Raw genomic sequence first — 55,337 nt, forward strand, 5'->3', positions numbered from 1 at the left:
CAATGAAAAACCCCTCGCAGGCAGACCCTGCGAGGGGTTTTGTTTTTGTCGTCAATATGCGGCTAAGGCAATTGGCGCCGCAAGGCGGCGAAGAACAGTTCGGATTGCAGGCGTTCGCTCTGGACCTGCGCGGCGACCTTTGCCGCCAGCTCTGCGTTGACCGGCACCAGCGGACGCCCCGTGGACTGCGCCAGCACCTGGGCGGTACAGGCTCGTTCCAGGAAGAACAGGTCGTCGTAGGCATAGTCCAGCCGCTCGCCGCAGACGACGACGCCATGGTTGCCGAGGAATACCACGTCCGCGCCCTGCATCGCATGAGCGATGCGTTCGCCTTCGCTGACGTCCAGCGCCAGGCCGTTGTAGTGCTGGTCTATCGCCAGGCGGCCGTGAAAGCGCATGGCGTTCTGGGACAGGGTGGTGTCGAGCGCGCGATCGGACGTGAGGGTCAAGGCCGTGGCGTAAGGCATGTGCGTGTGCAGCACACAAGCCTTGCCGGCGATGCGGTGGATGGCGGCATGGATGAACATGGCCGTGGGTTCGACTGCATGGCGGCCCGCGAGCTTGTTGCCTTGGGCATCGATCAGCACGATGTCTTCTGCCTGCACTTCATGCCACATCAAGCCGCGGGGATTGAGCAGGAAATGCTCCGAGTCGCCGGGCAGCACGACGCTGAAGTGATTACACACGCCTTCGCCCAGGCCATGCGCCGCGGCGGCCCGCAAGGCGAGCGCAAGGTCGGCGCGCAATGCCGCGACAGGTTCAGCGTGAAAGAGCGCTTCGGCGTGGCGAGGATCCTGGTTCATGTCTGCTTTTCTGGTGTCTGGGTTGGGGAAGGCCTGGCGCGGAGTGCGGGACCAGGGTGGTCAGTACAGGTCGCCGTCCACGTAGAACCACTGGCCGCCTTCGCGCACGAAGCGGCTGAGTTCGTGCAGACGATGGGCGCGGCCGCCCTGGCGGCTGCGGGCAACGAATTCCACGGTGGCGTGCTCGGGATCCTGGCTGGCCGTTTGCTTGATTCCCAATCCCAGCCATTTCAGGTCGGACGGATTGGGGTCGAGCGCTGCGGGGCGGGTGCTGGGGTGCCAGGTCGCCAACAGATAGGGCAGTTTGTCCAGCACGAAGGCGCTGTAGCGCGAGCGCATCAGCGCTTCGGCGGTGGGCGCCTGCATGGCCTGCGGGCCGTCATGCCAGCGGCCGCAGCATTCGGAATAGGGCTTGGGATTGCCGCAGGGACAGGCCGCTGCCGGGAGCTTGGAGGGTTTGGTCACGATGCGAAAAGCCAGGGATGCTCAGGCCAGCAGGTCGCTGTATTCGGGGTGCCGGCGGATATAGGCGTCGGCGTATGAGCACAAGGGCCGCACCTTCCAACCCCGGCTGCGCGCGTCGTCCAGCGCGTACTTGGTCAACGCCGCGGCGATGCCGCGGCCGCCTACCTGGCTGGGCACGCCGGTGTGCGTGATCGCCATGGTGTTGCCTTGCAACTGGTAGTCGAGCACGCATAGGACGCCATCGACGGTGGCGGTGTAGCGGGAAAGCGAGCTGTCGTGTGTGACGGAAATCATTCGGAGGAATCCTGCCATGGAAGTGGGCAGGCGGCGTTGCCTGCCGGTTTCGAGAGTGATGTCGGCTTGCTGGCCCGAACCGGGCCCGCTGCGCCGGGTCAGCGCTGCAGCACTTTCAGCAGCGCGGTCAGTTGCGCATCGCGTGTCTGTACCAGATCGGCGATGCTGCGCTGGCCTGCCTCGGCGTTGACGCCCGCGATCAGGCGCTGCTGCAGTTCGGGGGTGACTTCCGGCGCGCCGAGGTCGTCCCACCAGGTTTGCACAGGGCCCAGCAAATGGTCCATGAAGTTGGCCAGGCCGCCCGCGCCGCCGCCCAGATTGAAGGTCATGTGCGGGCCGAACAATGCCCAGCGCAGGCCGGGGCCTTGCGACACGGCGGCATCGATGTCGGCCACGCTGGCGACGTTCTCGGCCGCCAGATGTATCGCTTCACGCCACAGGGCCGCCTGAAGACGGTTGGCGATGTGGCCGGGGACTTCCTTGTTCAAGCGGATGGGGTACTTGCCCAGGCTGCGGTAGAAGGCGATGCAGCGATCGATGGTGTCGGCCGAGGTCTGTTCTCCACCCACCACTTCGACCAGCGGAATCAGGTGCGGCGGATTGAACGGATGTCCGATGACGAAGCGCGAGGCGTGGCGGCACTGCGATTGCAGGCGGCTCATGATGAGGCCGGAGGAGCTGGACGCGACGATCACATGCGGCGGCAGCGCCGCGTCCATGCGCGCGAACAACGCGGTCTTGAAGTCTTCGCGCTCGGGCGCGTTTTCCTGCACGAAGTCGGCGCCGGCCAGCGCGGCCTCCAGGTCTGGTTCGAAGCGCAGGGCCTCGGCCGAGGCGCCGGGCTGCACATGCCCGAGTTCCGCCAGCACGGGCCACGCGGCCTGCACGCGGGCTCGCGTCAGCGCTTCGGCATCTGCGGCCGGGTCGCTGACGACAACCTCGAGGCCGCGCGCGAGGAACAGCGCGGCCCAACTGGCGCCTATGGTGCCGGCGCCCACGATGGTGACTCGGCGGATGGCGGGTGGATTGGACGTGGCAGGGCTGGACATGCGGGTCTCCTGTGAGCGCGGATAGGAGCATTGTGAAGCAAACGCCGGCCCGTTGCCATGCGGGTGCGGCGCGGGCAAGATAAGGGGTTCTTTTTCTAATTCTGAACCCCGGAGTCCTGCATGAATGCGACGTCAGCCCTGCGATCCGCCGTGCCGTATTTTTGCCAATGGGAGTCGGCGCATCTGGCTGGCGAGATCATCGAGGGCAAGCTCGCGCTGGCCGATGACCCGGCCTGGCGCGGCTCGGGCGCGCACGACGTGGAAGAGTATGCGCGCTGGGCCAGCCACGTCTGCGGCATGGCTTGCCTGAAGATGGTGCTGGCAGCGCGCGATGGGCGGCATTACCCCACGCTGGAGCTGGCGCGCGGCAGCCTGCCCTATGGCGCCTACACGGTAGAGGGCGAGCAGATCAAGGGACTGATCTACGCGCCGTTCGTGCGCTACGTGGGAGAGGCGTTCGGCCTGCAAGCGCGGGTGCATGTCGATCTGCGCGCGGACGAACTGCCTGGCTTGATGTCGCAGGCTGCCTATTTCATGGCGTCCGTGCATCCCTGGATACGCTGGCCCGAGCGGCAACCACCCAGGAAGGGCGGGCATTTGGTGCTGGTGACCCGCGCAACGCCGGACTCGGTGACCTTCCACAACCCCTCGGGCGAGCCCGGCACGCAGGCCGATGTTGAACTGCCGCTGGCCGTGTTCGACGAATTCTTCGCGCGACGCGGCGTGGCCATATTGCCGGCCGCGCACGCCTGAGCGCGGCGGCGGTTGCGAGGCCTGGAGCGGCGGCCGCCAGCGATCAGGCATTGCGGGCGCGTCGTAGATGCCGCCACACCAACGCGACCGCGATCAGGTAGCTTGCGGCGATGACGGCGTAGGCCGACGGCAGGCTGGCGCGCCAGTCCGGCAGCAGATGCAGGATGGTGCCCATCAGCGCGACGCCGACCAGGGCGCCCGATTGCCGGTTGGCGTTCAGCGCCGCGGCGGCGCTGTTTGCGAGGCCTTTCCCGGAGACCTGCATGACCACGCTGGTCATGGCAGGCACGGCGATACCCACGCCCAGGTTGGACAGCGCGACCGCGACGGCAAACGGCCAGTAGGCCATGTCCGGCGAAAAGACGAAGATCCCTGCGCTGCTCATGACGGCGGCCAGCGACATGCCGCCCAGCAATGCAGTGGACACGTTCCGGCGCGCCGAGATCCGGCTCGATATCAGGTTGCCGATGGAAAACACGGCCAGCATCGGCACCAGCTGCAGCCCCGTCTGCAGCGCATCCGCGCCGCGCGCCTGTTGCAGGAACAGGCTGAGCAAAAAGAGCTGGCCGTAGGACCCAAGATTGATCAGAAAGCCCACGCCGTTGGCGGCGGCGAATTGCGGGGTCACGAACAGGGCGCGGGGAATGATGGGGTCGGCGTGGCGGCGTTCGCGCAGCACCAGCAGCAGGCCGGCGGCCGCGCAGAGGGCTGCCATGCTCATGATGCGGGTGGAAGACCAGCCATAGGCATTGCCCTGGATCAGCACGAAGCACAGCGACGACAACGCAATCACGCCCAGCACGTGGCTCAGCGGATTGAGCGCGCGCGGCCGGCGCGGTGCCGCCAGGATCCGGCTGCGGGCCAGCCACAGTCCGGCAAGACCCAGCGGGATGTTGATGAGGAAGATCCCGCGCCAACCGAACTGGTGGATCAGCACGCCGCCCAGCAGGGGGCCGGAGGCGCCCGCGACGGCGACGATGGCGGACCAGGCGGCCAGCATGCGGTTGCGCACCTGCTCGTCGTCGTAGGCGTGGGTCAGCAGGCTGAGGGAGCTGGGCATGAACAGCGCGGCGCCCAGGCCTTGCAGCATGCGGGCCAGGATTAGCATGTCGGCGTTGGGCGCAAGCCCGCAGAGCAGGGACGCCACGGTGAAGACGGCCAGGCCTGCGAGGTAGACGGTCTTGGCGCCGTAGCGGTCGGCCAGCGCGCCGGCCACCAGCAGCAGGGCCGCGAAGGTGAGGGTGTAGCCATCCACGATCCAGACCAGGTCGGTCAGCGGAACGGTGAACTGAAGCGCGATGCTGGGCAGGGCGACGTTGACGACGGTGACGTCCAGCATGGCCATGACAAAGCCGATGGCCAGCGTGACCAGCGGGAGCAGGCCGGCGGCTGCGGGCTTGGCGTCCAGGGACGCGGCCGGGATATTGGGACAGGCGGAGTTCATGATTGAGGCTTGCGGCGGCTTTCGAGGACTGAAGCTTAGGCCCTTGGTGTGATGCAAAAAAGCAGAATAATTGCTTTATAGTGATGCAAAAATGCATTTCACTAAGGCAGCCATGGACTGGGACAACGCCAGGATCTTTCTGGCCATCTATCGGGTGGGCACGCTGCGTGGCGCGGCGGCGTTGCTGCAGGTCGACCAGGCCACGGCCGGACGCAGGCTGGCGGCGTTGGAGTCTTCGCTGGACGCGCGGCTGTTCCTGCGCACGCCGGGCGGATACGTGCCCACGGCAGCGGGCGAACTGGCCTTCGCGGCAGCGGAGCGCATGGAGCAGGCGGCGGACCAGTTGCAGCGGCAGATGCAGGGGCTGGACCACCGGCTGTCGGGCGTGGTCCGCGTGGCGACGTCTGAAACCGTCGCCAGCTACTACATCATGGAGGCCGTGCGGCGCGTGCATGCCCACCACCCGGACATTCGCGTCGTGCTGTCCACGGCGATCCAGCTCAGCAACCTGACGCGCCGCGAGGCGGACCTGGCGATCCGCAACATCCGGCCGGACAATCCCGACCTGATACACCGCCATCTGGCGCGCAAGGAGGTCGGACTGTATGCCTCGCGGGCCTATCTGGAGGCGCATGGCGAACCGCGGCCGGGCACGGCGTTCGCGGGGCACACGCTGGTGACGTACCAGCAGGCGGTGCTGCCGGGCTGGTCCGATACGTTCTGCGGCGAGCCCACGGGCAACGGGCGCATAGGCGTGGAACTGAACTCCGGCCTGATGATAGTCGAGGCGGTCGCGGCCGGCCTGGGCATAGGTCAGGTACCGACGCACATGGCGCCGCTGTACCCGGACCTGGTGCGCATCTGGCCCGCGCGCAACGAACCGTATGACCTTTGGCTGGTGATGCATGGCGACCTGAACCGCACGGCCCGCGTGCGCGCCGTGGCCGATGCCATCGTCGAGGTGTTCGAAGAGGATCAGTAGGCGCGGGCCCGGTGGGGCGGCTTGTGGGCGGGCGCGGCAGGCGCTAAGGTTTGCCTGATCCATCAACGCAACCATGACTCAGGAGTCGCGCGTGTCCGATCTTTGGCGTTTGTCCGCAGTTGAGCTTGCCGCCCGCATCCGCAAGCGTGAAGTGTCCGCCCGCGAGGCCGCGCAAAGCGCGCTGGGCCGGCTGGATGCCGTCAACCCCGCGATCAACGCGGTGGTGGACCATCGTCCCGAAGAGGTGCTGGCGCAAGCGGCCGAGGTGGATGCGATGCTTGCGCGCGGCGAAGACGCAGGACCGTTGGCCGGGGTGCCCGTCACCGTGAAGGTCAACGTGGATCAGGCTGGCTTTGCCACAACCAACGGCGTGCAGCTGCAGAAGGATCTGATCGCGGCCGGGAACAGTCCGGTCGTCGACAATTTGCGGCGCGCGGGCGCCGTGATCCTGGGACGCACCAACACGCCTGCATTTTCCCTGCGCTGGTTCACCGGCAACGCGCTCCACGGCGACACGCTGAATCCGCGCAATCCGGCGCTTACGCCTGGCGGCTCCTCGGGCGGGGCGGCTGCCGCGGTGGCCGCCGGCATCGGGCATCTGGCGCATGGCACGGATATCGCCGGTTCCATCCGCTATCCGGCCTATGCCTGCGGCGTGCACGGCCTGCGGCCGTCGCTGGGACGCGTGGCTGCCTACAACGCGGCGCTGCCGGAACGCTCTATCGGCGGCCAACTGACCGCGGTGTCCGGCCCGCTGGGACGCAGCATCGCCGACCTGAGGCTGGGCCTGGCCGCGCTGGCGGCGCGGGATGCGCGCGATCCCTGGTGGGTGCCGGCGCCGCTGGTGGGGCCCGAGGCGCCGCGACGGGCCGCGTTGTGCCTGAATCCGGACGGCATGGACACCCAGCCCGCAGTGGTCAAGGCCTTGCAGGAAGCCGCGCGCCGGCTGAGCGAGGCAGGCTGGACGGTCGACACGCTGGATGCGGTGCCCCCGATGCAGGAGGCGGCGGACCTGCAGATCCGCATGTGGCTGGCCGACGGCTACGAGGCCATGGTCGCGGCAGCCGAAAAAGAGGGCGATCGCGGCGCCCTGGTGGCGCTGGCCGGCCAGCGCGAGAAGGCTGCCGGCGCCGACCTTGCCAGTTTTTCGGCGACCTTGACGCGGCGCGCCACGCTGACGCGCCTGTGGGAGCTGTTCTTAGCCGAGTACCCCGTGCTGCTGCTGCCCGTGTCGGCCGAGCTGCCGTTCCCGGACAAGCTGGACCTGCAAGGCGATGCTGCCTACGCCCGTGTCTGGCGCGCGCAGATGACGCAGATAGGCGTGCCCTTCATGGGCTTGCCGGGCCTGTCGGTGGCGATGGGCAGCGCCATGAGCGAGGCGGGCGTGAGCCCGGTCGGCGTGCAGGTGCTGGCGGGACGTTACCGCGAGGACCTGTGCCTGGAGGCGGGCGAAATCATCGAGGCGGGCGCGGCGCCCATCGAGATCGCCGAGCCCGCGGCCCGCTAGCGCCCCGCGTGTCCGCCTGTGCGGACAACGCGGGCTTGGGTCCGAAGGCGGCCGGGTACTGCGGGGCTAGGGCCTGCTGAAGCGCAGGCGCAGGACGCCCAGGTCGCCGTAGGCGAGTGCCAGGTCGTGGTTGGCCGGCACGTCCAGGAAGCCGGCGTAGGAGCCGGTGATGACGTGCTGGCCGGCGCGCAGCCCCAGGCCCTGTTCGCGCAGAAAGTTGGCCAACCAGTAAAGCCCCGCCTTGGGACGGTCGTTCGGGTGGATGCCTGCGTGCTGTTCGGTTTCGACGCCGTCCACGGACAGCGTGATGCTCATGCTGCCAGGCGCCTCGTGCGGCGACGCGATGCGCGGTCCAAGCACCAGGCCCTGGTTGAACATGTGGTCGGCCAGCAGTTCAGGCAGGCTGGCGTGCTCCGGGGCGGCATAGCGGCAGCCCAGTACTTCCAGGGCCAGGCGCGCGCCGCCGATGGCGGCGTCCACTTCGGCTTCGCTGTAGGGCTGGGGGCGGGCGGGCAGGTCCCGCGCGATTTCGAACGCGATCTCGGGTTCGATGCGCACGGTCGCCGTCTGCGCCACGACAGGGCCTGCCTCGGCGTAGGCGACGGTCGAGGCGTAGATCGGCGCGACCACGCTTTTCTCGGGCGTGGGCAGCGCGCTCTTCCAGGCGCCGATATCGTCCTGGTGGTTCTCAAGCAGCAGCTGCGCGGTGCGCTGCTGCACGGCGAAGGCCTGGTTCAACGATTGCGGGCGGCAGTCCGCGGGCAGGCGCGGGCCGGCGACGCCGGACACGCGCGCGGCGATCAGGTAACGGGCCGCGTCGAGGCTGCCGGGGTAGTCTTCGATTTTGATCTGCATGCGCTCAAGCTCCCACGAACAGCATGATCCAGAGCACGATCATGGCGATCAGGCCGAGCCAGCACGACCCCCAGAAACCGACGATCGGCCATTTCAGCGACAGGGGCGTCTTCTTCGGGTCGACGTGATCCAGCAGATCGTTGGCGTTGCCGATCAGCCAGAAACGCGTGCCGGGAAACATCAGGCGGAAGAAATAATCCAGCATGATGGACGCCTGGATCGCAAGCGGATACTGATTGAATTGACGGTGCTGCAGGTACGGGTGCTTCAGCTTGGCGTTGATCTGCTTGCTCTTGAAGAACAGCACGATGCCGCTGATCGTGCACGTGATGAAGCACAGCAGGAAGAGGCTGAAGGCCATGGCCATCGCGGGTGAGTACATGGGGATCTCAGGAAGACGCGGTGCGCCGCGTTCGGATGAAAAGAAAGCCTGCGAAATATTGCTGGCCGTATTGTAGAAGGCTTGCCGCAGCCCCGTGTTCAGGGCTGCGTCAGCCGTCGCGCCGCGACGCGCAGGGTCAGCCGCGCACCTGGCCTTCGCCGCTCAGCACCCATTTCAGCGTGGTCAGGCCTTCCAGGCCGACCGGACCGCGCGCGTGCAGGCGGTTCGTGGAAATGCCGATCTCGGCGCCCAAGCCGTACTCGAAGCCGTCGGCGAAGCAGGTCGGCAGGTTGACGTACACCGAGCTGGAATCGACCTCGCGCTGGAAGCGCTGCGCGGCGGACAGGTCCTCGGTGACGATGGCATCGGTATGGCCGGAGCCCCAGCGCGCGATGTGCTCGATGGCGTCGTCCAGCGTGTCGACGATGCGCACGGCCAGGATGGGGCCCAGGTATTCCGTGGCCCAGTCTTCTTCCGTGGCCGGCTTGGCATGCGGCAGCAGGGCCAGCGTGCGCGGGCAGCCGCGCAGCTCGACGCCGTGCTCGGTGAGCGCCGCGGCCAGGCTGGGCAGGATGGAAACGGCCGCCACCGCGTCGACCAGCAGGGTTTCCATGGCGCCGCAGATGCCGTAGCGATAGGTCTTGGCGTTGAAGGCGATGGCGTGCGCCTTGTCCGGATCCGCCGCCGCGTCGATGTAGACGTGGCAGTTGCCGTCCAGGTGCTTGATGAGCGGCACGCGCGCTTCCTGCGACAGGCGGGCGATCAGGCCCTTGCCGCCGCGCGGCACGATGACGTCGATGTGCTCGGTCATGGTGATGAGCTTGCCGACCGCGGCCCGGTCGGCCGTGGCGACGACCTGCACCGCGTCCTGCGGCAGGCCCGCGGCGGCCAGGCCGGTCTGCACGACGCGGCCCAGCGCGATATTGGAATGGAGGGCTTCGCTGCCGCCGCGCAGGATGGCGGCGTTGCCGGACTTCAGGCACAGCGCGGCCGCGTCTATGGTCACGTTGGGACGCGATTCATAGATGATGCCGATCACGCCCAGCGGCACGCGCATCTGCGCCACGCGCATGCCGTTGGGGCGCACGCTGGTGGCGGTGATGCTGCCGATGGGATCCGGCAGGGCGGCGATCTGGCGCAGGCCTTCCGCCATGTGCGCCAGCGTCTTGTCCGACAGGGTCAGGCGGTCCAGCAGGGCCGGCTCCAGGCCGTTGCTGCGCGCCGCCGCCAGGTCTTTCTCGTTGGCGGCCTTGAGTTCGTCGTGGCTGGCGGCCAGGGCGTCGGCCATGGCCAGCAGCGCCTGGTTCTTGGCGGCGCCATTGGCGCGCATCATGGCGCGCGAGGCGCGGCGGGCGTTTTCGCCCAGGGTGATCATGGCAAGTTCGATGGAGGACGAGGACATGGCAGCGTCGATCATGAAAGTGGGGCGGCGCGGGCGCCGCCTGGAGATTCAGTGTATATCCGGCCGCAGGGCCGGGCGAATTCCAGCCGGATGGCTGGAGGGGAGGCGAAGGCGGCGGCTATGCCGCCTTCACGGTCGTCCGCCGGCGGCGGCGACGCGCAGCGCGAGCCGCGTCATTTCTTCCCAGGGATCGGACAGGCGGCCGGGCACCGACAAGCCCTTGATCAAGCGGTCCACTTCGTGGGCGTGCTGCACGGCGGCGGGCCACACGTTCGGCTGCACCCGGCCGAGCGCCTGCAGCGCCAGGCGCTCGTGCGCACCGAAGATGCGCAGGCGGCGCATCAGGCCGTTGACGTCCTGGCCCAGGGCGCGGGCTTCGGCGACGCGGGCCAGCAGGCGGATTTCCTCGCCGACCGCCCAGAGCACCAGCGGCAGGGCTTCGCCCTCGGCGCGCAGGCCGTCGATCATGCGGATGGTGCGGCCGGTGTCGCCGGCGAGCATGGCGTCGCGCAGGCCAAAGACGTCGTAGCGCGCCACGTTCAGCACCGCGCGTTCCACGTCTTCCGCGGCCAGCTGGCCTTCGGGGTAGAGCAGGCCCAGCTTCTGGATTTCCTGGTGGGCCGCCAGCAGATTGCCTTCCACCTTGTCGGCCATCCATTGCAGCGTGGCGCCGTCGGCGCGCTGGTTCTGGCGCGCCAGGCGCATGCCGACCCAGGCGGGCAGGCGGCCGCGTTCGATGTTGGCGATATCGACCATCATGCCGCCGCGGCTCAAGGCCTGCACCCAGCGGCTTTCGCGGGTGGCCTTGTCCAGGCGGGGCAGGGCGATCAGGACGAGCGTGTCCGGATCCGCCTGCTTTTCGGCCTGTTCGGCCAGCTTGGCCAGGGTGTCGGCGCCGGCCTTGCCGGGCTTGCCGGTCGGGATCTTGATTTCAAGGATGCGGCGGTCGCCGAACAGCGACACGCTCTGGGTGGCGGCGGTGACCGAACTCCAGTCGCTGCGCGCATCCATCACCATGGACAGGCGGTCGGTGTACCCCGCGTTGCGGGCCGCGGCGCGCAGGGCGTCCACGGCCTCGGTCACGAGCAGGGGTTCATCGCCGGACACCGTGTAGAGCGGCGCCAGGCGGTTGCCTGGCCGCTGCAGGTGCTCGGCCAGGCGCTCCGCGTCCAGGGGTTGTGCCATTTAGCGCAGGATGGACGGGTCTGTGGTGGACGGCGTCTGCCACGGCGCGGGCGTGCGCTTCTGATCCGGCAGGGTCGGGTCGTACAGCGGAGTCTCGCCGTCTTCGGCGCGCTGTTCGGCATTCTCGAACGCGTTGCGCACTTCGGGCGCGGTCATGCGGCGCAGCAGGCGTGATACGAGATCACGTTGCATGGCCCGGTACAGCGTCTCGATCTGGCCTTGCTTGGCCTGCACGACCTGGTCGTCATACGGCATTTCACGGTAGATCGAGAGCGTCGTGTCCGGGATCAGGGCGCGGCCCTTGCTGTCGATGAGGCGGAACGTGTAGTTGATGCCGAGTTCGTATTCCTCGACGCGGCCCTGGGCGTTCAGCGACACCTCGCGCAAGGTACGGACCTCGTTGACCTGCTGCAAGATGGCCTGGGCGTCCTTGGGGGTTGCCACGAGCTTCGTGTCTGGAGACGCCGCGCGCAGCGCGCGGCGCACGTCGGCGCCAAACTGCGTGGTGTCGGAGATGCCGACGTACAGCGTCTGGAACGGCAGCGGGGTGACTCCCCGCAAGGCGAAGCCGCAGGCGGAAAGCAGCATGAACAGCGCCAGGCAGGCGCCGCGCAGCAGCCAGGACTGGCGGGGGGAATGCGTTTGTTGCCCGGCGAAGTGCATGCTTGACCTCATCAGCCTACGACGTTGACCAGTTTGCCCGGAACCACGATGACGCGCTTGGGCGGACGGCCTTCCAGGAAGCGGGCGACCTCTTCCTGGGATGCCGCGAGCTTCTCGATGTCTTCCTTGGCGGCCTTGGCGGCCACGCGGATGGAGCCGCGCAGCTTGCCGTTGACCTGGAGCATCAGCTCGATCTCGTCGGCGACCAGCGCCGCTTCGTCCACGTGCGGCCAGGGCGCGTCGAGCAGGTCGCCCAACTCGTGGGCGTAGCCCAGGTCGCGCCACAGGTGCCAGGTGATGTGCGGCACCACGGGGTACAGCACGCGCAGCAGCACGCCCAGCGTTTCGGCGTAGGCGGCATCCGCGGCGGCGCCTTCGGGCAGCTTGGCGTCGTCGATGGCGTTGAGCATCTTCATGCAGGCGGACACGACGGTGTTGTACTGGATGCGCTGGTAGTCGTAGTCGGCTTGCTTGAGCAGGCCGTAGACTTCGCGGCGCAGGTCCTTGACCGGGGCCGGCGCCTGGGCCCAGTCGGCGCCGTGGGCCAGGCCGCGCGCGATGGCTTCGCGCTGGCCGTAGCTGATGGACCAGAGGCGGCGCAGGAAGCGGTTGGAGCCTTCGACGCCCGAGTCGGACCATTCAAGGGTCTGTTCCGGCGGGCTGGCGAACATGACGAACAGGCGAGCCGTGTCGGCGCCCAGAGTGTCGATCAGCGATTGCGGGTCGACGCCGTTGTTCTTGGACTTGGACATCGTGCCCACGCCGCCGTAGGTGATGGCCGAGCCGTCCGACTGCAGCTTGGCGCCGACGATGGCGCCGCGCTCGTCGTAGACGTTTTCGACGTCTTCGGGCCAGAAGTACTCGATGCCGCCCTGGGGCGTCTTGCGCGAATAGATATGGTTCAGCACCATGCCTTGGCACAGCAGCTTGGTGAAGGGCTCGTCGAAGTTGAGCAAGCCCATGTCGCGCATGACCTTGGTCCAGAAACGGGCGTACAGCAGGTGGAGCACCGCGTGTTCGATGCCGCCGATGTACTGGTCCATCGGCATCCAGTAGTCATTGCGCGCATCGACCATGGCCTGGTCGTTGCCTGGCGAGGTGTAGCGCATGAAATACCAGGACGAGTCCACGAAGGTGTCCATCGTGTCCGTTTCGCGGCGCGCCGGCTTGCCGCAGCTGGGGCAGGCGCAGGACAGGAAGGCTTCGTTCTTGGCCAGCGGGTTGCCGCTGCCGTCGGGGATGAGGTCGTCGGGCAGGACCACCGGCAGGTCTTTTTCCGGAACCGGGACCGGGCCGCAATCCGCGCAGTGGATGATGGGGATGGGGGTGCCCCAATAGCGCTGGCGCGAGATGCCCCAGTCGCGCAGGCGCCAGGTGGTCTGCTTTTCGCCCAGGCCTTGCGCGCCGAGGTCGACGGCGATGGCGTCGACGGCTTCCTTGTGCGAGAGGCCGTCGTACTTGCCCGAGTTGATGGTGCGACCGGCCTGCTTGTCGCCGTACCACTCCTGCCAGGCGTGGGTGGAGTATTCCTTGCCGGCCACGTCCACGACCTGCACGATGGGCAGCTCATATTTCTTGGCGAAGGCGAAATCGCGCTCGTCATGCGCCGGCACGCCCATCACGGCGCCGTCGCCGTAGCTCATGAGCACATAGTTGCCGACCCAGACCTCGACCTCGGCGCCCGTGACCGGGTGCGTGACGTACAGGCCCGTGGGCATGCCTTCCTTTTCGCGCGTGGCCATTTCGGCCTCGGTCGTGCCGCCCAGCTTGCATTGCTCGATGAATGCGGCCAGCTCCGGATTGGACAAGGCGGCCTGCGTGGCCAGGGGGTGTTCCGGCGCCACGGCGCAGAAGGTCACGCCCATGATGGTGTCGGCGCGGGTGGTGAAGACGTACAGCTTGCCGTCCTGGATCAGCTGGCCGTCCTGGCCGGCGATCTGGTGCGGGAAGGCGAAGCGCAGGCCCTCGGACTTGCCGATCCAGTTTTCCTGCATCAGTCGCACGCGCTCGGGCCAGCCGGGCAGGTCGTTCTGGACGGCGCCCAGCAGTTCGTCGGCGTAATCGGTGATGCGCAGGTAGTAGCCGGGGATCTCGCGCTTTTCAACCAGCGCGCCCGAGCGCCAGCCGCGGCCGTCGATGACCTGCTCGTTGGCCAGCACGGTCTGGTCCACCGGATCCCAGTTGACGACCTGGGTCTTGCGATAAGCGACGCCCTTTTCCAGCATCTTGAGGAACAGCCACTGGTTCCACTTGTAGTACTGGGGGTCGCAGGCGCACATTTCGCGCGACCAGTCGATCGCCAGCCCCATCGCCTTCATCTGCTTCTTCATGTAGGCGATGTTGTCGTACGTCCACTTCGCCGGCGGCACCTTGGACTTGATGGCGGCGTTTTCCGCCGGCATGCCGAAGGCGTCCCAGCCCATGGGCATCAGGACGTTGTAGCCGCGCATGCGCAGCTGGCGGGCCATCATGTCGTTGATGGTGTAGTTGCGCACGTGGCCCATGTGCAGCTTGCCGCTGGGGTAGGGCAGCATGGAGCAGGCGTAGAACTTCGGCTTTTCGGAGCCGTCGGCGTTCTGCGCGTGTTCATGGACCAGGTAGACGTCGCGGGCCTGCCAGTCTTGGTGGGCGGCTGCTTCGACGGTAGTGGGGAGGTAACGTTCCTGCATGGGCTCGTGCACGGTGGCAAAAAAAGGGTGAGCCGCCTCGCCGCGCGGGCGCGGAGGCGGTCAAAACCCCTGATTATAGGAGGTGCTAGGCGCGGGCAGGGGACGGAGCCGTTTCAGGGATGCGCGCGCTGGGCGCAAGGGTGCCATAAACCAGCGTAATCACCCCGAGGACGGCGCCCGCCGTGACCACGCCGGGCCAGCCAAAATGGGCGTACAGCCAGGACGATACCAGTGAACCGGATGCTCCGCCGATGAAGTAGCTGGTCATGTAGCCCGCCGTCAGCCGGCTGCGCGCCTCGGGGCGCAGCCGGTAGAGGGAGCTGGTATTGGTGACGTGCACGCCCTGGATCGCCAGGTCCTGTACCAGGATGCCGGCCAGCAGGGCCAGCACCGACGCCTGGCCGAACGCCATCAGTCCCCAGGAACCCAGCAGCAACAGCAGCCCGACGCGGGTGGCCAGGTTGCCCAGGCCCCGATCGGCCAGGCGGCCGAAACGGTTGGCGGCGTAGGCGCCAGCGGCGCCCGCCAGGCCGAACAGGCCGATGGCGGTGTTGCTGTATTGATAGGGCGGGCTGGACAGCAGGAAGGTCAGTGGCGTCCACAGCATGCTGAAGGCCGCGAACAGCAGCCCGCCCAGCAGCGAACGGGCGCGGAACAGCGGTTCCTCGACGAACATGCGCAGGATCGAGCCCAGGAGGCGCGGATAGCTCAGCCCGGCGGGGCTCTGGTGGCGCGGAAGCAGGCGCCATAGCGCGGCGGACATGATCAGCATCAGGATCGCCGCCACCCAGTACACCGTGCGCCAGCTGCCCACGTCGGCCAGCACCCCCGCGACGGTGCGGGCCAGCAGGATGCCCAGCAGCAGCCCGCTCATGACGGTGCCTACCGCCTTGCCCCTTTCGTGGGGCGCGGCCAGCGTCGCGGCGTAGGGCACCAGGATCTGCGCCACCACGGACAGCATGCCGGTCAGCGCCGTGCCCAGGATCAGCACGGTGATGTTCGGGGCGAAGGCGGAAATCAGCAGGCCGCCCGAGGACAGCAGGCTCATCAGCACGATCAGGCCGCGGCGCTCGAACATGTCGCCCAGCGGTACCAGCAGCATCAAGCCGACTGCGTAGCTCAATTGCGCCGTGGTGACGATGCTGCCGGCCGTGGCGGTGGACAGCGAGAATTGCTCGCTGATGGTGTGCAGCAGCGGTTGCGCGTAGTAGTTGCTGGCGACCGCGAGGCCGGTGGCCACCGACATCAGCAGGATGATGGGCGCGGTCAGCGTGGGCGTCTGGGAGGACTGGGTGGCGGAAGTCATGGATCTGGAACGGGGTGGGGGAGCTGCGGGTGGAGCGCGGGGCGGCAGGCTTAGACGCCGACGCCGCCAGGCGTTTCCTGGTCCTGCTTGATCAGCAGTTTCCTGAGCAGGCCAGCCAGTTGCTTGCGCTCGCTGGCGGCCAGGGGCTCGAGCAGTTCATTGAGGTCCTTCAGGTAGTCCTTGAGCACCAGCTTGATGGTGCGCAGGCCTTCGGCCGTGAGCGACACGATGACGCCGCGCCGGTCTTCCGGATTGGGGCTGCGCGTGAGCAGTCCGGCCTGTTCCAGGCGATCGAGCCGGTTGGTCATCGCGCCGGAGGTCAGCAGGAGGGCCTCCACCAGTTTTTGCGGATTCAGCGCGTAGGGCGCGCCGCCGCGATACAGCGTGGCCAGCACGTCGAATTCGCCCTGGTGCAGGCCGTAGTTGCGGAAGCTGCGGTTCACGTTGCGGGCGGCCAGCGCGTTCAGGCGGAACACGCGGGTGACGACGGACATGGCGGCGAAGTCCTGGGAGGGACATTCGCGGGTCCATTGCGAGATCACCAGATCGACGAGGTCATTCATGGGTAGACGGTGTTTATTTTTACATGAAGTATCTTAACATGAAGATAAATTGAGAGGGCCGGCCCATGCGCCGCATGCGCCGGCCGCGGCAAAAAAAGAAGGGCCCGCCTCTTGCGAGGCGGGCCCTTCCGGCTTGACCGGAACTACGCGCGGATTACTGCGCGGCGTCCTTCAGCTTCTTGAGCGGGCGAACCTTCACCTTGACCGAAGCCGGCTTGGCGGGGAACCAGCGCTCTTCACCGGTGAACGGATCCTTGCCGAAGCGCTTGGCCTTGGCGGGAACCTTCTGCACGGCAACCTTGAACAGGCCGGGCAGCGTGAATTCGCCAGCGCCCTTCTTGTCCACGGAGCCCAGCACCGAGGTTTCCAGGCTGGCCAGGACGGCCTTGACCGACTTGGCTTCGACGCCGGATTGCTCGACGATGTAGGCGATGAGCTGGGTCTTGTTCAGAGCAGCCTTGATGGCCTTGGGGGCAGCAGCGACCTTCTTGGCGGCGACGACCTTCTTGACAGCCGGCTTGGCAGCGGGCTTCACAGCGGGTTTGGCAGCAGTTGCCTTCTTTGCGGGCGCCTTGGCGGCGGGCTTGGTGACTTTCTTGGCAGGAGCTTTTGCTTTCGTGGCCATGGTCAAAATCCGTATGTTGAGGTCATGGAGCAGCGCGCGCGCCGGATATCGGCGTTTAACGCTACGCGGCCGATGATAGCGGAAGAGTGACGTTCAATGCGGTTTTCTAACGGGTTTTTGGCCCTTGTTTGTTGTTTTCGACACAGAAAGTGCTTTGTAGAAGGGCTCCAGCAAGATGTGGTGACATCCATCGCGCAATTTTTCAGGTGTCGCAGGCACTGAACCAACTGCGCCGCGCGTGTTCCAATTGCGTGCCCTGCGCGATACCTGCGCGGGAAAAACCAAGCATGGAAGTGAAGCAAGCCCTATGTTGATGAAGAAGTTGGCGGCGAGCCTGATCGTCGCGGCCGCGTGCATGTCGGGCGCCATGGCGCAGACGGTGCCGGCGCCGGCCTTGTCGGCCAAGGCCTGGCTCTTGCTGGATGAAACCAGCGGACAGGTAATCGCGTCGCACGCGGCGACGACCCGGATCGAACCCGCGTCCCTGACCAAGATCATGACGGCCTACGTGGTGTTCGAGGCGCTGAGCAAGAAAGAGCTGTCGGCGGCGCAGTTGGTCACGGTGTCGACCCGCGCCTGGAAGGTGCCGGCGGGCAGCTCGAAGATGTTCCTGGAACCGGGATCCAAGGTGTCCGTGGACGATCTGCTGCGCGGCCTGATGATCCAGTCGGGCAATGACGCGGCCATTGCGCTGGCCGAGGCGGTATCGGGCAGCGTGGAGGCCTTCGTGGCGCGGATGAACGACACCGCCGCCAGGCTCGGCCTGCATGCCACGCATTTCGCCAGCCCGCACGGCTTGCCCGATCCGGGGACCTACTCCACCGCCAGCGACCTGTCGGTGCTGGCCACGCGCTACATCCGCGACTATCCCCAGCTCTACAAGACCTACGATTCGGCCAAGCAGTTCACCTACAACAAGATTACGCAGCCGAACCGCAACCGCCTGCTCTGGCTCGATCCCAGCGTCGACGGACTGAAGACCGGGCACACCGAATCGGCCGGCTATTGCATCGTTGCCACCGCGCAGCGCCCCAATGGCGCCGATCGGCGCCGCCTGATCACGGTGGTGGTGGGCACGGCGTCGGACAAGCTGCGCACGCAGGAAAGCCGCGAGTTGCTGGAGTGGGGCTTTCAGGGGTTCAATACCATCAAGCTGTACGCGCGCGGCCAGGCCGTCGCCACGCCCGAGGTCTGGAAGGGCGAGCACGACAGCCTGAAGGCCGGATTCGCGCGCGACGCGTACGTGACGGTGCCCGCCGGCGCCAAGGTCGAGCCAGTCTGGACGCCGCAGGATCCGCTGATCGCGCCGATTGCCGCGCAGTCCCCGGTGGGCGCGGTGCGCGTGCTGGTGGACGGCAAGCCCGCCATGCAATTCCCCGTGGTGGCGCTGGAACCGGTGGCCGAGGCGGGATTCGCGGGGCGCGCGTGGGATTCCATCCGCTTGTGGTGGCGTGGCCACGCCGGATAACGGAGGTGTGCAATGGCGGTGAGCTTTCCTGGAGGTCCGGCCCCCGCGCCGGGGGCCGATGATCCCCTGGCCCTGCTGTCGGCCTGCCACGGCCGCATTTCCCGCCAGTGCGCCACGCTGGGACGCCTGGCCGGGCACCTGCCGGTGCACGGTAGCGACCCGGCGGCCCAGACCGCGGCGGCCAGCGTCCTGCGTTATTTCGATACCGCGGCCGTCCATCACCACGAGGACGAGGAAGAGGACCTCTTTCCCGCCCTGATCGAATCCATGGCCGGATCCGACGCCGTCTGTCTGCACGCGCTGGTGGATGGCCTGGTGGCCGAGCACCGCCAACTGGCGCTGCGCTGGGAGCCCTTGCGCCAGGCCCTTGCCGAGATCGCGGCGGGCCGGCAGGCCGAGCTGCCCGCAGGCCAGATCCAGGAATTCACCGACGCCTACGCCGCGCATATCCAGCGCGAAGAGAGCGAGCTGCTGCCGATGGCGGCGCGGCTGATCGCGGACGATGCGCTGGCCGCGATCGGGCAGGCCATGAAGGCGCGGCGCGGCGGCGAGGCCGGCTGAGGTTTCGGACAAGGCCAGGATTGGCGCTACGATGGCCACAGCCGGCGCGCGGCGCGCCGGGTTTGCCGCCCACGTTCCCGCCATGAACAGAAACGCCCGTTTCCGCCAGAAATTGCAGGGTTCCGCCCTGATGCACGCCATGTCGGCGCACAACCCGCTATCCGCCAGGCTGGCGGCCGACGCCGGGTTCGACGCCATCTGGGGCAGCGGCTTCGAGCTGTCGGCCAGCCATGCGGTGCCTGACGCCAACATACTTTCGCCCTCGCAGCATCTGGACATGATGCGGGCGATCGCCGCCGCGGTGGACGTGCCCGTCATCGCCGACATCGATACCGGATTCGGCAACGCGATCAATGTCTCGTACATGGTGCCGCAGTATGAAGCCGCGGGCGTGTCGGCGGTGGTGATGGAGGACAAGACCTTTCCCAAGGACACCAGCCTGCGCGCGTCCGGCAGGCAGGAGCTGGTGCGGGTCGAGGAATTCCAGGGCAAGATCGAGGCGGCCTGCGGCGCGCGCCGCGATGCGGATTTCTGCGTGATCGCCCGGACCGAGGCCCTGATCGCGGGTGCCGGCGAGCAGGAGGCGCTGGCCCGCGCCCGCGCCTATGAAGCCGCGGGCGCGGACGCCATCCTGATCCATTCCAAACAGAGCACGCCCGACGAGATCCTGTCGTTCGTGGCCGCATGGCAAGGCCGCGCGCCGCTGGTGCTGGTGCCCACCGCCTATCCCCAACTGCGCGAATCCGACATCCAGGCGCTGGGCAAGGTGGGTTTGGTCATCTATGGCAACCACGCCATCCGCGCCGCTGTGGGGGCAATGCGGGACGTATTCGCCCGCATCCGCCGCGATGGCGGCATCCACCAGGTGGACGCTGGCCTGCCGACGGTCAAGGAGATCATTGCGCTGCAGGGCGATGCCCACATGCGGGAGCTGGAGCGCCGCTACCTGAAGTAAGCGGGACGCGTTGCGCGCGGGGGGCGCTAGCGTTTACGCTAGGCGACCCGCCGCGGACTCCATGCGCCGCAGGCGGGCTAAATCAGAAAGTAGATGCCGAGGGACAAGAAAGAATGATGCAGGGGGGGATGAGCGTCGCGCGCCGGTTGTTCGGCTCGTGGGTGGACGAGGTCAATGCGCGGACCTTGCGCGCGGATGCGACGGCGGGCCTGCTGGGCGCGCTGCTGGTGCTGCCGCAGGGCGTGGCGTTCGCCATGCTGGCGGGCCTGCCGCCTGAATACGGCCTGTATTCGGCCATCGTGCCCTGTATCGTCGCGGCGCTCTTCGGATCCAGCCGCCACGTCATGTCGGGTCCGACCAACGCCAACTCGCTGGCGCTCTACGCGGTGCTGACGCCGCTGGCGGTCGCCGGCAGCCAGGGCTACATCCAGCTGGCGCTGGCCGTGACCGTGCTGGTCGGGTTGATGCAATGGCTGGTGGGCACGCTGAAGCTGGGCTCGCTGGCGCATTTCATTTCGCCTTCGGCGCTGTTCGGCTTCACCAGCGGCGCGGCCCTGCTGATCGCCGTGCATGCGCTGAAGGACGCCCTGGGCATGCCGGCGCCGGACGCGCACGGCGCGGGCGCCTTGCTGGCAAGCCTGGCGATGAATATCGGGCAGGTGCACTGGGGCGCCTTGCTGGTGACGCTGACGACCCTGGCCGTGGCCTTGCTGGTTCGGCGGCTGGACAAGCGCAAGCCCTACATGCTGGCGGGATTGGCGGCGGGGGCGCTGGCGGCCGCGGCCTTCAATGCGCTGAGCGACGGCGCGCCGGTGTCCGTGCTGGGCGCGCTGGCCCAGCCCTGGCCGCCGTTCCATATTCCCAGCGTCGACTGGCGCGCCTTGCCCGAACTGCTGAGCGTCGCTTTCGCGCTGACCATCGTGGCGCTGGCGCAGTCCATTTCCATCGCCAAGGCCGTGGCCACGCGTTCGGGCCAGCGCATCGACGCCAATCGCGAGTTCGTGGGGCAGGGGCTGTCCAATATCGTGGGCGGGTTCTTTTCCTGCTATCTGTCCTGCGGATCGCTCAACCGCTCGATTCCCAACTACGAGGCCGGCGCCAAGACGCCGCTGGCTTCCGTGTTCTCGGCCTTGTTGCTGGTGGCGCTGGTGGCCTTGTCGGCGCCGCTCCTGGCCATGATTCCGCACGCCGCGATCTCCGGACTGCTGCTGCTGGTGGCTTGGACCCTGTTCGACATTCCGCGCTGGCGGCAGCTCGTGCGCACCCAGCGCGGCGAAGCGGTCATCGCCGCCGCCACCCTGGCCGCCACCATCACCATACGCATGGAAGTGGCGATCCTGCTGGGCACGGTGTTGTCGCTGATGGTCTACCTGCACCGCACCTCGCGGCCCGCGATGCGCACCATGGGCTTCGACTCGCGCGGCTTGGAGCGGCGCTTCGTGGTGCTGGAGCACGCGCCGGATGCCTTGCCGGAGTGCCCGCAGTTGAAGCTGCTGCGCATGGAAGGCTCGGTCTATTTCGGCGCCGCCACGCATGTGGCGCAGCGTTTGCACGAACTGCGCGCGGCGCCCGGCGCGCCGCGCCATCTGCTGGTGATGGCCAAGAGCATGAACTTCATCGACATGGCGGGCGCGCAGGTCTGGGAAGACGAGCTTGCCGCCAGGCGGGCCATGGGCGGCGATCTATATTTCCACCGCCCGCGGCCGGAAGTGCTGGACATGTGGCGCCGCACGGGCTTCCTGCAGCGCCTGGGCGAGGACCACATCTTTCCCGACAAGGCCACCGCGCTGCATGCGATCTACGCCAAGCTGGACCGTGGCATCTGCGAAGGATGCCAGGCCAAGATCTTCTGGGAATGCCAGCCCAACGGGCTGAGGAACGACTGAGGCCGCGTGTGCAGCCGGTTCAGGCCGGCTGCGGCGCTTCCGTGCCCAGATAGGCCGCGCGGACCCGCTCGTCGGCCGCGATCTGCGCGGGTTCGCCCTCGGCCAGCAGGCTGCCGCGCACCAGCACCGCGATGCGGTCGGCATGTGTGAACACCACGTCCAGACTGTGCTCGGTGAAGAGGACCGCGATGCGCTGCGTGTCGGCCAGCGTGCGTGTCAGCCGCATCAGCGCGTGGCGCTCGTTGGTGGCCATGCCCGCCGTGGGTTCGTCCATCAGCAAGAGGCGCGGCTGGTGCGCCAGCGCCATGGCCAGCTCGACCCGCTTGACGTCGCCATACGCCAGGGTGCCGCAATGCTCCTGCGCCTTGTCCGCCATCTGCACCTGCGACAGCAGCATCATGGCCTCCTCGGCCGCGTGGCGGGTGGCACGGCGCCACGGATTCAGCAGCAGCCGGTCGCGCGACAGCAGCGCCGTCTGCACGTTTTCGCGCACCGTCATGGAGCGGAAGGTGGCGGCGGTCTGGAAGGTGCGGCCCACACCCAGCCGGCAGATCTTGCCTGCCGACAGGCCCACCAGTTCGCGGCCGTCCAGCAGGACGGAGCCCGAGTCGGGCCGCAACTGGCCGCCCAGCGCGTTGAAGCAGGTGGACTTGCCGGCGCCGTTGGGGCCGATCAGGGCGAGCATCCGGCCCGCATCCAGCGTAAAGGACACGCCAGCCAGCGCGTCGATGCCGCCGAACGATTTGCGCAGCTCGCGGACTTGCAGCAAGGGAGTGGTATTCATGCGCGCCCCCGGTTCCAGCGCGCGGCAAGGCGTGCGGCGGCGCCGGCCAGCCCCTCGGGAAAGGCCATGACCAGGGCCAGGATCGCCAGCCCCAGTACCGCGTGCCAGTACTCGGTGCTGCGCGCGGCGGCATCCTGCAGCCAGGTGTAGGACGCCGCGCCCACCAGCGGGCCGGCCAGCGTCTGCAATCCGCCCAGCAGCACCATGACCAGTCCGTCCACGGAGCGGCTCACGGCCAGCGTGTCGGGCGCGATGCTGCCCTTGGAAAATGCGTAGAGCGAGCCCGCCAGGCCGGCAGCAAAAGACGCGGCCACGAAGCCCGCCCATTGCACGCGCCGGGTATCCATGCCCAGCGCCTCGGCGCGCAGCGCCGAATCGCGCACGCCGCGCAGCGCATAACCCAACGGCGAGAACGCCAGGCGGCGCAGCCAGACGATGCCCGCCACGCAAAGCGCCAGCGTCAGGTAATAGAACCAGGGCCCCTGGGCAAGCCAGGCCGACGGCCACAGCCCGATCAGGCCGTTGCTGCCGCCGGTCACGTCATCCCATTGATAGGCGAGCGCCCAGAGGATCTGCGCCACCGCCAGGGTCAGCATCGCCAGGTACACGCCCGACAGGCGCACGCAGAACCAGCCGAACAGCAGGGCGCCGAATGCGGCGGCGAAGGGGCCGAGCAGCAGCGCCGCTTCCATCGGCAAGGCCGCCAGCTTCAGGAGCAGCGCGGCGCCGTAGGCGCCCAGGCCGAACCAGGCGGCGTGGCCGAACGACGTCATGCCAGCCAGTCCGGTGAGGAAATGCAGGCTGGCGGCAAACAGCGCGGCGATGAGGATTTCGGTCAGCAGGATGCCCAGATAGGGGCTGTGCGCGGCCGCCACCGGCGCCAGTACCAGGAGCGCCAGCAGCGCGCCATAGGCCAGCCGCAGCCCGCGGCCGGCGGGGGCGATGGGGCGCTCGGGCGCCGCGGCGTGCGCCGCGGGCTCTGGCGGCTTGCCCAGCAGGCCCCAGGGCCGCACGACCAGCACCACGGCCATCACGGCGAATTCGGCCAGCAGCGTGAGCTTGGACAGGTTGAACAGCCAGGGGCCGATCTGCACTTGTCCCAGGAACACGAACAGCGCCTTGACGGAGCAGATCAGCAAGGCGGCAAGGAAGGCGCCGGGAATCGAGCCCAGGCCGCCCACCACCACCACCACGAAGGCGCTGGCAATGATTTCCAGGTCCAGGCCGAGCGTGGCGGGCACGCGCGGCGCCGCCAGCGCGCCGCCCAGGCCTGCCAGGAACGCGCCCAGGGTGAACGCGGAGGTGAACAGCCAGGCCTGGTTCACGCCCAGCGCGGCCAGCATCTTGCGGTTTTCCGCCGCCGCCCGCAGCAGCCGGCCCCAGCGGGTGCGCATCAGCAGCAGCCACAGCAGGCCCAGCACCACGGGGCCGGCGGCGATCAGCAGCAGGTCGTATTCGGGATAGCGGCGGCCAAGGATCTGCACGGCGCCAGACAGGCCGGGCGCGCGCGCTGCGAACAGGTCTTCCGGCCCCCAGAGGGCCAGCGCGGCGTCGCCGATGATGAGCACCAGCGCAAAGGTTGCAAGCAGCTGGAATAGCTCGGGCGCCTGGTACAGGCGCCGCAGCACCAGCCATTCGGCGGCCGCGCCGATCAGGCCCGTGGCCAGCGCCGCCAGCAGCAGCCCGGCCCAATAGCCCGCGCCGTCGCCGAAGTAGCTGGTGAAGGTCCAGGCCAGGTAGACGCCCAGCATGTAGAACGAGCCGTGCGCAAAGTTCACCACGCGCGTGACGCCGAAGATCAGCGACAGGCCGGCGGCGACCAGGAACAGCGCGCTGGCGTCCGCCAGCCCATTGAGCAGCTGCAGCAGCAGCCCCGACAGGCTCATCAGTGCGCCGGGCGCATCTTGCGCACTTGCTCGTCAGGCGGCTGCAGGCGGGCGCCGTCGATGTAGGCGAAGTCCTTCATGATGCCCTTGCCGTCTTCCACCGCGGTCACGCCCACGTACACGCCCATGGTCGACTGGTGGTCGATCTTGCGGTACTGGATGGGGCCGTAGGGCGTGTCCACCTTCAGGCCGGCAAACGCGTCGACCAGTTTTTCGGTGTCCACCTCGCCCGCCGCCTTCAGGCCCTGGGCGATCGACATGAGGGACGCGTAGCCCACGACCGAGCCGACCTTGGGCGTTTCGTTGTAGCGCTTCTTGTAAGCTTCGACGAAGGCGGTATTGGCCGGGGTGTCGATGGCGTACCAGGGGTAGCCGGTGACGATCCAGCCGGTGGGCGTGTCGGCGCCCAGCGGCTCCAGGTATTCGGGTTCGCCGGACAGCACCGACACCACGGCGCGGTTTTCGAACAGGCCGCGGGTATTGCCTTCGCGCACGAAGCGCGTCAGGTCGGCGGCGAACAGTACATTGAAGATCGCGTCGGGCTTGGCGTCCGCCAGGGCCTGCACCACGGCGCCAGCGTCGACCTTGCCCAGCGGCACGGCCTGCTCGGCGACGAACTCCACGTCGGACTGGAACGAGGTCATCATGGCCTTGAAGGTGGCCACGGCGGACTGCCCGTATTCATAGTTGGGGTAGACGATGGCCCAGCGCTTCTTGCGCAAGGCCAGCGCCTTGGGGGCCAGCGCTGCCACGTGCATCCAGGTGGAGGGGCGCAGACGGTAGGTATAGCGGTTGCCGTCCTGCCAGGTGATCTTGTCGGTGAGAGGTTCGGCTGCCAGGAAGAACACCTGCTGCTGCTTGGCGAAATCCGTCAGCGCCAGGCCGGTGTTGGACAGGAAGCCGCCGAACAGCAGCTCGACCTTTTCGCGCGCCAGCAATTCCTGGGCCGCGCGCACCGAATCGCCGGGGTTGCCGTTGTCGTCGCGCGAGATCACTTCCAGGTTCCTGCCCAGCACGCCGCCGCCGGCGTTGACCTCTTCCAGCGCCAGCTGCCAGCCCTTTTTATAGGGGCCTAGGAAGGCGGGAATCGCCTTGTAGCTGTTGATCTCGCCGATGCGGATGGGCGGCTCCTTGTCCTTGGCCGAGGCGGCGGGAGTCAGCGCCAGGGCCAGGAGTGCCGGCACCGCGGCGCGGCGCAACAGGGTAAGGCAGGGACGGAACATGGCAGGTATCGCGTGGAGAGGGAGTCTGGCGCTTGGAGGCGCGGCGGATGACAGCGGCCCAATTGGAACATGGCCTTTCGCCCTGGGGCAATAGACACGCGTCCGGCGCGGCGCCCGCCCGGAAACGAAAAAAGGCCCTGCGATGCAGGGCCTTTTCGTCTTGCGGGAAAACCGGCTGAATTACTTCAGCTTGGTTTCCTTGTAGTCAACGTGCTTGCGAGCGACCGGATCAAATTTCTTGATCAGCATCTTCTCGGGCATGTTGCGCTTGTTCTTGGTGGTCGTGTAGAAATGACCCGTGCCGGCAGTCGACTCGAGCTTGATCTTTTCGCGGATACCTTTGGCCATGTCGTGCTCCTAGTATGTAGATTGGCGGGGAGGCTGATTAAGCCAGTTCGCCGCGGGCACGCATGTCGGCCAGCACGGCGTCGATGCCGTTCTTGTCGATCGTGCGGATGGCCTTGGCCGAAACACGCAGGCGGACCCAGCGGTTTTCGCTTTCAACCCAGAACCGGCGCGATTGCAGGTTGGGCAGGAAGCGACGCTTGGTCTTGTTGTTCGCGTGCGAAACATTGTTGCCCACCATCGGGCCTTTGCCGGTCACTTGGCATACGCGTGCCATGGATGCACCTCTTTAGGTCGTTCTTTTGTCGCGCATCGCTTGGGGGGTAGACAGGGTTTCAGCCGCCGGGCTGTACAGGCGCTTGCGCTGCCTTTGCCGGCCACCCAGTCTTAGTGGATGAGGGGAGGTCGGAATGGCTGTCAAAGCCCAGTCTGGTCCGCCCCAGTGCTTATACCCGCTGCCTGCCACCCGCTGGATTCTTGGAAGAATCTCTGGAAATCCCGAAGGGAATCACCAGACATTGCGCGGTTGGGGTCAGAGTGCTGAACTACAAAGCATAGTAGTCCGGCACGGGAAACTTCATGTGAAGACTTAGATTCTAATACGAAAAGCGTAATTAAATCAAGCAGCCAGGCTAGCTGGTGTGCGATTGCGCCACGCGGCCCGAGATCCAGGACAGGCAGGCGCAGGCCGCCAGCGTGGTCGTCAGGGGCAGGGCGCTGTCGGTCTGCCAGGCGCTGACGGCGAAACCGGCCAGCGCGCCGCAGGACAATTGCAGTGTTCCCAGCAGCGCCGAAGCCGCGCCCAGCCGCTTGCCCTGGTCCGCCAGCGCCAGCGCCGCCGAATTGGGATTCACGAAGCCCTGGCTGCCCATGTAGCAGATCAGGCACAGCATCAGCAGGGGCAGGGTCATCCAGCCGGCCAGCGTCAGCGCGACCGCGGCCAGGCTGGCGCAGGCCAGCGAGGTCAGGGCGCGGCGCTGCAATTGGCGCGGCGTGTAGGTGCGCAGCAGGCGGGCGCTGATCTGCGAGCAGACGATGAGCGACAGCGCGTTGGTGCCGAACAGCAGGCCGTAGTACTGGGGTGGCACGCCGTAGAGTTCGATGAAGACGCGCGGCGAGCCGATGATGTAGGCGAACATGCCTGCCTGGCCGAAGCCGCCGGCCAGGCTGTGCGCCATGAAGCCGCGATGGGCGAACAGGCCGCGGTAGTTGCGCAGTATGGTGTGCCAGCGCAGCGGCACCACGCGCTCGGGCGCCAGCGATTCCTTCATGATCAGGATGACGGCGGCCATCAACATCGCGCCGCCCGCCAGCATGACCCAGAACAGGCTGCGCCAAGAGGTGATGGCCAGCAACTGGCCGCCGGCCAGCGGCGCGAGGATGGGGGCGAGGCCCATGATGAGCATCAGCAGCGACATGGCGCGGGCCGCTTCATGGGTTTCGTAATGGTCGCGGATCACCGCGCGCGGGATCACGATGCCGGCGGCGCCGCCCATGGCCTGCACCACGCGCCAGCCGGTCAGCGCTTCCACCGATCCGGACAGCGCGCACCCCAGGGAACCGATCATGAACAGCGTCAGGCCCACCAGCAGAGGCGGCTTGCGGCCGTAGCGGTCGGCCATCGGGCCATAGAACACTTGCACCATCGCCAGGCCGATCAGGTAGGCCGCCAGGGTGCGTTCGACGTCGCCGCGGGACACGCCCAGGTTCGCCGCGATCGTGGGGAACGCGGGCAGGTACATATCGATGGCGAACGGACCGATCGCGGTCAGCGCGCCCATGAGTATCAGCCAGCCGGGCAGGCTGCTGCGGAAGGACTGTGAAGGGGGCATGTCGATTGCGGTGTAGCGCAGTGGCAGGGCCCGGATGCGGTTTGTTGCACGGTTTGGGCCAAGTAAACGACTGTATCACGGGCAACCTTACAAGCAAATTGCAAGTTTTTTCCGATAAAGTCATTGCGGTCCGTACGTATTCCAGAGGAGAAGTCGTGAATCCTTTGTTGTCTGTTGTGGAACGCAAGCTTCAGGCCCTGCCGGTCCCGGTCCAGTTGGTTCTGCCCGACGGCGCCGTGTTGGGGCCGCCCGAACCCCGCGTCCGTTTCGTCACGCACGACAAGACCGCCCTGGCGCATCTGGCCGAAGGCGCGGTGGGCGTGTTGGGGCAGGATTACGTGGAAGGCCGCATCGACATCGAAGGCAATATGCGCGATGTGATGGCGGCGGCCTCGGCGCTGCTGCCCGGTTCGCCGGTGGACGCGGCCCGCGGCGGCTGGCTGACGGAGCTGGTGCGCAAGGTGGTGTCGGTCTGGCGCCATTCGGTCGAGCGCGACGCCAAGCAGATCGAGTTCCACTACGACCTGTCGGATGATTTCTACGCGCTCTGGCTGGACCCGCGCCGGGTCTATTCCTGCGCCTACTACCGCGAACCGGACATGACGCTGGCCCAGGCCCAGGAAGCCAAGCTGGACCACATCTGCCGCAAGCTGCGCCTGCGCGCGGGCGAGCGGTTCCTGGATGTGGGCGCGGGCTGGGGCGGCCTGCTGCTGTGGGCCGCCGAGAACTACGGCGTGGACGCCACCGGCATCACGCTGTCGCGCAACCAGCATGCCCATGTCAGCAAGCTGATCCAGGAAAAGGGCCTGGCGGGCCGGGTCCGCATGGAACTGCTGGACTACCGCAAGCTGGACGAATCCGCGCCCTACGACAAGATCGCGTCAGTCGGCATGTTCGAGCACGTGGGCCGCGCCCAGCTCGAAGGCTATTTCGCCAAGCTGCGCCGCCTGCTCAAGCCTGGCGGACTGATCATGAACCATGGCATTACCGCAGCCGGCGTCTACAACGCCGAGCTGGGCAACGGCATGGGCGAATTCATCGAGAAGTACATCTTCCCGGGCGGCGAGCTGACCCACGTCAGCGTGGTGCTGGAAACCCTGACCAACGGCGGGCTGGAAGAGGTGGACGTGGAAAACCTGCGGCCGCATTACGCGCGCACCCTGTGGGCCTGGAGCGATGCGCTGGAGGCGCATCTGCCTGAAGCGGCGCGCATCCTGGGCGGCGAGCAGGGCGAGCGTTCGCTACGCGCCTACCGGCTGTACCTGGCCGGCTGCGCCATGGGCTTCGAGCACGGCTGGATTGCGCTGCATCAGATCCTGGGCCAGCACCCGGCGACAGGACGCGCCGACGAATTGGACAATCCGTCGGATCTCGCCTACCCCTGGCGCCGGGACTACATGTACGGCCAGAACGAGTAGCGGCCGGCAGGTGTCCGCAGGGCGGCCGGTTTCAATGGAATGGGCGCCGGAAAACGGGGCGAAACGCGTCCACCCGCTGGCCGGAACCGCGATTTCCGGCCGGTTTGAAGCCGCTAAAGCGTATGGGTATGAATTTATTATTTACTAAATGTATCAATGCAACTGAATCAAAATCCCCTAGGGAAAGTCGCGGTTTCACTCCTTGCGCTTGCGGGTAATCCCGGACCGTTTTTCCGGGAAATGTATCTGATTCATTCCGGGATGGGGTTGGGTTGAGCATCAATTTCGTTTAAGATGCTGGCTTCTTCGTTCAGTTTGTTCACTTTCTGTGGGTTTTCAAAAACTGCGTTTTTGAAGCTCCTGTCTTGCAAGATGCCGCACCCTCGCGGACCGTCTTGTTGCTAGTGTCGGTTTGTATTGGCGGTTCTGCCCGTCTTCCGCACAACCCCCTTAGCTCCATGGCACTTCCGGGCCCAAGCCTGGCGTGTGTCCCTGAACCTATGGAGGCAAAAGCCAATGCGTTTTACCCCTGTCAAGACCCTGGCCGCCGCGGCTGTGTTCTTCGCCTTTGCCGGTGCGGCCCAAGCCGCCGATGCCGTCCAGTGCGAAATCAAGCGCCCGGTCAATTTCGGCGCGATGAACTGGGAATCCAACCTGGTCCTCGTTGACGTCGAACGTTTCATCATGGAAAAGGGCTACGGTTGCAAGACCGAGACCCTGCCGACCGAGACCCTGCCCGCCCTGGCCGCGCTGGAGCGCGGCGACCTGGATATCAACACCGAGATCTGGCTGAACAGCGTGGCCGAGCCCTGGGACCGCGCCGAGAAGACCGGCAAGGTCAAGCGCATCGGCGACCTCTACATGGGCGCCGAGGGCTGGTACATCCCGCGCTACACGGCCGAACGCCTGCCTGAACTGAAGTCCGCGGCCGACCTGCCGAAATTCAAGGACAAGTTCAAGGATCCGGAAGAGCCGGGCAAGGGCCGCTTCTACGGCTGCCCGGCAGGCTGGGGCTGCGAAATCACCAGCAACAACCTGTTCCACGCCCTGAAGCTGGACGACTCCTACACGCTGTACTCGCCCGGCACGGGCGCGGCGCAGAAGGCCGCCCTGATGTCGGCCTACAAGCGCAAGCAGAACGTCGTTTTCTACTACTGGTCGCCCACGCCGCTGGTCGGCGCGATGGACTTGGTCAAGCTTGACATGTCGCCCTACGACGCCGAAAAGCACAAGTGCCTGACGTCGCCCAAGTGCGCCAAGCCCGAGCCCAGCGCCTATCCCGACAATCCCGTCTTCACGGCGGTGAACACCAAGTTCTCCGAGGAAGCGCCAAAGCTCACCGAATTCCTGTCCAAGGTCTCGGTGCCGCTGCCGGTGATCAACGAAACCCTGGCCCACATGGAAGAGTCCGGCGACGAAGCCAACGCCGTGGCCAAGTGGTTCCTGAAGAACAAACCCGACGTCTGGACCAAGTGGGTCCCCGCCGACGTCGCCGGGCGCGTCCAAAGCGCGCTGTAACCCGCCATGTGCCTGGCTGCGCGCCGTCGCGGCGCGCACCGGCCCTTCCCTGGGGCCGGATTCTTTTGCCAGGATGGCCGCCGGCCGGGCGCTAGCGCCCGGGCCGAGATGCGCTGGCGCTGCCGGGATGGCCGGCCGTTTTCTAGCTGGAAGCCGCAAGCTTGCGCCGCATTGCCCGATTCCTGGGCAGTCGGGCGCGGTCCGGGCGGTGAGTGCGCCAGAATGGAGTAGAACGAATGTTTCCTGAAATTATTCCCGCCCGGCAGGTCCGGGGGGCGATCGACGGCTTTGTCGATCACTTGGTCACCAACTATGCCGACACGCTGGAGACCCTGTCCCAGCCCGTCCTGCATGCCCTGGTGTGGCTGGAGCAACTGCTGCGCAATTCGCCCTGGTGGGCGGTGGTCGCGGTCACGATCGCGATCGCCTGGGGTGTCAGCCGCCGCATCGGCCTGAGCCTGGCGATGGGCGCGCTGCTGTGCGTGATCGGCGTGCTGGGCCTGTGGGACGCCGGCATGCAGACGCTGGCGCTCATGATCATGGCGGCCGGCCTGTCGGTGATCATCGGCATCCCGCTGGGCGTGCTGATGGCGCGGGTCAACTGGCTGCGCTCCATCATGCTGCCGGTGCTGGACGTGATGCAGACCATGCCCAGCTTCGTGTACCTGATTCCGGTCGTGATGCTGTTCGGCCTGGGCAAGATCCCCGCCATCATCGCCACCGTGATCTACGCCGTGCCGCCGCTGATCCGCCTGACCGACCTGGGCATCCGCCTGGTCGACCGCGAGGTGCTGGAAGCCTCGCGCGCCTTCGGCGCCAATCCGCGCCAGCAGCTTTTCGGCGTGCAGCTGCCGCTGGCCTTGCCCAACATCATGGCCGGCATCAACCAGACCACGATGATGGCCTTGTCGATGGTGGTGATCGCCTCGATGATCGGCGCGCGCGGCCTGGGCTATGAAGTGCTGCTGGGCATCAACCGCCTGGAAGTGGGCCGTGGCCTGCTCGCGGGCTTGGGTATCGTGGTGCTGGCCGTGCTGTTCGACCGGATCACGCAATCGTATGGACAGCGCATGCGCATGGGAGGCCAGCGATGAGCAAGATCGAGGTCAAGAACATCTACAAGGTCTTCGGGCCGCACCCGAAGAAATGGCTGGAAGCCGCCCAGGGCGGCATGAGCAAGGAACAGCTGCTGGCCGAAAGCGGCCACACGCTGGGCCTGCGCGATATCAGCCTGTCGATCGAGGAAGGCAGCATCTACGTCATCATGGGCCTGTCGGGTTCCGGCAAGTCCACGCTGATCCGCCACTTCAACCGCCTGATCGAGCCCAGCGCCGGCCACATCCTGGTCGATGGCGTGGACGTGGTCAGCCTGAACAAGCGCGACCTGGAAGTCTTCCGCCAGAAGAAGATGAGCATGGTGTTTCAGCGCTTCGGCCTGTTCCCGCACCGCACCGTGCTGGACAACGCCGCCTACGGCCTGACCGTGCAGGGCGTGGGCCGCGCCGAACGTGAAAAGCGCGCCCGCGAATGGCTGGACCAGGTGGGCTTGTCGGGCTTCGAGAACCAGTATCCGCACCAGTTGTCGGGCGGCATGCAGCAGCGTGTCGGCCTGGCCCGGGCGCTGGCCACCGATGCCGAAATCCTGTTGATGGACGAGGCCTTCTCGGCGCTGGATCCGCTGATCCGCCGCGAGATGCAGGACCAGTTGCTGCAATTGCAGGCCAAGCTCAACAAGACCATCGTCTTCATCACGCATGACCTGGACGAGGCCCTGCGCCTGGGCAACCGCATCGCCATCCTCAAGGACGGCGAACTGGTGCAGGAAGGCACGCCGGAAGACATCCTGCTGAACCCGGCCAACGACTACGTGCAGTCGTTCCTGCAGGACGTGAACCGCACCAAGGTGCTCAACGCCACGCACGCCGTGAACCCGGCGCGCCTGACCTTGACCATGCGTTCGCGTCCCGCCCACGCCATGGACCGCATGCGCGCCCTGAGCTACGAGTACGCGCCGGTGCTGGACGGCAAGCGGTTGGCCGGCGTGCTGACCGCCGAGGCCGCCACGCGCGCCATCGAGGAAGGCGCGCGCGACATCTCCCGCTACGTCGAGGACCTGGCTTCCGTGCCCGCCACGGCAGGCCTGGGCGAGGTGCTGGCCCAACTGGTGCACAGCGACCAGCCGGTCGCGGTGACCGGCGAGGACGACGAGTTCATCGGCATGCTGTCGCGCAAGAAGGTGGTGGAGCTGGTGACGCCGGCCCTGGCCGAAACCGCGCCTGCGGCGGAAGCCGCCGCTGCCGCCGAGACGCAGGAGCAGTCCGAACCCGAGCGCCGCGACCAGGCGGCCTGACAGGGATAAACCCTAATCCGGATCGGGGCCGCGCGGCCGTCTGCGCGGCCCCGATCCGGATATGATGGTTTGCCGGCCGCCTGGGCCGGTTTCTCCTTTTTCGGAACATCGGAATCCGTCATGCCTATTTTGAATGTCCAGATCATGGAAGGCCACACGGCCGCCCAGAAGGCCGCGCTGTTGCAGGCCGCGTCCAACGCCGTCGTCGAAAGCATCGCCGCGCCGCTGCCCAGCGTGCGCATCGTGCTGCAGGAAGTGCCGGCGGCGCACGTGATCGTGGGCGGTGAAATCGGCAAGGCCATGGCGCGCGTCGACGTCGCGCTGATCTCCGGCCGCGACGAAGCCAAGAAGGCCGCGCTGATCGCGGCTCTGAACCAGGCGGTGTGCGCCAGCATCGGCATCTCGGGCCAGGACGTGCGGGTGCTGCTGCGCGACGTGCCCAATACCGACATGGGCGCGGCCAACGGCATCACGGCCAAGGCCAACGGCCGCTGAGCTTGCTGCCAGTTCGACAGCTCCAGCAAAACGCCCGCGATAGCGGGCGTTTTGCATAGTCCTTCAGCAAGCGTCAGTCCAGCTTCACGTTGGCGGCCTTCACCACTTCTCCCCACCGCGCAATCTCGCTCTTGATATAGGCGGCATATTCCTGCGGCGTGGATCCCAGCGCCTGCGCGCCTTGCGCCTTGAGCTGCCTGGTCATTTCAGGCGATTGCAGCGCGCGGCGGATTTCGGCGTTCAGTTTGTCGATGATCGGCGCAGGCGTGCCTGCCGGCACCACCACGCCTTGCCAGGCGCCCATCTCGAATCCGGGCGCCACCGTTTCCGCCACCGTCGGCACGTCGGGCAATTGCTCGCTGCGCGTGCCGCTGGTCACCGCCAGCGCGCGCAGCTTGCCTTCGCGGATGAAACCCAACGAATCGTTCAGCGTATTGGTCATGAGCTGTACCTGCCCGCCGACCAGGTCCGTCATGGCCGGGGCGCTGCCGCGGTAGGGAACGTGCACCGCATCGATCTCGAGCGAGCGCAACAGCAACAAAGCGCCCAGGTGCGTGACGTTGCCGGCGCCGGCCGAACCATACGACAGCTTGCCGGGATGCTCGCGCGCATACTGCACGAACGTCCGGGTGTCCGGCGCCGGCACCGACGGATGCACCAGCAGCACCAGCGGGATCACCGCCGTGGATGACACCGGCGCGAAGTCCTTGACCGGATCGAAGGCCAGCGACCGGTACAGATTGGGACTGAGCGCGATGGAGGAGGTGTTGTACAGCACGGTGTAGCCGTCGGGCTTGGCGGCAGCCGCGTACTGCATGCCGATGTTGCCGTTGGCGCCGCCCTTGTTTTCGACCACGACGGTCTGGCCCAACTGGTCGGTCAGCTGTTTGGCCAGCACCCGGGCGACCAGGTCGGTCGGCCCGCCGGGCGGGAAGGGCACCACCATGGTGATGGGGCGCTCGGGCCAGGCGGCTTGCGCGCTTGCGGCGCCTCCCAGCGCCAGGATGGCGAGGCAGCCCGCCAGCAGTGCTTTCTTCATTGCTTGTCTCCTTGTGCTGTTTTAGTGACGCGGACCGCGTCCGGACGGCAGCGCCCTCTGCGCGGAGCGCTTGGCCGTCCGATGAAACCTCAGGGCCTGCCAGCCAGCATGCGCGTGGCCGTGTAGGCCATCACCGGCTTGCCGTGCTGGTTGCGTACCTCGATGGCGGATGTGACCACGGCCCGGTTGCGCTGCGAGGTGGGGCGTACGCCCGTGACTTCGATCTCCGCCCAGATGGTGTCGCCCGCGACCACGGGCGCCAGCATTTTCTTGTGGACTTCCAATAGCGCCAGCCCGGTGCCTTGCACCATGCCCTGCATGATCAGCCCCTCGATCAGGCCGTAGGTCAGCGCGCCGGGGGCGGGGCGGCCCTGGATCGCGCCGTGGGCATAGGTGGCGTCGATGAAGATCGTCTCCAGCATGCCGGTCACGCTGATGAAGTTGACGATGTCGGTCTCGGTCACGGTGCGGCGGAACGTCTGGAAGCGCTGGCCCACGGCCAGGTCCTGCCAGTAGTAGCCCTGGCCGAGCTGCTTGATGCCTGCGGCGTTGCGGTCTGCGGTCATGCGGGTTCCTTGCGATTGACTAGGGTTGAGGAATGCGCGTCGCGGGCGGCGCCCGATTCCAGAAGCTCGGCGATCCGGGCCTCGTCCAGGCCGGCCTGCCGCAGCACGTCCAGCGTGTGCTCGCCCAGGCGCGGCGGCATTGCGGCCGGCACATGGGAGCGCTGCAGGCGCACGGGGTTGCGGGGAAAGCGATAGCGGCTGCCGGAGGCGCTTTCCAGCGGCGTGAAGAAATCCACGCTTTGCAGATGCGGATCGGCCTCCAGGTCCTGCAGGCGGTTGACCGGCGCGGCGGGGATTTCCAGGCGCGCGCACAGCGTCAGCCAGTAGGCGGTATCGCGCCCGGCCACGATGCCGGCCTGCAGTTCGTAGAGCGTTTCGATGTGCCGCGTGCGCGACGCGATGTCGGCAAAGCGCGCGTCCTGCGCCAGATCGGGGCGGTCCGCGGCGATGAAGAAGTCGTGCCAGTGGGCATCGGTATAGGGCATCAGGCAGACATGGCCATCGGCGGTCTTGCAAGGCTTGCGCCAGGGCGTGAGCACGCGCGGATAGCCGGCCTCGCCGGGTTCGTCGGCCAGGTGCCTGCCGTAGTAATGCTCGACCAGCGTGTAGGACGCCATGCTCTCGAACATGGGCACTTCCAGCTGCTGGCCCGCGCCGGTGCGCTCGCGCTGGAACAAGGCGGCCAGGATGGCGTGGGCCGCGATCAAGCCGCAGGTCTTGTCGGCAGCCACGGTGGGCAGGTAGCGCGGCGCCCCCGTCTGGCGGTCCACCAGGTCGGCCAGGCCCGACAGGCCCTGGATGATGTCGTCATAGGCGGGCTGGCCGTCGTAGGCGCCGCCCGCGCCGAAGCCGTACAGGCCGGCGTAGACCAGCCGTGGATTGCGCGCACACAGCGTATCCGGGCCCAGCCCCAACGCGGCCATCTTGGCCGGGCGCATGCTGTGCATCAGTACGTCGGCCTGGTCCGCCATCGTCAATAGCGCCTGCCGCGCCGCTGCCTGCTTCAGATCCAGGACGATGCTGCGCTTGTTGCGGTTCAGGCCCAGGAAGATGGCGGCCAGCCCGGGTTCCTGGGCGGGGCCGGTATGCCGCGTGGAGTCGCCCGCAGGCGCCTCCACCTTGATCACGTCGGCGCCATAGTCGGCGAGTATCTGCGAGGCGTAGGGGCCAAACACCACGGACGTCAGGTCCAGGATGCGCACGCCGCCCAAGGCGCTGGCTGGGGTTGGGGGAGAGGCTGTCATGGCGGGAATCCTATCGGCCAGCCGCATACGCGTCTAATATGGCTTGGGTATTGGGCGATATGGAATTTGTTATGGCTATCGATTTACGGCAGCTCCGGCAGTTCGTCACCATTGCGGAACTGGGCAGCTACCGGCGGGCCGCCGACACCCTGCACATTGCGCAACCGGCGCTATCGGTCTCGATCCAGAAGCTGGAGCATGCGGTGGGCGTGCCGCTGCTGGTGCGCGGCGCCAAGGGCGTGGCGCCGACCCCTGCGGGACAGGCGCTGATGGCGGATGCCCGGCGCGCGCTGTTCCACGCCGACCAGGCGCGCCAGGCCGCCCGCCGCGTGGCGCTGGGCGAATGGGGCACGCTGCGGCTGGGGTTCGTGGGTTCGGCCACCTACATGCTGCTGCCGCGCTGCCTGCCGGCCTTTCGCGCGCAGTATCCGGACGTGCAGCTGGACTTGCGCGAGGACAGCACGGTAGGCCTGGTCGCGATGCTGCGCGCCAACGATATCGATGCGGGACTGGTACGCGGTCCGCTGGCGGAAGACGCGGCGCTGGATTCCTGGGTGGTGGAGCGCGACGACCTGATCCTGGCGGTGCCGGCGGGGCATCCGTTGGCCGCGGGCGGGCCGGTCAGCCTGGAGCGTGCCCGCGGCGAGAACTTCGTGCTGTATTCGCCCCTGAAGGTGCCGGGCCTGCACGGCGTGGCGCAGGCGCTATGCCTCAAGGCGGGATTTTCGCCGCGCATCAGCCAGGAGGCGATACAGGTGCAGACGCTGATCAGCCTGGTGGCCAGCGGCATGGGGCTGGCGCTGGTGCCCGGTGTGACGCGCGCCTACTCCACCCCGCACGTGGCCTTCGTGCCGCTGACCGACCCCGATGCGCACGATGCGCTGTCCCTGTCGCTGGTGACGCATCGCGACACCTCCTGCGCATCGGTGCTGCGCCTGCGCGACTGCATGCTGCGTCCCGCAGGCTGAAGGCGCGGCTAGGGCTTCAGGCCCAGTTCGGCCACGAATCTCTTTTCTTCCGCCACCTGCCGGATCGCGAAGTCGGTGTAGGCGGCGCTGTCCATCAGCATGTGCGGCTGGTCGGCGGTTTCCAGGGCGCGGTTGTATTCCGGATCGCGGGACGCGCGGTGGAAGGCCTGCTGCAGTGCGCGTGTGATGTCGGGATCCATGCCCTTCGGTCCGGCGATGCCGACCGGGTTGGCCGCGACGATGGGATAGCCCAGTTCCGTCAGCGTGGGCACGTCGGGCACGCGCTTGGCGCGGGTTTCTCCCAGCACCGCCAGCAGGCGGGCCTTGCCGGTGTCTATCATCGGCCCCCAGCCCGCGTCCGAGATCATCTGGATGTGGCCGCCCAGTAGCGCCGTGGTCTCCTCGGCCGCACCCTTGTAGGGGATGAAGTTGAAGCGCGTGTTCGTCAGGCGCGACAGGCGTTCGATCGCGATGCGTCCCGAGCCGCCGGTGCCGGTGCCGCCGTAGCTGATCTTGTCGGGATGGGCGCGAGCGTCCGCAAGCAGCTCGTCCAGCGTGCGCCAGGGCGCGTCCTCGCGCACCACGATGGCGTAGGAGTAGGCCGTCATGCAGGCGACGTAGGTGAAGTCCTTGAGCGGGTCGTAGTTGACCTGCTGCAGGAAGGGGTAGCGGAACAGCGTGCCGACCACCACCGACACCGTATAGCCGTCCGGCGCGGCTGTGTGCGCCATGGCCGCCGGGCCCAGCGTGCCGCCCGCGCCCGGGCGGTTGGCGATGACGACCGTCTGCCCCAGCTCGCGCGAGGCCGCGATTGCCAACGCGCGCATCTGGGTGTCCGTCGCGCCGCCTGCCGGAAACGGCACGATGAGCGTGATGGGGCGTGTGGGGAAAGCTGCCGCGCTGGCCGGACGCTGCAAGGACAGCGCGGCGGGCAAGGCCGCGCCCAGCTTGAGCAGACTGCGTCGTCGGGGCGAGGGAAGGCTGCGATGAGGATCGTTCATGATGGTCTCCGTCCTGGTTTTGGTCGCTGGGAAGGTCGGGCGGGCTGGCCGTATGTGTCTACAGCGCGACGCCGCGCCCGATCAGGCTGGCGACGTCCGGCTCGCTGTAGCCGGCCTCGCGCAGGATCTGATCGGTGTGTTCGCCGGGCAGCGGGGCCTGGCGATGTATGGCGAACTGGAAGCCCGACATCTTCACCGGACTGGCCACGTGGGTATGGCGGCCATAGGCCGGATGTTCGGTCTGCAGCGGCATGCCGCGGGCGACGAACTGCGGATGCGCCAGGCTTTCCGCCAGCTTTAGCACCGGCGACACGCAACAGTCGGCGCCTTCCAGCAGCGCCAGCCAATGCGCCAGCGGCCGGGTGCCGAAGATCTGCTGCAACTCGGCGCGTACGCGCGCCTGTTGCCCCGCGTCGCCGTCGCGGTGCAGCGGCGTCAGGTCGGGGCGTTCCAGCCGCCGGCACAGGGTTTCCCAGAATTTCGGCTCCAGTGCCGCGACCGCCAGGTAGCGTCCGTCCGCGGCGCGGTACTGGCCATAGCAGGCCAGCCCGCCGGACAAGGTGTCGGCGCCGGCCGGCCGCGTGTCGCCGCGGGCATTGAGCGTGGCCAGCGGCACGACGGCGCCGGCCAGCAGGCCGTCGGCGATGGCGATATCGATATAGCGTCCGCGTCCGCTGCGCTGGGCGTCATACAGCGCGGCCAGGATGCCCATCACCGCGGTAAGCGAGCCGCCAAGTATGTCCGCCACCGGCAGGTTGGACAGCGCCGGCAGATCAGGCCCGCAGCCCATCTGGTCGGCGACGCCGGCGCAGGCCGCATAGTTCAGGTCGTGGCCCGCGGCGTCGCGCTGCGGGCCGTCCTGGCCGTAGCCGGTGATGCTGCAGTACACCAGCCGGGGATTGTGCCGCGCCAGGGTGGGGTAGTCGGCCCGCAGCCGCGCGGCGACGCCGGGCCGGAAACTCTCGATCACCACGTCCGCGCCACGCGCCAGCGCGGCCAGCGCCACCTGCCCTTCGGGATGCTTGAGATCCAGCCGCAGCCCGCGCTTGTTGCGGTTGCAGATGGCGCGCAAGGGCGGCGGCGCGTAGTCGCCCGCCTGCGTATCCTCGATCTTGATCACGTCGGCGCCCAGGTCGGCCAGGTACTGCGCGCCCAGCGGGCCGGGCAGCAGCCGCGACAGGTCCAGGATCCTGACGCCTGCGAGCGGGGCGGTGTTCGGTGTATCCAAAGAGGGACTCCCGTAAATACGAAGTGGCATGCCAAGCTGAGGCTCGCGCCAGTCTAGGCGCGGCTTTCCGGCCGACCAATGGCGGATTCGCTGATTGCGCTTGGCGAGAATGCTCACGCCGGCCATTCCTGCGCGCCCAGGCTTTGGCTACCATCGATCCATCGGCATACGCCGGCCGCTGGATATCCTCATGACCCATCACACCATCGCCGTGGGACATATCGCCCAGATCCTGCAAGGCGCGCGCAGCCAGGGGGTGGACGTGGACCGGGTCCTGACGCGCGCCGGCGTGCCGCCATCCCTGCTGCAGGCGCCGATGGCGCGGGTATCGCAGGCGCAGCTCGCGCAGATCATGCGGACGCTGCGCCGCGCCACCCGGGACGACTTCCTGGGCATGGGCCAGCATCCGGTTCCCATGGGAGCGTTCGACCATGCCTGCCGGCTGGCGCTGCGGGAAGGCACGGTGGGACAGGCGTTGCGCGTGGCGTTCCGCTACTACCACGGCGTGCTGCGGGATTTCACCGCCCGCTTGTGCGTGAGCGGCGAGCGCGCGCGCATCGTGCTCGACTCCCGCGCGCCCAGCAGCTGTGCGCGTTGGTATGGCGAACGCTCCTTTCTGTTCTTCACGCTGGGCGTGGCCAACTGGCTGGCAGCGCGGCGCATTCCCATCCTGGGAGTGGACTACAGCAGCGGCGCACGCAGCGCCGATGCGCACAGGCTGTTCTACGCGCCGGTGCGCTATGGCCAGCCCGTCACGGGCCTGTGGCTGGAGTCGCGCTGGCTGGCCTTGCCGGTGGTGCAGAACGAACAGACACTCAAGCCGTTCCTGGCCAACGCGCCGTTCGACCTGCTGGTGAAATTCCAGGACCGCACCACCCTGACCGACCGCATCCGCCGCCTGTTGCGCAATGACCTGTCCAAGGAGTTGCCGTCGCTGGTCCAGGTCAGCGCGCAGCTGGCGATGACGCCGCAGACGCTGCGGCGGCATCTGCGCGAGGAAGGCCAGGGCTTCCAGGCCCTGAAGGACGATCTGCGGCGCGACGTTGCCGTCGAGTACCTGGGCCGGCAGGATCTGTCCTTGATGGACATCGCCGAGCGCCTGGGCTTTTCCGAACCCAGCACCTTCCACCGCGCCTTCAAGAAATGGACCGGCGTGTCGCCGGGCGAGTACCGCCGCAACCGCCTGGTCCGCGGTCCCGCGGGCCGGCAAGCCGCTGACACTTTTGGCCTATCGGTTTGACGCCTGCGGCCATTGCCGCGCTCCGGCCCCAAGAGGGAAGCTAGGGGCTCGAGGACGAACGCACGCTGTTCCGCGCAAGGAGCACGGCGCCGCAGGAGACGAGCACCATGTATCTGACACAAGGCCTGCATCGTGCAGGCCGGCTGCACCCCGGCAAGATCGCGCTGTGCGAAGGCACACGGCGCTGGACCTACGCGGCGCTGATCGATTGGACCGCGCGCAAGGCCGCCGTGCTGCGCGGCCATGGCGTGCTGCAGGGCGATCGCGTGGCGCTCTGGGGCGCCAATGGGGCGGACCATGTGTCGTGGATCCTGGCGTGCTGGTGGCTGGGGGCGGCCGTGGTGCCGTTGAACACACGCTGGAGCTGCCCAGAGCTTGCGCAGGCGCTGGCCGACTGCAGTCCGCGCCTGCTGTTGGTGGACGAGACCATGGCGCCGCGCATGGCCGATGTGGACATTCCTGCCGGCACGGCGCCGCTGTCCGCCGACGTGCTGGAAGCGCACGCCGCCGCGGCAGCGCCGCAGGACGATGTCCGTGCGGGTGGCGACGCGCTGGCCGCGATCCTCTTTACCGGCGGCACGACCGGCGCGCCCAAGGGCGCCATGCTGACGCACGCGAATTTCTGGAGCGCTGCGGTGGCCAGGATGGCCACGGTCTCCACGCCGCCCGACAGCCTTACCTTGCTGGTCGCGCCGCTGTTCCATGTTGCCGGATTGGGGCGATTGATCGGACAGTTTGTCGCGGGCGCATCGGTGGCGGTCCAGCGCGGCTTCCAGCCCCGCGCGGTGTTGCTGGCCCTGCAGGACGACGGCGTAACCGAAGTGCTGCTGGTGCCCAGCATGATCCAGATGCTGCTGGACGAACCCGGGTTCGCGCAGTACCGGCTGGAGGGCGTGCAACGCGTGATCTGGGGCGCATCGCCCATTTCCCGGGCTTTGCTCGACCGCGCGCTGGCGGCTTTTCCGCAGGCGGAATTCGTGCATGCCTACGGCATGACCGAAACCGCCGCCACTGTCGCCATCAATGCGGAGGTGCGCCAGGGCGGCGCCCGCGCCGAATCGGCGGGAAGGCCGGCGGTGGGCGTCGAAACCCGCATATTCGCGCCCGACGGCAGCGAGGCGGCGCCGGGCGTGGTCGGCGAACTGGCGGTGCGCGGGCCCATGGTGATGCAGGGTTACTGGAACCGGCCCGAGGAAACGCGCCGCGCATTCGACCAGGGCTGGCTCTTGACAGGCGACGCAGCCCGCCAGGACGAGGATGGATACCTGTATATCGTCGACCGCCTCAAGGACATGATCGTCAGCGGCGGCGAAAACGTTTACGGCGCGGAAGTGGAAGGCGTGCTGGCCCGCCACGCGCTGGTGGCGCGCTGCGCGGTCATCGGCGTGGCGCATGCGCGCTGGGGCGAGGCGGTGCACGCGGTAATCGTGCCGCGTCCGGGCATGGCCGCCGACGCCGACGCCCTGGACAGGCATTGCCGCCAGCAGCTTGCCGCCTACAAGTGCCCCAAGACCTACGAGTTCCTCAGCGAATTGCCCATGTCGGCCGCCGGCAAGGTGCTGAAGTCCGTGCTGAGGCAAGACCATGAATCCAGGCGCGCGGCCGTCGTCGCGCCCGCTCATCAGGAGAATCAGGCATGAATCGGAAAGTATGGGTGGCAGGGGTCGGCATGATCCCTTTCAGCAAGCCCGGCGCCAGCGAGGCATACACCGTAATGGGCGCGCGCGCCGTGCGCGAGGCCTTGCGGGACGCGGGATTGCAGTACGACGCCGTGCAGCAGGCTTACGCGGGCTACGTGTACGGCGATTCGACCGCCGGCCAGGCGGTGGTCTACGGCGTGGGCCTGAGCGGCATCCCGGTGTTCAACGTCAACAATAATTGTGCGAGCGGCTCGTCGGCCCTGTTCCTGGCGCGCCAGGCCGTGGAAAGCGGCGCGGTGGAGTGCGCGCTGGCGGTAGGCTTCGAACAGATGGTGCCCGGCGCGCTGAAAGGCGTGTACGAGGACCGTCCCTCGCCCTTGCAGGATTTCGTCTCGGCGATGAGCGACATGCAGGGCTATGACACGGCCAAGCCGCGCGCCGCCCAGTTCTTCGGCGGCGCGGGCCGCGACTACATGAAGGAGCACGGCGTCGGCGCCGATATCTTCGCCCGCATCGCGGTCAAGGCGCGCCAGCATGCCGCGCGCAATCCTTACGCGGTGTTCCGCCAGCCGGTCACGCTGGACGAGGTGCTGGCCGCGCCCATGATCTTCGATCCGCTGACGCGCCTGCAATGCTGCCCGCCGACCTGCGGCGCGGCGGCCGCCATCCTGTGCTCGGACGAGTTCGCGCGCCGCCATGGCCTGACGCCTGCCGTCAGCATCGCCGCGCAGGCCATGACGACGGACACGCCATCCACCTTCGGCGCGGGCGATATGCGCAAAGTGGTGGGCTTTGACATGACGCGGGCCGCGGCCGACCAGGTCTATGAGGCCGCCGGCATCGGCCCTGACGACGTGGACGTGGTCGAACTGCACGACTGCTTCACCGCCAACGAGCTGATCACCTATGAAGGCCTGCGCCTGACGCCCGAGGGCGGCGCCGAGAAGTTCATCCTGGAAGGTGACAACACTTACGGCGGCAAGGTCGTGACCAATCCGTCCGGCGGCCTGCTGTCCAAGGGCCACCCCCTGGGCGCGACCGGCCTGGCGCAATGCACCGAGCTGGTGTGGCAGCTGCGCGGCCAGGCGGACTTGCGCCAGGTCGAAGGCGCCCGGCTGGCGCTGCAGCACAACCTGGGACTGGGCGGCGCCTGCGTGGTGACGCTGTACCAGGCCGCCTGAGGAGAACACCATGCTCGACACCAGCCATATCGGCGCCGCTTTGCCGGCGTTCAACGCAACCGTGGAGGCTGGCCGCCTGCGCTTCTTCGCCAAGGCCACCGGCCAGGACGACCCGGTCTACACCGACGAGGCCGCCGCGCGCGCGGCCGGACACCCGGGACTGCCGGTGCCGCCGACCTTTTTCTTCTGCCTGGAGATGGACAGCCCGCGGCCCGCCGCCATGCGTGAACTGCTGGGCATCGACATCGCGCGGGTGCTGCACGGCGAACAGGGCTTCGTCTATCACGCCATGGCGCACGCAGGCGACGAATTGCGCTTCGAACCGCGCGTCGCCGACATCTACGCCAAGAAGGGCGGCGCGCTGGAGTTCGTCGTGCGCGAAACCCGGGTGACCGACGCCGCCGGGCGCCTGGTCGCCGAACTGCGCGCGACCACCGTCGTGCGCAATGCCTGAGGAGACCAGGATGACTGCGGCAATGAATCGTGAAGCCAAGGCCGGCGACGAGCTGCCCGGCTTTACCGCCGGGCCGGTCAGCCGGCTGGGGCTGGCGCTGTACTGCGGCGCCTCGGGCGATCACAACCCGATACACGTGGACCTGGATTTCGCCCGGGCCGCGGGCATGCAAGACGTGTTCGCCCACGGCATGCTGTCGGCCGCCTATCTGGCCCGCCTGCTGACGAACTGGGCGCCGCAATCGGCGCTGCGCGAGTATGCCGTGCGCTTCGTCGCAATCACGCACGTGGGCGACGAGGTGCGCTGTTCCGGCAGCGTGGTGGAACGCTTTGAAGCGCAGGGAGAAACCCGGGTGCGGGTGGAACTGCATGCGCGCAGCCAGACCGGAGAACTGCGCCTGAGCGGCGTGGCGGTGCTGGCGGTTCAGTAAACCAGAAACAGGAGAGAGCGATGGGCACATTGGAAGGCAAGGTAGCGCTGGTCTCGGGCGCGGGACGCGGCATCGGGCAGGAGATCGCGTTGAAGCTGGCGCGCGAAGGCGCCAGCGTGGTGGTCAACGACCTGGATGCGGGGCCGGCGGAAGACACCGTCGCGCTGATCCGCAAGGCGGGCGGCCAGGCCCAGGCTTGCGCCGGCAGCGTGATCGAAGCGGGCTTCGCCGAACGTTTCGTCGGCACGGCCGTGAACACCTACGGCGGCCTGGACATCATCGTCAACAACGCCGGCTACACCTGGGACAACGTGATCCAGAAGATGACGGACGAGCAATGGGACGCGATCCTGGCGGTGCACCTATCCGCGCCGTTCCGTATCCTGCGCGCCGCGTCCGGCTTCATCCGCGTGGCGGCCAAGGCCGAAGCGGAGCAGGGCAGGGAAGTGTTCCGCAAGGTCGTGAACATCTCGTCGACTTCCGGCGTCATGGGCAATGCCGGGCAGGCCAACTACTCCGCCGCCAAGGCGGGCATCAATGGCCTGACGCGCGCCTTGGCCAAGGAGTGGGGCCGCTACAAGGTCAACGTCAACAGCGTGGCCTTCGGGCTGATCAAGACGCGCCTGACCGAAGCCCCCGCCGACGGCGATGCCACGCTGGACATCGAAGGCCGGCAGATCAAGGTGGGCGTCAATCCGCAGGTGCTGAAGAACGCCGAAAGCCTGATCCCCATCGGCCGCGCCGGCACGCCGGCGGAAGCCGCGGGCGCGGTGTACCTGTTCTGCCTGCCCGAATCCAACTACGTCAGCGGCCAGGTCCTGGTCGTCGGCGGCGGCCGTCCTTGAGCGCAGGAGGAATCCAATGGACACGCCACGCCAAGGCTGGATGGACGCGGACCTGACGCTGTTTCAGGATTCGACGCGGCGCCTCTTCGAGAAAGAGTTCGTGCCGGACGAAGAACGCTGGCGCAAGCAGCAGCATGCGGACCGCGAGGTCTGGAACAAGGCGGGCCGCCTGGGCCTGCTGTGCGTGAGCATGCCCGAAGCCTACGGCGGCGGCGGCGGCAGCTTCGCGCACGAGGCCATCGTGGCGGCGGAACAGGCGCGCGCGATGGTGCATGGCTTCAGCAATAACGTGCACAGCGCCATCCTGGCCCACTACATCCTGAACTACGGCACGGAAGAGCAGAAGCGGCGCTGGCTGCCGCGCATGGCCACGGGCGAGCTGGTCGGTGCGATCGCCATGAGCGAACCGGGGGCCGGGTCCGACCTGAAGAGCGTGCGCACCACCGCCGCCGAGGAAGGCGGCGAATACGTGCTCAACGGGTCCAAGACCTTCATCACCAACGGCCTGCATGCGGACCTGGTCTGCGTGGTGGCCAAGACCGACGCGCAGGCCGGGGCCCGGGGCGTGTCGCTGATCATGGTGGAAACGCAGGGCCTGGCAGGCTTCAGGCGCGGGCGGCTGCTGGAGAAGCTGGGCCAGAAGAGCCTGGACACGGCCGAGCTGTTCTTTGACGGCGCGCGCGTGGGCCAGGATTGCCTACTCGGCGGCGTGGAGGGTCGTGGCTTCGCCCAGCTGATGCAGCAGTTGCCGCGCGAACGGCTGCTGATCGCGGTGGGCGCGGTGGCCACGATGCGGCGCGCCATCGAGGAAACGATGGCCTATGCCAGCACGCGCCAGGTCTTCGGCCAGGCGCTCATCGAACTCCAGAACACGCGCTTCAAGCTGGCCGAGTGCGAAACCGTCGCCACCGTTGCGGCGCGCTTTGTCGACGATTGCATCGAGCGCCAGCTGGCGGGCACGCTGGACCTGTCCACCGCGGCCATGGCCAAGTGGTGGACCACGCAGATGAATTGCCAGGTGATCGACGAATGCCTGCAGTTGCACGGCGGCTACGGCTATATGCTGGAGTACCCGATAGCCAGGATGTACGCGGATGCGCGCGTGGGCAAGATCTATGGCGGTTCCAACGAGATCATGAAGGAAATCATCGCGCGCGCCATGACCGCCTGAGGCGCATGGAAGAAGCCAGAACAGGCTCGAGGAGACAAGATGCAGCAAGCGCACTACCGGTACTGGCCCAAGGGACTGCCGAAGGAAATCAGTCCGCCGCAGTCCAGCCTTTACTTCAACCTGGAGGCGTCGGCCACGCGCTATCCCGGCAAGCCCGCCATCGTGTTCTATGACGCCGTGCTCGACTATGCGCGCTTGAAGCGCGAGGTCGATGCCATGGCCGGCTACCTGCAGCACAGCGCAGGCGTCAAGGCGGGCGACCGCGTCCTGCTGCTGAGCCAGAATTGTCCGCAATTCGTCATTGCGTATTACGCGATCCTTCGTGCCGATGCCGTGGTGGTGCCGGTGAACGCCATGAGCACCGCGGAGGAACTGGCGCACTACCTGGCGGACAGCGGCGCCCGCGTGGCGTTCGCCGCCCAGGAACTGTGCGCGCGGCTGGATGGCTTCACGCAGGACGGACGCCTGGAGCGTGTCATCGTCCACACCTATTCCGACTATCTCGACGGCGCCGCCCCTGATGCTCCCGATTGGGTCGTCGCGCCCAGGCGCGCGCCCGATGTGCGCGGCGGCGTGCCCTGGTATGGCGCGCTGGCGGTCCATGCGCAGCCGCTGCCGCACCGGGCCGAGGCGAAGGACCTCTGCCTGCTGCCCTATACCTCGGGCACCACCGGCCGGCCCAAGGGCTGCCGCCATACCCACGGCACCATGAACGCCTCCCTGGCCGGCTCGCAGCTGTGGCGCGGTCTGACGTCCGAGGCCGTCATCATGGGCGTGGCGCCGATGTTCCATCTGCTGGGCATGCAGAGCTGCATGAACACGCCTATCCTGCTGGGCGCCACGGTGGTGGTGCTGCCGCGCTGGGACCGCGAGGTGGCCGGCCGACTGATGGCGCGCCATCGCGTCAGCGTCTGGGCCGCGCCGCCCGCGATGATCGTGGATTTCTTTGCGCAGCCTGGCATCGAGGACCTGGACCTGTCCAGCCTGGCGCAGCTATGCGGCGGCGGAGCGCCCATGCCCGAGGCGGTGGCGGCCATGCTGGCCAAGCGCTACGGCATCACCTACAACGAGGCCTACGGCCTGACGGAAACCGCCTCGTTCCTGCACTGCAATCCGCTGAACCGCAACAAGCGCCAATGCATAGGCGTGCCCACCTTCGGCGTGGACACGCGGATCGTGGACCCGGCCACGCTGGCTGAATTGCCGCAAGGCGAAACCGGCGAACTCGTGACGCGCGGCGCGCAGGTCATGCTGGGGTACTGGAACAACCCGCAGGCCGACGCCGACGCCTACTTCATGCTGGACGGGCAGCGCTACTTCCGCACCGGCGACCTGGGCCGGGTGGACGAAGAGGGCTACTTCTATGTGACCGACCGCTTGAAGCGCATGATCAATGCGTCCGGCTACAAGGTCTGGCCGGCGGAAGTGGAAAACGCGCTATACGAGCATCCGGCGGTGCACGAGGCCTGCGTGATCGGGGTGCCGGACGCCTGCCGCGGCGAAACGGTCAAAGCCCTGCTGGTATTGCGTGACGAGGCGCGCGGCAGCGTGCGCGAAGAAGAGGTGATCGCCTGGGCCCGGACCCGCATGGCCGCCTACAAGGCGCCGCGCATCGTGGAGTTCGTGGATGTCCTGCCCAAGTCCAGCACCGGCAAGATCCTGTGGCGGCAGCTGCAGGATGCCGGCAAGGCAGCGGCCTAGCGCGGGCGTGTCCGCAAGCTCAGGGGCCGGCAGGCGGCTCCTGGCCTTTCTCCGTCAGCCCCTTGAGCAAGCGGCCGATCTCCACGGGAAAGGGAAAGACGATGGTCGAGCTGTTTTGCGCGCCTATCATGGCCAGCGTGCTCAGATAGCGCAGCTGCATCGCTTCCGGCTGCTGCGCGAGCGTGCGCGCCGCGTTCAGCAGCATCTGCGCGGCCTGCTCTTCGCCTTCGGCATGAATGATCTTGGCGCGCCGCTCGCGCTCCGCCTCCGCTTGCCGGGCGATGACGCGGACCATGCCTTCGTTCAGGTCGATATGCTTGATTTCCACGTTCGCCACCTTGATGCCCCAGGCGTCGGTCTGCGCGTCAAGAATGCTCTGCACGGCGCTGTTCACCTTGTCGCGCTCCGACAGCAGTTCATCCAGGTCATGCTTGCCCAGCACCGAGCGCAGGGTGGTCTGCGCCAGTTCGCTGGTTGCCTGCCTGAAGTTTTCCACCTGGATCACGGAACGCTCCGGATCGATCACGCGGAAGTAGATGACGGCATTGACCTTGACCGATACGTTGTCGCGCGAGATCGCGTCCTGGCTGGGCACGTCGAACACGGTCATGCGCTGGTCCACCCGCACCATCTGCTGCACCACGGGTATCAGCAGGATCAGCCCCGGACCCTTGACCCCGGTAAAGCGGCCCAGCGTGAAGATCACGCCGCGCTCGTACTCGCGCAGGATGCGGACCGACAGGGCGAACAGCGCGACGGCCAACGCCAGGATGGGGGCGTAGAAGGCGAGGTTCATCAACATGGCAGACTCCGCTAGTGTTGGGTTGCGCCGCGGACAGGGCGGGCGTCATGCTCCGGACGGCGGTTGGCCTTGGGGCGCCTGCACCTGCAAGGTCACGCCTCGGACGGCCGTGATGACCACGGTGTCGCCGGCCGCAAGGCCCGCCGGGCCCACCGCCCGCCAGCGCTCTCCCGCCGCCGCCACATAGCCTTGCTCGCCCGTCCAGCTCAGCACCTTGATGCGCAGGCCGATCAGCGCTTCGGCCCCGCTGACGATGGGCGCCCGGCGCGAGCGCAAGGCCAGGCGGCCGATCAGGAAGGTCATTCCCAGGCTGGCCGCGGCGATTCCCGCCACCATCGGCACCGATACGCCAAAGGCCGCTGACTCCGTGTCGATCAGCAGCAAGGCGCCAAGCACGAACGAAACCGCGCCGCCCACGCCCAGGACGCCCAGCGTCGGCGCGAAAATCTCCGCCACCATGAGCGAGGTTCCCAGCAGGACCAGCGCGATCCCGGCATAGGTCAGCGGCAGCGCCGCCAGGGCATACAGGCCGATCAGCAGGCAGATGGCGCCGAAGATGCCCGGAAACAGGGCGCCGGGACTCATGAATTCGAAGATCAATCCGTACACGCCCGCCATCAACAGCAGCAGCGCCAGATTCGGATTCGTAATCACGCTGAGCATCTGGGTGCGCCAGTCGGGCTCGCGCGCCAGCACGCGCAAGTCCTTGGTGTGCAGCATGGTTTCGGCGTTGCCGACCCGGACGCGGCGCCCGTCCGCCTTGGCCAGCAGATCCGGCACGTCGTCCGCGATCAGGTCGATCACGTTCTGCGCGCGGGCCTCGCCGGCCGTGAGGCTGGCGGCGGCGCGCACGGCTTGTTCCGCCCAGTCGGCGTTGCGGCCGCGCAGCGCGGCGAGCGACCGGAGGTAGGCCACGGCGTCGTTGACGGCCTTGGCCTCGCCCGCATCCTTGGGTGCGCCCGGGGCGGTCTTGTCCGCCGGATCCGCAGCCGGCTTCCTGCCTGGCGGGTCGGTTGGCCCCGCGGGACTGTCGGCCGGCCGGGGAGGGCTGCCGCCCAGGGCGATGGGCGTGGCCGCGCCCAGATTCGTGGCGGGCGCCATGGCCGCGACATGGCTGGCGTAGAGGATGTAGGTGCCGGCGCTGGCAGCGCGCGCGCCATTGGGCGCCACATAGGAAAGCACCGGCACCGGCGACGCAAGAATCGCGCGGATGATGTCGCGCATGGAGGCGTCGAGCCCGCCGGGCGTGTCGATGCGCAGCACGACCGCCGCCGCGCCTTGTTCATGCGCCGCCGCCAGGCCGCGGATCACGTAGTCCGCCGTGGCGGGGCCGACGATGCCGTCCAGGGACAGCATGACGGCGGAGGGCTGGCCGCCGGTGGGCTGTGCGCTTGCGCCGCCCGCGCTGAGCACCGCCGCCGCCAACAGCACCGCCACGCGGCGCAGCTTGCGCAGCATTGCACAGGTTCCGGACATCAGGCTCAGGATCGGGGCGGTCATGAGCTGCTTTCCTCCGACGCGCGGCGCCGGGCGGCGGAGCGCCGGCGCTGCTATGTCCAGAGTACTACTTTTGCCTGCTTATTCAGAGGCTTGTGCAAGCAGAGGGCGGCTGGCGAGCCTATCTCAGGGTGATTCCCGTCTGTTGCACAACCCGGGTCCAATATTGGCGATCGTCCTCCATCCTTGCGGCGAGATCCCGTGACGAGCCGCCTTCGGCGATCAATCCCAGTTGCGCATAGCGCTCGCGCACGTCGCTCGTTGAAAGCACGGTTGCGACATCTGTCGTGATGCGGTCGGCCACGGCCTGAGGGGTGCCGGGCGGCGCGTAGAGCCCAACCCAGGTGTCCCGGTCCAGGCCGGCGATGCCCAGCTGTTCGAAGCTGGGCACGCCGGGCAGCAGGGGCGAGCCCGCCGGCGTGGTGACGGCCAGTACGCGGGTCTTGCCCGTCTGGGCCGCCTTGGTGGCGCCGGATGCGCTCAGGAAGGCGCTGCCTACGTGTCCCCCTATCAGGCCGCTCAGATTGGGGCCTTCTCCCGCAAAGGGTATGTGGGTGATGTCGATGTCCTTTTCGCGCTTGAGCAGTTCCCCGAAGAAATGGGTGGTCGTGCCCTCGCCGCTGGAGCCGAAGCTCACGGCGCCGGGCTTGGCGCGCGCCAGCTCGACATACTGCGCCAGGCTTTCCGCCGGAACCGCCTGCCGGTTGACCAGCAGCGCCACCGGCGTGGTGAAAAGGGTGGAAATGGGCAGCAGGTCCGCAGCCGCCGGCGCAGCGCCGTCCGGGCCGCGGGCCAGCTGTTCGTTGAGGGTGGAACTGGTGGCGGCGACCAGGGTATGGCTGGGTGGACTCTTGGCCGCCAGGGCCAGGCCGATGCGGCCGGAGGCGCCGGGGCGATTCTCGACGATCACGGCCTGGCTCCATAGGGCGCTCAAGCGCTCGGCCAGGATGCGGGCGGCGCCGTCGACGGCGCCGCCCGCCGGGTAGGGCACGATCAACCGAACTGGCTGGTCCGGGTAGGGGCTGGCCGCGCGGGCGGGCTCGGGGCCGAGCGCCGTCAGCGCGACGGCCGTGAACGCGATCAAGCGGATGGCATGCGGCATTCCTGGTCTCCCTTGTGCATATCGAGTTCTCAGATCACACCGGCCGCGCGCAGCCGGGCGATGCTGTCTGGCGGCAGTCCCAACAGTTCGCCATAGACCGTTTCGTTGTCCTGCCCCAGTTCGGCGCCGGCATGGCTGGGCTCCGTCGGATCGCGGGTGAAGCGCGGCACGACGTTGGGCATCTGCAGCATGCCGAAGTCGAGGTCCGGGACGTCGACGATGGACCGCCGCGCCACCACGTGGGGATCCTTGACCACCTGTTCGATGGTGTAGATCGGCGCCAGCGTGCCGTTGGCCTGTTCGAAGGCGGCGAGCACCTGGTCCAGATCGTGCCCGGCGCACCATTCGATGAAGACGCGGTTCAACTCCTGTTCATGCAGGACCCTGCTGGCGTTGTTGGCGTAGCGCGGATCCTGCGCCAGGTCCGGCCGGCCGATGGCCCGGCAGTTGTTGGCGAACATGGAGTCGATCGAGCCCGCCATGGATACCCAATGGTTGTCGCGCGTCCGGTAAACCGCGGAAGGCGCGGAGTAGGGGCTGCGGTTGCCATTGCGGGCGGGCACGGTGCCAAGCTGCTGGTAGACCCCGGGCATGAAGTCCAGCAGCCGGGTGATGCACTCCGTCAACGCAAGGTCTATCTCTTCGCCGGGCCGGGCCGGGTCGCGGGCGCGGGGCCATAGCGCCGTGAGGATGCCGATGGCGCCGAACAGTCCGCCTATGGAGTCGCCCAGCGGCACGCCCGCGTGCATGGGCTCGTCCTCGGCATGTCCGGTGACGGTGGTCAGTCCGCCCATGGCCTCGAAGATCCGCGCGAAGCCGGGCCGCTCCGAGTAGGGGCCGGACTGGCCGAAGCCCGTGACGCGCAGGATCACCAGGTTGGGCTTCAGCGACCACAGCACTTCCTTGGTCAGGCCCCAGCGGTCGAGCGTGCCGGGCCGGAAGTTCTCGATCAGCACGTCGAACTGCGGCAGTAGCTGCTTGAAGAGGTCGGCGCCTTCCGGCGTGCGCAAGTCCAGCGTGGCGAAGCGCTTGCCGCGCTGGGCGGTCTTCCACCATATGCTCCTGCCGTCCTTGAACGGCGGAAAGGCGCGCATGCCGTCGCCCTTGCGCGGCAGCTCCAGCTTGAGCACGTCGGCGCCGTAGTCGGCGAGCAGCGTGGCGGCGAAGGGGCCGGCGAGGACGGTGGCGATGTCCAGCACCTTCAGCCCGGCCAGGGGGCCTGTCTTGGTGTCGCGTCCTGTCATCATCGCGGCGCCAGTTGGCGGGCGATGATCTCTTTCATCACCTCGTTGGCCCCGCCATAGATTTTCTGGCCGCGCGAATCCATGTACATGCGCGCGATGGGGTACTCGCGCATGAATCCATAGCCGCCGAAGAGCTGCAGGCAGCGGTCGACCGTCTCGCACTCTTTTTGCGTGCCCCACCATTTCGCCATGGCGGCAGTGGCGGCGTCCAGTCTCCCTTGTTGCTGCCAGGCGATGCACTGATCGATGAATACCCGCGCCAGCGTGGCCTCCGTCTTCATTTCGGCGAACTCGAAGCGGGTGTTTTGCAGCTTGAACAGCGGCTGGCCGAAGGCCTGGCGCTGATGCACGTGTTCCAGCGTCAGGCGCAAGGCCCGTTCGATGCTGCCGACGGCGCGTATGCCGATCAGCAGGCGCTCATAGGGCAGCTGCGCCATCATCTGGGCGAATCCCTGGCCTTCCCCGGCGCCCAGCAGGTTGGCGGCGGGCACCCTGGCCTCATCGAAGAAGAGCTCCACGGTGTCCTGCGCCTTGAGTCCGATCTTGTCCAGCGGCTCGCCGCGGCGAAAGCCCGCCAACCCGCCGGTTTCCACCATCAGCAGCGACACGCCCTTGGCGCCAAGGCTGGCGTCGGTCTTGACCGCGAGCATCACCAGGTCGGCGTGGCGGCCATTGGTGTTGAAAGTCTTGGAGCCATTGACCACATAGCAGTCGCCGTCGCGCCGCGCGCGGGTCTTGATGCCTTGCAGGTCGGAGCCGGCGCCGGGCTCGGTCATGCCGATGGATGCGACGATGTCGCCGCTGGCCATGCCCGGCAGCCAGCGCCGCTTCTGCTCCTCGCTGCCGTAGTGGTGCAGGTAGTGGCCGACAATGTAGTGCGGACCGAAACCGGGGCCGAAGCCGCATTCCGCGCTGACTTCCACCAGCGCCGCCAAATGGGCGTAGTCGCCGTCACCGCCGCCGTGCTCCGAAGGAAGATCCGCCAACAGGAAGCCCATCGCGCCGAGCTGGTTCCAGACCTCGCGGTCGATGTGGCCCTGCGCCTCCCAGGCCGGCAGGCGCGGCAGCAGCTCGGCTGTCCAGTAGCGGCGGGCAGTGTGCTGGAACTGTTCGATCTCTGGCGTGCGCCAGGGGGATTGGTATTCGTCCATCAACACGTTGTTTCTCCTTTCTTGTCCGATGTGGCGCCGATCAGGCGCCGTACTTGCCCAGCACGGAGACGCTGCACACGTTCTGCCAGGGAAAGCCGCCCAGGTTGTGGATCACGCCCAGCGCGGGGTCGTCGGCGCGCTGGCGGGCGCCGGCGCGGCCCAGCATCTGCAGGTACATCTCATAGGCCATGCGCAGTCCGGTCGCGCCGATGGGATGGCCAAAGCACTTGAGGCCGCCGTCGATCTGGCAGGGGATCGTGCCGTCCGCGTCATAGAATCCGTCCAGCACGTCATGGGCGCCGCGGCCTTCGGCCGAGATGTGCATGTCCTCCATCGTCACCAGTTCGGTGATGGAAAAGCAGTCGTGCACTTCCAGCAGGTCGATCTGCTGGCGCGGCCGTCCTATGCCGGCCTCTTCGTAGGCGCGGGCCGACGCGACCCGGGTGGTCTGGAAGTAGCTGCCGTCCCAGCTGTCGTGCCCGGCTTCGCTGCCGCTGGATACCGCCAGCTGGAGCGCCTTGATTGCCACCAGGTCGCGCTTGCCCAGGCCGCGCGCGATGTCCGGCGTGGTCAATATCGCGCAAGCGGCGCCGTCCGACACGCCGCAGCAGTCGTACAGGCCCAGCGGCTCGGCGATCATCGGCGCGTTGATCGCGTCATCCATGCTGATCGGATTGCGCAAATGGGCCTTGGGATTGCGGCCGGCGTTGGCGTGGCTTTTCACCGAGATATGGGCGATGGCGCGCTTCAGGTCGCGGGCATCGACGCCGTGCTTGGCGCGGTAGGCGCTGGCCAGCTGCGCGAACGAGCCTGGCGCGCTGATGTTGGGCCACACGATGTCGTTGAGCGGACCGCGCGGACGTTGGGGCAGGCCGCCGTAGCCGGTGTCCTTGAGCTTCTCCACGCCGAAGGCCAGCGCGAAGTCGCAGGCGCCGGAGGCCACCGCATAGGCAGCGCCACGCAGCGCTTCCGAGCCTGACGCGCAGAAATTCTCGACCCGCGAGACGGGGATGTTGGGCAGTCTCAGGGCGACCCCCAGCGGCACGCCGCCGCTGCCCAGGTGCTGCGTTTCGATGCCAGTGCCCAGCCATGCCGCCTGGATCTGTTCCTTGCCGATCCCGGCGTCCAGCAGGCATTCGCCGAAGGCCTCCACCGCCAGGTTCTC

Annotated in this window: 52 protein-coding genes (1 of these 52 running past the window's edge); 21 read left to right on the plus strand and 31 right to left on the minus strand. The window is 67.6% G+C overall.

The window, feature by feature from the left end; all coding sequences use genetic code 11:
- Positions 1–62: 62 nt before the first annotated feature.
- The 4 genes from BRO63_RS21535 to BRO63_RS21550 all read right to left on the minus strand — a co-directional run bounded on the left by BRO63_RS21535 (position 63) and on the right by BRO63_RS21550 (position 2,611).
- Entirely contained in the window at positions 63–803 is a 741-nt protein-coding gene (locus BRO63_RS21535; RefSeq protein ID WP_088141762.1) for an aldolase, read from the minus strand.
- Between the two features lie 60 nt (positions 804–863).
- On the minus strand, positions 864–1,268 hold the full coding sequence (locus BRO63_RS21540; protein WP_088141763.1) for a YchJ family protein: 405 nt from the start codon (positions 1,266–1,268) through the stop codon (positions 864–866).
- Positions 1,269–1,289: 21 nt separating this feature from the next.
- Positions 1,290–1,562, minus strand: coding sequence for a GNAT family N-acetyltransferase (locus BRO63_RS21545; RefSeq protein WP_088141764.1), 273 nt, complete (start codon positions 1,560–1,562; stop codon positions 1,290–1,292).
- Positions 1,563–1,660: 98 nt separating this feature from the next.
- Positions 1,661–2,611, minus strand: a complete 951-nt coding sequence (locus BRO63_RS21550) for a 3-hydroxyacyl-CoA dehydrogenase NAD-binding domain-containing protein (protein ID WP_088141765.1) — start codon at positions 2,609–2,611, stop codon at positions 1,661–1,663.
- Positions 2,612–2,731: 120 nt separating this feature from the next.
- Here BRO63_RS21550 and BRO63_RS21555 point away from each other — a divergent pair, with 120 nt between their 5' ends.
- Complete coding sequence (locus BRO63_RS21555) at positions 2,732–3,364, plus strand: hypothetical protein (protein WP_088141766.1); 633 nt, start codon at positions 2,732–2,734, stop codon at positions 3,362–3,364.
- A 43-nt stretch (positions 3,365–3,407) separates the two neighbouring features.
- On the opposite strand, the gene BRO63_RS21560 is transcribed toward BRO63_RS21555, so the two are convergent.
- The gene (locus BRO63_RS21560; RefSeq protein ID WP_088141767.1) at positions 3,408–4,808 is read right to left on the minus strand and encodes an MFS transporter; all 1,401 of its coding nucleotides are present in this window, start codon (positions 4,806–4,808) and stop codon (positions 3,408–3,410) included.
- 112 nt (positions 4,809–4,920) lie between these two features.
- Between BRO63_RS21560 and BRO63_RS21565 the strand changes: the two genes are divergently transcribed.
- Positions 4,921–5,790, plus strand: coding sequence for a LysR family transcriptional regulator (locus tag BRO63_RS21565; protein ID WP_088141768.1), 870 nt, complete (start codon positions 4,921–4,923; stop codon positions 5,788–5,790).
- A 91-nt stretch (positions 5,791–5,881) separates the two neighbouring features.
- Complete coding sequence (locus tag BRO63_RS21570; RefSeq protein WP_088142022.1) at positions 5,882–7,297, plus strand: amidase family protein; 1,416 nt, start codon at positions 5,882–5,884, stop codon at positions 7,295–7,297.
- Between the two features lie 66 nt (positions 7,298–7,363).
- Here the strand turns inward: BRO63_RS21570 and BRO63_RS21575 are convergent, their stop codons facing one another.
- The 9 genes from BRO63_RS21575 to BRO63_RS21615 all read right to left on the minus strand — a co-directional run bounded on the left by BRO63_RS21575 (position 7,364) and on the right by BRO63_RS21615 (position 16,947).
- Entirely contained in the window at positions 7,364–8,152 is a 789-nt protein-coding gene (locus tag BRO63_RS21575) for a 2-keto-4-pentenoate hydratase (RefSeq protein WP_088141769.1), read from the minus strand.
- A gap of 4 nt (positions 8,153–8,156) precedes the next feature.
- Positions 8,157–8,534, minus strand: a complete 378-nt coding sequence (locus BRO63_RS21580; protein ID WP_179215176.1) for a hypothetical protein — start codon at positions 8,532–8,534, stop codon at positions 8,157–8,159.
- Positions 8,535–8,670: 136 nt separating this feature from the next.
- On the minus strand, positions 8,671–9,951 hold the full coding sequence (locus BRO63_RS21585; protein ID WP_088141771.1) for a glutamate-5-semialdehyde dehydrogenase: 1,281 nt from the start codon (positions 9,949–9,951) through the stop codon (positions 8,671–8,673).
- 114 nt (positions 9,952–10,065) lie between these two features.
- Positions 10,066–11,121 carry a DNA polymerase III subunit delta gene (holA, locus tag BRO63_RS21590; protein WP_088141772.1) on the minus strand — a complete coding sequence of 352 codons (1,056 nt, stop codon included), beginning with the start codon at positions 11,119–11,121 and terminating at the stop codon, positions 10,066–10,068.
- Entirely contained in the window at positions 11,122–11,784 is a 663-nt protein-coding gene (locus tag BRO63_RS21595) for an LPS-assembly lipoprotein LptE (RefSeq protein WP_088141773.1), read from the minus strand.
- A gap of 11 nt (positions 11,785–11,795) precedes the next feature.
- Entirely contained in the window at positions 11,796–14,453 is a 2,658-nt protein-coding gene (gene leuS / locus BRO63_RS21600; RefSeq protein WP_088141774.1) for a leucine--tRNA ligase, read from the minus strand.
- An 85-nt stretch (positions 14,454–14,538) separates the two neighbouring features.
- Positions 14,539–15,759, minus strand: a complete 1,221-nt coding sequence (locus BRO63_RS21605) for an MFS transporter (protein ID WP_088141775.1) — start codon at positions 15,757–15,759, stop codon at positions 14,539–14,541.
- Between the two features lie 50 nt (positions 15,760–15,809).
- Positions 15,810–16,322, minus strand: coding sequence for a MarR family winged helix-turn-helix transcriptional regulator (locus tag BRO63_RS21610; protein ID WP_088141776.1), 513 nt, complete (start codon positions 16,320–16,322; stop codon positions 15,810–15,812).
- 154 nt (positions 16,323–16,476) lie between these two features.
- Entirely contained in the window at positions 16,477–16,947 is a 471-nt protein-coding gene (locus BRO63_RS21615) for an HU family DNA-binding protein (protein WP_054451206.1), read from the minus strand.
- Positions 16,948–17,254: 307 nt separating this feature from the next.
- Here BRO63_RS21615 and BRO63_RS21620 point away from each other — a divergent pair, with 307 nt between their 5' ends.
- The 4 genes from BRO63_RS21620 to BRO63_RS21635 all read left to right on the plus strand — a co-directional run bounded on the left by BRO63_RS21620 (position 17,255) and on the right by BRO63_RS21635 (position 21,817).
- Entirely contained in the window at positions 17,255–18,415 is a 1,161-nt protein-coding gene (locus BRO63_RS21620) for a D-alanyl-D-alanine carboxypeptidase family protein (RefSeq protein ID WP_088141777.1), read from the plus strand.
- Positions 18,416–18,427: 12 nt separating this feature from the next.
- Positions 18,428–18,976: a hemerythrin domain-containing protein gene (locus tag BRO63_RS21625; RefSeq protein WP_088141778.1), complete on the plus strand. Its 549-nt coding sequence runs from the start codon at positions 18,428–18,430 to the stop codon at positions 18,974–18,976.
- Positions 18,977–19,058: 82 nt separating this feature from the next.
- Entirely contained in the window at positions 19,059–19,931 is an 873-nt protein-coding gene (locus BRO63_RS21630) for a phosphonopyruvate hydrolase (protein ID WP_088142023.1), read from the plus strand.
- 128 nt (positions 19,932–20,059) lie between these two features.
- On the plus strand, positions 20,060–21,817 hold the full coding sequence (locus BRO63_RS21635; RefSeq protein WP_088141779.1) for a SulP family inorganic anion transporter: 1,758 nt from the start codon (positions 20,060–20,062) through the stop codon (positions 21,815–21,817).
- Positions 21,818–21,836: 19 nt separating this feature from the next.
- Here BRO63_RS21635 and BRO63_RS21640 read toward each other — a convergent pair whose 3' ends face one another.
- From BRO63_RS21640 to BRO63_RS21665, 6 genes are all read right to left on the minus strand, one after another.
- Positions 21,837–22,601 carry an ABC transporter ATP-binding protein gene (locus BRO63_RS21640; RefSeq protein WP_088141780.1) on the minus strand — a complete coding sequence of 255 codons (765 nt, stop codon included), beginning with the start codon at positions 22,599–22,601 and terminating at the stop codon, positions 21,837–21,839.
- A complete protein-coding gene (locus BRO63_RS21645; protein ID WP_088141781.1) occupies positions 22,598–24,487 on the minus strand; it encodes an ABC transporter permease in 1,890 nt (629 codons plus the stop codon). Before BRO63_RS21645 ends, BRO63_RS21640 begins: the two co-directional genes overlap by 4 nt.
- The gene (locus BRO63_RS21650; RefSeq protein ID WP_088141782.1) at positions 24,487–25,710 is read right to left on the minus strand and encodes an ABC transporter substrate-binding protein; all 1,224 of its coding nucleotides are present in this window, start codon (positions 25,708–25,710) and stop codon (positions 24,487–24,489) included. Before BRO63_RS21650 ends, BRO63_RS21645 begins: the two co-directional genes overlap by 1 nt.
- Positions 25,711–25,890: 180 nt before the next feature.
- Positions 25,891–26,058: a 50S ribosomal protein L33 gene (gene rpmG, locus BRO63_RS21655; protein WP_003810296.1), complete on the minus strand. Its 168-nt coding sequence runs from the start codon at positions 26,056–26,058 to the stop codon at positions 25,891–25,893.
- Positions 26,059–26,095: 37 nt separating this feature from the next.
- Positions 26,096–26,332: a 50S ribosomal protein L28 gene (gene rpmB, locus BRO63_RS21660; RefSeq protein WP_006390601.1), complete on the minus strand. Its 237-nt coding sequence runs from the start codon at positions 26,330–26,332 to the stop codon at positions 26,096–26,098.
- A 355-nt stretch (positions 26,333–26,687) separates the two neighbouring features.
- Entirely contained in the window at positions 26,688–27,887 is a 1,200-nt protein-coding gene (locus BRO63_RS21665; protein ID WP_256943061.1) for a Bcr/CflA family multidrug efflux MFS transporter, read from the minus strand.
- 155 nt (positions 27,888–28,042) lie between these two features.
- On the opposite strand from BRO63_RS21665, the gene BRO63_RS21670 reads away from it, so the two are divergent.
- The 5 genes from BRO63_RS21670 to BRO63_RS21690 all read left to right on the plus strand — a co-directional run bounded on the left by BRO63_RS21670 (position 28,043) and on the right by BRO63_RS21690 (position 33,668).
- The gene (locus BRO63_RS21670; protein ID WP_088141783.1) at positions 28,043–29,305 is read left to right on the plus strand and encodes a class I SAM-dependent methyltransferase; all 1,263 of its coding nucleotides are present in this window, start codon (positions 28,043–28,045) and stop codon (positions 29,303–29,305) included.
- Between the two features lie 516 nt (positions 29,306–29,821).
- Positions 29,822–30,823 carry an ABC transporter substrate-binding protein gene (locus BRO63_RS21675; RefSeq protein ID WP_088141784.1) on the plus strand — a complete coding sequence of 334 codons (1,002 nt, stop codon included), beginning with the start codon at positions 29,822–29,824 and terminating at the stop codon, positions 30,821–30,823.
- Positions 30,824–31,059: 236 nt separating this feature from the next.
- On the plus strand, positions 31,060–31,917 hold the full coding sequence (locus tag BRO63_RS21680; protein WP_054451215.1) for an ABC transporter permease: 858 nt from the start codon (positions 31,060–31,062) through the stop codon (positions 31,915–31,917).
- A complete protein-coding gene (locus BRO63_RS21685; protein WP_088141785.1) occupies positions 31,914–33,173 on the plus strand; it encodes a quaternary amine ABC transporter ATP-binding protein in 1,260 nt (419 codons plus the stop codon). The genes BRO63_RS21680 and BRO63_RS21685 overlap by 4 nt, the downstream gene beginning before the upstream one ends.
- A 120-nt stretch (positions 33,174–33,293) precedes the next feature.
- Positions 33,294–33,668: a tautomerase family protein gene (locus tag BRO63_RS21690; protein WP_054451217.1), complete on the plus strand. Its 375-nt coding sequence runs from the start codon at positions 33,294–33,296 to the stop codon at positions 33,666–33,668.
- 73 nt (positions 33,669–33,741) lie between these two features.
- On the opposite strand, the gene BRO63_RS21695 is transcribed toward BRO63_RS21690, so the two are convergent.
- The 3 genes from BRO63_RS21695 to BRO63_RS21705 form a co-directional block, all read right to left on the minus strand.
- A complete protein-coding gene (locus BRO63_RS21695; protein ID WP_088141786.1) occupies positions 33,742–34,707 on the minus strand; it encodes a Bug family tripartite tricarboxylate transporter substrate binding protein in 966 nt (321 codons plus the stop codon).
- 89 nt (positions 34,708–34,796) lie between these two features.
- Positions 34,797–35,273, minus strand: a complete 477-nt coding sequence (locus BRO63_RS21700) for a MaoC family dehydratase (RefSeq protein ID WP_088141787.1) — start codon at positions 35,271–35,273, stop codon at positions 34,797–34,799.
- Positions 35,270–36,517 carry a CaiB/BaiF CoA transferase family protein gene (locus BRO63_RS21705; RefSeq protein ID WP_088141788.1) on the minus strand — a complete coding sequence of 416 codons (1,248 nt, stop codon included), beginning with the start codon at positions 36,515–36,517 and terminating at the stop codon, positions 35,270–35,272. Before BRO63_RS21705 ends, BRO63_RS21700 begins: the two co-directional genes overlap by 4 nt.
- Before the next feature lie 71 nt (positions 36,518–36,588).
- Here BRO63_RS21705 and BRO63_RS21710 point away from each other — a divergent pair, with 71 nt between their 5' ends.
- Positions 36,589–37,485 (plus strand): LysR family transcriptional regulator, encoded by an 897-nt coding sequence (locus BRO63_RS21710; RefSeq protein WP_256943062.1) that lies wholly within the window; start codon positions 36,589–36,591, stop codon positions 37,483–37,485.
- Positions 37,486–37,493: 8 nt separating this feature from the next.
- On the opposite strand, the gene BRO63_RS21715 is transcribed toward BRO63_RS21710, so the two are convergent.
- Positions 37,494–38,486, minus strand: coding sequence for a Bug family tripartite tricarboxylate transporter substrate binding protein (locus tag BRO63_RS21715; protein ID WP_088141789.1), 993 nt, complete (start codon positions 38,484–38,486; stop codon positions 37,494–37,496).
- 58 nt (positions 38,487–38,544) lie between these two features.
- Positions 38,545–39,744, minus strand: coding sequence for a CaiB/BaiF CoA transferase family protein (locus BRO63_RS21720; protein WP_088141790.1), 1,200 nt, complete (start codon positions 39,742–39,744; stop codon positions 38,545–38,547).
- A gap of 160 nt (positions 39,745–39,904) precedes the next feature.
- Between BRO63_RS21720 and BRO63_RS21725 the strand changes: the two genes are divergently transcribed.
- The 8 genes from BRO63_RS21725 (at position 39,905) to BRO63_RS21760 (ending at position 48,376) form a co-directional block, all read left to right on the plus strand.
- Positions 39,905–40,954 (plus strand): AraC family transcriptional regulator, encoded by a 1,050-nt coding sequence (locus BRO63_RS21725; RefSeq protein WP_088141791.1) that lies wholly within the window; start codon positions 39,905–39,907, stop codon positions 40,952–40,954.
- Positions 40,955–41,061: 107 nt separating this feature from the next.
- Positions 41,062–42,594, plus strand: coding sequence for a class I adenylate-forming enzyme family protein (locus tag BRO63_RS21730; protein WP_088141792.1), 1,533 nt, complete (start codon positions 41,062–41,064; stop codon positions 42,592–42,594).
- Positions 42,591–43,775 (plus strand): lipid-transfer protein, encoded by a 1,185-nt coding sequence (locus BRO63_RS21735; RefSeq protein WP_088141793.1) that lies wholly within the window; start codon positions 42,591–42,593, stop codon positions 43,773–43,775. Before BRO63_RS21730 ends, BRO63_RS21735 begins: the two co-directional genes overlap by 4 nt.
- A gap of 10 nt (positions 43,776–43,785) precedes the next feature.
- On the plus strand, positions 43,786–44,229 hold the full coding sequence (locus BRO63_RS21740) for a MaoC family dehydratase N-terminal domain-containing protein (RefSeq protein WP_088141794.1): 444 nt from the start codon (positions 43,786–43,788) through the stop codon (positions 44,227–44,229).
- 10 nt (positions 44,230–44,239) lie between these two features.
- On the plus strand, positions 44,240–44,659 hold the full coding sequence (locus tag BRO63_RS21745; RefSeq protein ID WP_088141795.1) for a MaoC family dehydratase: 420 nt from the start codon (positions 44,240–44,242) through the stop codon (positions 44,657–44,659).
- A gap of 20 nt (positions 44,660–44,679) precedes the next feature.
- Positions 44,680–45,504 (plus strand): SDR family NAD(P)-dependent oxidoreductase, encoded by an 825-nt coding sequence (locus tag BRO63_RS21750; RefSeq protein ID WP_088141796.1) that lies wholly within the window; start codon positions 44,680–44,682, stop codon positions 45,502–45,504.
- 16 nt (positions 45,505–45,520) lie between these two features.
- Positions 45,521–46,675 (plus strand): acyl-CoA dehydrogenase family protein, encoded by a 1,155-nt coding sequence (locus BRO63_RS21755; RefSeq protein WP_088141797.1) that lies wholly within the window; start codon positions 45,521–45,523, stop codon positions 46,673–46,675.
- Positions 46,676–46,714: 39 nt separating this feature from the next.
- Entirely contained in the window at positions 46,715–48,376 is a 1,662-nt protein-coding gene (locus BRO63_RS21760) for a long-chain fatty acid--CoA ligase (RefSeq protein ID WP_088141798.1), read from the plus strand.
- 19 nt (positions 48,377–48,395) lie between these two features.
- Here BRO63_RS21760 and BRO63_RS21765 read toward each other — a convergent pair whose 3' ends face one another.
- The 6 genes from BRO63_RS21765 to BRO63_RS21790 form a co-directional block, all read right to left on the minus strand.
- The gene (locus BRO63_RS21765; protein ID WP_088141799.1) at positions 48,396–49,178 is read right to left on the minus strand and encodes a slipin family protein; all 783 of its coding nucleotides are present in this window, start codon (positions 49,176–49,178) and stop codon (positions 48,396–48,398) included.
- Between the two features lie 45 nt (positions 49,179–49,223).
- Positions 49,224–50,678, minus strand: coding sequence for an NfeD family protein (locus BRO63_RS21770; protein ID WP_088141800.1), 1,455 nt, complete (start codon positions 50,676–50,678; stop codon positions 49,224–49,226).
- Between the two features lie 118 nt (positions 50,679–50,796).
- The gene (locus BRO63_RS21775) at positions 50,797–51,777 is read right to left on the minus strand and encodes a Bug family tripartite tricarboxylate transporter substrate binding protein (protein ID WP_088141801.1); all 981 of its coding nucleotides are present in this window, start codon (positions 51,775–51,777) and stop codon (positions 50,797–50,799) included.
- A 29-nt stretch (positions 51,778–51,806) separates the two neighbouring features.
- Positions 51,807–53,024 carry a CaiB/BaiF CoA transferase family protein gene (locus BRO63_RS21780; RefSeq protein ID WP_088141802.1) on the minus strand — a complete coding sequence of 406 codons (1,218 nt, stop codon included), beginning with the start codon at positions 53,022–53,024 and terminating at the stop codon, positions 51,807–51,809.
- Positions 53,021–54,172, minus strand: coding sequence for an acyl-CoA dehydrogenase family protein (locus tag BRO63_RS21785; protein ID WP_179215194.1), 1,152 nt, complete (start codon positions 54,170–54,172; stop codon positions 53,021–53,023). Before BRO63_RS21785 ends, BRO63_RS21780 begins: the two co-directional genes overlap by 4 nt.
- A 40-nt stretch (positions 54,173–54,212) precedes the next feature.
- Positions 54,213–55,337 carry the 3' portion of an acetyl-CoA acetyltransferase gene (locus tag BRO63_RS21790; RefSeq protein WP_088141804.1) on the minus strand. It continues 81 nt past the right edge of the window, so 1,125 of the gene's 1,206 nt are visible here — the last part of the coding sequence; the start codon falls outside the window, past its right edge; its stop codon occupies positions 54,213–54,215.

The organism is Achromobacter xylosoxidans (genome assembly GCF_002192695.1).
GTDB lineage: Bacteria > Pseudomonadota > Gammaproteobacteria > Burkholderiales > Burkholderiaceae_B > Achromobacter > Achromobacter xylosoxidans_C.

What these genes read in the sequence shown, in the direction of transcription:
- BRO63_RS21565 (WP_088141768.1), top strand. Translation starts at nt 4,921, where the DNA reads ATGGACTGGGACAACGCCAGGATCTTTCTGGCCATCTATCGGGTGGGC.
- BRO63_RS21640 (WP_088141780.1), bottom strand. Translation starts at nt 22,601, where the DNA reads ATGAATACCACTCCCTTGCTGCAAGTCCGCGAGCTGCGCAAATCGTTC.
- BRO63_RS21745 (WP_088141795.1), top strand. Translation starts at nt 44,240, where the DNA reads ATGACTGCGGCAATGAATCGTGAAGCCAAGGCCGGCGACGAGCTGCCC.
- BRO63_RS21680 (WP_054451215.1), top strand. Translation starts at nt 31,060, where the DNA reads ATGTTTCCTGAAATTATTCCCGCCCGGCAGGTCCGGGGGGCGATCGAC.
- BRO63_RS21710 (WP_256943062.1), top strand. Translation starts at nt 36,589, where the DNA reads ATGGCTATCGATTTACGGCAGCTCCGGCAGTTCGTCACCATTGCGGAA.
- BRO63_RS21770 (WP_088141800.1), bottom strand. Translation starts at nt 50,678, where the DNA reads ATGACCGCCCCGATCCTGAGCCTGATGTCCGGAACCTGTGCAATGCTG.
- holA (WP_088141772.1), bottom strand. Translation starts at nt 11,121, where the DNA reads ATGGCACAACCCCTGGACGCGGAGCGCCTGGCCGAGCACCTGCAGCGG.
- leuS (WP_088141774.1), bottom strand. Translation starts at nt 14,453, where the DNA reads ATGCAGGAACGTTACCTCCCCACTACCGTCGAAGCAGCCGCCCACCAA.
- BRO63_RS21555 (WP_088141766.1), top strand. Translation starts at nt 2,732, where the DNA reads ATGAATGCGACGTCAGCCCTGCGATCCGCCGTGCCGTATTTTTGCCAA.
- BRO63_RS21725 (WP_088141791.1), top strand. Translation starts at nt 39,905, where the DNA reads ATGACCCATCACACCATCGCCGTGGGACATATCGCCCAGATCCTGCAA.
- BRO63_RS21740 (WP_088141794.1), top strand. Translation starts at nt 43,786, where the DNA reads ATGCTCGACACCAGCCATATCGGCGCCGCTTTGCCGGCGTTCAACGCA.
- BRO63_RS21650 (WP_088141782.1), bottom strand. Translation starts at nt 25,710, where the DNA reads ATGTTCCGTCCCTGCCTTACCCTGTTGCGCCGCGCCGCGGTGCCGGCA.
- BRO63_RS21695 (WP_088141786.1), bottom strand. Translation starts at nt 34,707, where the DNA reads ATGAAGAAAGCACTGCTGGCGGGCTGCCTCGCCATCCTGGCGCTGGGA.
- BRO63_RS21705 (WP_088141788.1), bottom strand. Translation starts at nt 36,517, where the DNA reads ATGACAGCCTCTCCCCCAACCCCAGCCAGCGCCTTGGGCGGCGTGCGC.
- BRO63_RS21735 (WP_088141793.1), top strand. Translation starts at nt 42,591, where the DNA reads ATGAATCGGAAAGTATGGGTGGCAGGGGTCGGCATGATCCCTTTCAGC.
- BRO63_RS21685 (WP_088141785.1), top strand. Translation starts at nt 31,914, where the DNA reads ATGAGCAAGATCGAGGTCAAGAACATCTACAAGGTCTTCGGGCCGCAC.
- BRO63_RS21730 (WP_088141792.1), top strand. Translation starts at nt 41,062, where the DNA reads ATGTATCTGACACAAGGCCTGCATCGTGCAGGCCGGCTGCACCCCGGC.
- BRO63_RS21750 (WP_088141796.1), top strand. Translation starts at nt 44,680, where the DNA reads ATGGGCACATTGGAAGGCAAGGTAGCGCTGGTCTCGGGCGCGGGACGC.
- BRO63_RS21645 (WP_088141781.1), bottom strand. Translation starts at nt 24,487, where the DNA reads ATGAGCCTGTCGGGGCTGCTGCTGCAGCTGCTCAATGGGCTGGCGGAC.
- BRO63_RS21535 (WP_088141762.1), bottom strand. Translation starts at nt 803, where the DNA reads ATGAACCAGGATCCTCGCCACGCCGAAGCGCTCTTTCACGCTGAACCT.
- BRO63_RS21765 (WP_088141799.1), bottom strand. Translation starts at nt 49,178, where the DNA reads ATGTTGATGAACCTCGCCTTCTACGCCCCCATCCTGGCGTTGGCCGTC.
- BRO63_RS21585 (WP_088141771.1), bottom strand. Translation starts at nt 9,951, where the DNA reads ATGATCGACGCTGCCATGTCCTCGTCCTCCATCGAACTTGCCATGATC.
- BRO63_RS21575 (WP_088141769.1), bottom strand. Translation starts at nt 8,152, where the DNA reads ATGCAGATCAAAATCGAAGACTACCCCGGCAGCCTCGACGCGGCCCGT.
- BRO63_RS21775 (WP_088141801.1), bottom strand. Translation starts at nt 51,777, where the DNA reads ATGCCGCATGCCATCCGCTTGATCGCGTTCACGGCCGTCGCGCTGACG.
- BRO63_RS21610 (WP_088141776.1), bottom strand. Translation starts at nt 16,322, where the DNA reads ATGAATGACCTCGTCGATCTGGTGATCTCGCAATGGACCCGCGAATGT.
- BRO63_RS21580 (WP_179215176.1), bottom strand. Translation starts at nt 8,534, where the DNA reads ATGTACTCACCCGCGATGGCCATGGCCTTCAGCCTCTTCCTGCTGTGC.
- BRO63_RS21605 (WP_088141775.1), bottom strand. Translation starts at nt 15,759, where the DNA reads ATGACTTCCGCCACCCAGTCCTCCCAGACGCCCACGCTGACCGCGCCC.
- BRO63_RS21665 (WP_256943061.1), bottom strand. Translation starts at nt 27,887, where the DNA reads ATGCCCCCTTCACAGTCCTTCCGCAGCAGCCTGCCCGGCTGGCTGATA.
- BRO63_RS21675 (WP_088141784.1), top strand. Translation starts at nt 29,822, where the DNA reads ATGCGTTTTACCCCTGTCAAGACCCTGGCCGCCGCGGCTGTGTTCTTC.
- BRO63_RS21635 (WP_088141779.1), top strand. Translation starts at nt 20,060, where the DNA reads ATGAGCGTCGCGCGCCGGTTGTTCGGCTCGTGGGTGGACGAGGTCAAT.
- BRO63_RS21560 (WP_088141767.1), bottom strand. Translation starts at nt 4,808, where the DNA reads ATGAACTCCGCCTGTCCCAATATCCCGGCCGCGTCCCTGGACGCCAAG.
- BRO63_RS21780 (WP_088141802.1), bottom strand. Translation starts at nt 53,024, where the DNA reads ATGATGACAGGACGCGACACCAAGACAGGCCCCCTGGCCGGGCTGAAG.
- BRO63_RS21690 (WP_054451217.1), top strand. Translation starts at nt 33,294, where the DNA reads ATGCCTATTTTGAATGTCCAGATCATGGAAGGCCACACGGCCGCCCAG.
- BRO63_RS21595 (WP_088141773.1), bottom strand. Translation starts at nt 11,784, where the DNA reads ATGCACTTCGCCGGGCAACAAACGCATTCCCCCCGCCAGTCCTGGCTG.
- BRO63_RS21620 (WP_088141777.1), top strand. Translation starts at nt 17,255, where the DNA reads ATGTTGATGAAGAAGTTGGCGGCGAGCCTGATCGTCGCGGCCGCGTGC.
- BRO63_RS21630 (WP_088142023.1), top strand. Translation starts at nt 19,059, where the DNA reads ATGAACAGAAACGCCCGTTTCCGCCAGAAATTGCAGGGTTCCGCCCTG.
- BRO63_RS21700 (WP_088141787.1), bottom strand. Translation starts at nt 35,273, where the DNA reads ATGACCGCAGACCGCAACGCCGCAGGCATCAAGCAGCTCGGCCAGGGC.
- BRO63_RS21760 (WP_088141798.1), top strand. Translation starts at nt 46,715, where the DNA reads ATGCAGCAAGCGCACTACCGGTACTGGCCCAAGGGACTGCCGAAGGAA.
- BRO63_RS21720 (WP_088141790.1), bottom strand. Translation starts at nt 39,744, where the DNA reads ATGCCACTTCGTATTTACGGGAGTCCCTCTTTGGATACACCGAACACC.
- BRO63_RS21615 (WP_054451206.1), bottom strand. Translation starts at nt 16,947, where the DNA reads ATGGCCACGAAAGCAAAAGCTCCTGCCAAGAAAGTCACCAAGCCCGCC.
- rpmG (WP_003810296.1), bottom strand. Translation starts at nt 26,058, where the DNA reads ATGGCCAAAGGTATCCGCGAAAAGATCAAGCTCGAGTCGACTGCCGGC.
- BRO63_RS21715 (WP_088141789.1), bottom strand. Translation starts at nt 38,486, where the DNA reads ATGAACGATCCTCATCGCAGCCTTCCCTCGCCCCGACGACGCAGTCTG.
- BRO63_RS21545 (WP_088141764.1), bottom strand. Translation starts at nt 1,562, where the DNA reads ATGATTTCCGTCACACACGACAGCTCGCTTTCCCGCTACACCGCCACC.
- BRO63_RS21785 (WP_179215194.1), bottom strand. Translation starts at nt 54,172, where the DNA reads ATGGACGAATACCAATCCCCCTGGCGCACGCCAGAGATCGAACAGTTC.
- BRO63_RS21550 (WP_088141765.1), bottom strand. Translation starts at nt 2,611, where the DNA reads ATGTCCAGCCCTGCCACGTCCAATCCACCCGCCATCCGCCGAGTCACC.
- rpmB (WP_006390601.1), bottom strand. Translation starts at nt 26,332, where the DNA reads ATGGCACGCGTATGCCAAGTGACCGGCAAAGGCCCGATGGTGGGCAAC.
- BRO63_RS21755 (WP_088141797.1), top strand. Translation starts at nt 45,521, where the DNA reads ATGGACACGCCACGCCAAGGCTGGATGGACGCGGACCTGACGCTGTTT.
- BRO63_RS21625 (WP_088141778.1), top strand. Translation starts at nt 18,428, where the DNA reads ATGGCGGTGAGCTTTCCTGGAGGTCCGGCCCCCGCGCCGGGGGCCGAT.